The following is a 57,671-nucleotide window of genomic DNA, read 5'->3' as shown; positions in this document are numbered from 1 at the left end:
GTGGGTCGGGCGCTGGTGACTTCGCGTGCGGTGCTGGAGCATCGTGCGGTGGTCGTCGCCGGTGAAAGGTCCGAGTTCCTGGAAGCTTTGGTGGCCGTGGCGGACGGTCAGGTGACCGGTGCGGTGGTCAGAGGGGTCGTGGACGAGCCCGGCCGGTTGGGTTTCCTGTTCTCGGGTCAGGGTTCGCAGCGGCTCGGGATGGGGCGTGAACTGTCCGCCAGGTTCCCGGTGTTCGCTGCGGCGTTGGATGAGGCGCTGGCGGAGTTCGTCCCGGCGGTGCGTGAGGTGCTGTTCGGTGAGGATGCCGATGCTCTGAATGAGACGGGGGTGACGCAGCCGGCGTTGTTCGCGGTGGAAGTCGCTCTGTTCCGGCTGTTGGAGTCGTGGAGTGTTCGCCCCGACATGCTGGCGGGGCATTCGATCGGTGAGCTGGCCGCCGCGCATGTGGCGGGTGTGTGGTCGTTGGCTGATGCCGCGAAGGTGGTGTCGGCGCGTGCCGTGTTGATGCAGGCGCTGCCCGAGGGTGGTGCGATGGTGGCGGTCCAGGCGTCCGAGGTCGAGGTCGCGCCGGATCTCCCGGAGACCGTGGGGATCGCGGCGGTCAACGGGCCGAACTCGGTGGTGATCTCGGGTGTTGCCGCTGATGTGGATGTGTTGGCGGAGCTGTGGCGTGAGGGCGGTCGGAAGGTGACCAGGCTCCGTGTCAGCCACGCGTTCCACTCGCCGCTGATGGAGCCGATGCTGGATGAGTTCCGCCGGGTGCTGGAAGGCGTGTCCTACGAGGCACCCGCGATTCCGATCGTGTCGACGTTGACCGGTGTGCGGGCGAGTGCCGAGGAGTTGGGTTCGCCGGAGTACTGGGTGCGGCATGTGCGGGCGTCGGTGCGTTTCGCCGATGCCGTTGAGGCGTTGGTTGCTGAGGGTGTGGCGACGTTTGTCGAGGTCGGGCCGGGTGGGACGCTGTCGGCGCTGGGGCAGGAGTCCGCGCCGGACGCGGTCTTCGTACCGGCACTGCGTGGTGATCGTCCGGAGGCCGTGGCCGCTACGTCGGCTGCGGGACAGCTGCACGTGCGGGGCGTTCGGGTGTACTGGGAGCCTTTCTTCGCGGGTAGCGGGGCACGGCGGGTGGACCTGCCGACGTACGCCTTCCAGCGCGAGCGCTACTGGCCCCATGTGGTGCCGGCGATCGGTGATGTCACGGCGGCAGGGCTCGGTGCGGCCGAGCACCCGTTGCTGGGTGCGACCGTCGCTCTCGGTGGCACGGACGGTGTGCTGCTCACCGGCCGTTTATCCGTCCAGACCCACCCGTGGCTGGCCGATCACGCCGTGCTCGGCTCGATCCTGCTGCCCGGCACGGCGTTCCTTGAGCTGGCGGTGCGTGCGGGTGACCAGGTCGGGTGTGATCTGGTGGAGGAGTTGACGCTGGAGGCGCCGCTCGTTCTGCCCGAGAACGGTACGGTGCGGGTGCAGGTGTGGGTCGGTGCGGCGGATGAGTCGGGCAGGCGTGAGCTGACGCTTCACTCCAGTGCGGGTGATTCCGACGATGGCCGATCGTGGACCCGGCATGCCGCCGGTGTGCTGCGTGCGGGTGGCCGGTCCGCTGGAACTTCCCCGGCCGAGTGGCCGCCTGCCGGGGCCGAGATCGTGGACCTGGACGGGTTCTATGCCCATATGGCCGAGGGCGGTTTCGGTTATGGGCCGGTGTTCCAGGGCTTGCGGGCCGCGTGGCGGCACGGTGGTGAGGTGTTCGCCGAGGTCGCGCTGCCGGAGGGTGTGGGTGCGGATGGGTTCGGTCTGCATCCGGCGTTGCTGGACGCGGCGCTGCATGCCATCGGTCTGGCCGGCGATGCCGACGGGGTCGGTCGGTTGCCGTTCGCGTGGTCGGGTGTGCGGCTGCACGCCTCGGGTGCGGAGATGCTGCGGGTGCGGCTGACTCCCTCCGGGTCGGACCGGGTGGCGTTGACGATCGCGGATGGGGCGGGCGCCCCGGTGGCCACGATCGACTCGCTGGTGATCCGGCCGGTCTCGCAGGAGCAGTTGGCCGGTGACGATCTCGGCGATGCGCTGTTCGGCGTGGACTGGGTGTCGGTGCCGCTGCCCGACGGCGATCTCCCGACGACCGAGTGGACCGACCTGGAGACGCTGACGCCGTCGGCGGAACTGCCCGACTTCGTCGTCCTGGCACGTCCGATCATGTCCGCTTCCGATCCGGTGTCCTCGGCGCACGAGGCGGCGCACTGGGCGCTGAACGCGGTTCAGGTCTGGCTGTCGGACGACCGGTTCGACGCGGCGCGCCTGGTCGTCGTGACCGGGGGCGCGGTCGCTGTCTCGTCCGACGAGGACGTGCGGGACGTCGCGCAGGCCGCGGTGTGGGGTCTGGTGCGGTCTGCTCAGTCGGAGAATCCGGACCGGATCGTGCTGGTCGACCTCGACGACGAAGTGGCCTCGCTCGACGCGTTGCCGTCCGCGTTGGCCACCGGGGAGCCGCAGTTGGCGGTCCGCTCCGGGGCCGTCAGCGTGCCGCGCCTGGCCAGGGTTCGGCGGTCCGTGGTGGACGACCCCGGTTTTGGTCCGGGTGCGGTGCTGGTCACCGGCGCGACGGGCACGTTGGGCGGCCTCGTCGCGCGGCATCTCGTGGCGGAGCGGGGTGTGCGGAGTCTGCTGCTGGTCAGCAGGCGCGGCGCGGCGGCGGAGGGTGCCGAGGAGTTGCGCGACGAACTCATCGCGCGGGGTGCCGAGGTGACGTTCGTGGCGTGTGACGTGGCGGACCGGGAGGCCGTCGCGGGCCTGCTGGCCGAGTACGAGGTCTCCGCTGTCGTGCACACGGCTGGTGTGCTGGACGACGGCACGATCGGGTCGCTGACGCCGGAGCGGGTCGACACCGTGTTCCGGCCGAAGGTCGACGCGGCGTGGCATCTGCACGAACTGACCCGCGACCTGGACCTGTCGGCGTTCGTGCTGTTCTCGTCCGCCTCCGGTGTGTTCGGCGGCCCCGGCCAGGGCAATTACGCGGCGGCGAACACGTTCCTGGACGCGCTCGCGCAGCACCGCCACTCCGCCGGCCTGCCCGCCACGTCGCTGGCGTGGGGCCTGTGGGCCGAGGCCAGTGGTATGAGCGGCCAGCTGGACGAGGCCGACGTGAAGCGGATGAGCAGGGGCGGCCTGATCCCGCTCCGCACGGCTCAGGGGCTCGCGCTGTTCGACGCGGCGGGCTCGACCGGGCGTGCCGTGCTGGCGCCGATGCCCCTCGACCTGCCCGCCCTGCACCGGCAGGCGCGTTCCCATCCCGTGGCGCTTGTCCTGCGCGGTCTGGTGCGCGGCACGGTGCGCAGGACCGTCGAGCGCGCCGCCGTCGCGGGCTCGGCGCTGGCCGAGTCACTGGCCGGGCTGACCGACGCGGAGCGGGAGAAGGTACTGCTGGACCTCGTGCTGGGCCATGTGGCCATGGTGCTGGGCCACAGCTCGGCGCACGCCATCGCTCCCGACCGCGCGTTCAGGGAACTGGGCTTCGACTCGCTCAGCGCTGTCGAGCTGCGCAACAACCTCAACGCGGTCACCGAACTGCGCCTGCCCGCGACCTTGGTCTTCGACTATCCGACCCCCGAGGCGGTGGCCGCTTTCCTCGGCACCGAGATCGTGGGCGCCCCGGTCGTCACGGCGCCCTCCCGCACGGTGGCCGCCGTGACCGACGAGCCGATCGCGATCGTCGGCATGAGCTGCCGCTACCCCGGCGGGGTGAACTCGCCCGAGGACCTGTGGCGGCTCGTGCTGAACGGTGTCGACGCCATCGGCGAGTTCCCCGGCAACCGAGGCTGGGACGTGGAGAGGCTGTATCACCCGGACCCGGAACACACGGGCACCTCCTACACGCGTGAAGGCGGCTTCCTGTACGACGCCGACCTGTTCGACCCGGGTTTCTTCGGGATCTCGCCGCGTGAGGCGCTGGCGATGGACCCGCAGCAGCGGTTGCTGCTGGAGACCTCCTGGGAGGTGTTCGAGCGGGCCGGGATCGCCCCGGAGTCGGTGCGGGGCAGCGCGACCGGTGTGTTCGCGGGCTTGATGTACCACGACTACGCGGCGCGGTTGCGTTCCGTTCCGGAGGACGTGGAGGGCTATCTGGGCACCGGCGCGTCCGGCAGCGTCGCGTCCGGCCGCGTCGCCTACGTGCTGGGGCTGGAGGGCCCCGCGGTCACGGTGGACACGGCGTGCTCGTCGTCGCTGGTGGCCCTGCACATGGCGGTGCAGGCGCTGCGGTCCGGGGAGTGCGATCTGGCGCTGGCGGGCGGTGTCGCCGTGATGGCCACCGCGAGCACGTTCGTGGACTTCAGCCGGCAACGGGGTCTGGCCGCCGACGGCCGGTGCAAGTCGTTCTCCGACGGCGCGGACGGCACCGGCTGGGGCGAGGGCGTCGGGATGCTGCTCGTGGAGCGGCTGTCGGACGCTCGCCGCAACGGGCACCCGGTCCTGGCGGTCGTGCGGGGTTCGGCGATCAACCAGGACGGCGCGTCCAACGGTCTCACCGCGCCGAACGGCCCGTCGCAGCAGCGCGTCATCCGCCAGGCACTCGCGAGTGCCGGCCTGGCTCCGTCCGAGGTGGACGCGGTGGAGGCGCACGGGACCGGTACGACGCTGGGTGACCCGATCGAGGCTCAGGCGCTGCTGGCCACCTACGGGCAGGACCGTGCCGGTGAGCCGCTGTGGCTCGGCTCGATCAAGTCGAACATCGGCCACACCCAGGCCGCGGCGGGGGTCTCGGGCATCATCAAGATGGTCATGGCGCTGCGGCACGGCGTGCTGCCGCGGACCCTGCACGTCAGCGAGCCCACGTCGCAGGTGGACTGGTCCGCCGGTGACGTCGAGCTGCTGACGGAGGCCCGGCCGTGGCCGGAGACCGGTCGCGTGCGTCGGGCCGGTGTGTCGTCGTTCGGCGTGAGCGGCACGAACGCGCACACCATCATCGAGCACGTGCCGAGCGAGGACCACCTTCCGGTCCCGGCCGACGGCGTCGTGCCATGGGTGCTGTCGGGCAGAAGTGCGGAGGCGTTGCGGGCACAGGCGTCGCGGCTGCGGGAGCATGTCGCGGGCGAGCCGGGGATCGGCGTACTGGACGTCGCCTACGCGCTGGCGGCGACCCGGTCCGCCTTCGACCACCGGGCCGTCGTCGTGGCGGACGATCGTACGGCACTGCTGGACGGGCTCGCCGCGCTGGCCGAGGAGCGGCCGTTCCCCGGCCTGGTCGCGGGGTCCGTCGCCGCAGGCGGCGTGGGTTTCCTGTTCTCGGGTCAGGGGTCGCAGCGGCTCGGGATGGGGCGTGAACTGGCGGACCGGTTCCCGGTGCTCGCCGAGGCGTTGGACGAGGTGCTGGGCGAGTTCGACCCGGCGGTGCGTGAGGTCCTGTTCGGTGAGGACGCCGACGCGCTGAACGAGACCGGGGTGACGCAGCCCGCGCTGTTCGCGGTCGAGGTCGCTCTGTTCCGACTGCTGCAGTCGTGGGGCATTCGGCCCACCATGCTGGCCGGGCATTCGATCGGTGAGCTGGCCGCCGCCCACGTATCCGGCGTGTGGTCGTTGGCCGACGCCGCCGCGGTGGTGTCGGCGCGTGGTGCGCTGATGCAGGCGCTGCCCGAGGGCGGTGCGATGGTGGCGATTCAGGCGACCGAGGCCGAGGTCGCGCCGGAGCTGCCTGACACCGTGGGCATCGCGGCGGTGAACGGCCCGAACTCGGTGGTGATCTCCGGTGTCGCCGCCGACGCGGAGGCCGTTGCCGCTCGTTGGCGGGAGGCCGGGCGCAAGGTGACCCGGCTGCGGGTCAGTCACGCGTTCCACTCGCCGCTGATGGAGCCGATGCTCGACGAGTTCCGCCGAGTGTTGGAGGGCGTGTCCTACGAGGCGCCGGCGATTCCGATCGTGTCGACGCTGACCGGTGCGCAGGCGACGGCCGAGGAGTTGGGTTCGCCGGAGTACTGGGTGCGGCATGTGCGGGAGCCGGTACGTTTCGCCGACGCCGTCGAGACGTTGGCAACCGAGGGCGTGGTCACGTTCGTCGAGGTCGGGCCGGGCGGGACGCTGTCGGCGCTGGGCCAGGAGTCCGCGCCGGACGCGGTCTTCGTACCGGCGCTGCATGGCGATCGCCCGGAGGAGTCGGCGCTCATCTCCACCGTGGCGCAGCTGAGCACGCGGGGTGTCCGGGTGGACTGGGAGGCGTTCTTCGTCGGTCGTGGCGCGCGGCGGGTGGACCTGCCGACCTATGCGTTCCAGCACCAGCGCTACTGGCTGGACGCCGGGGTCTCGGCGGGCGACCTGGACGCGGCGGGGCTTGGTTCGGCCGACCACCCGCTGCTCAGCGCGGTCGTCGACACAGCCGACTCGGACGGGCGGCTCTTCACGGGCCGGTTGTCCCTGGAGTCCCACCCGTGGCTGGCCGACCACGCGATCCAGGGCTCGGTCCTGTTGCCCGGCACGGCGTTCGTCGAACTGGCGATCAGGGCGGGCGACCAGCTCGGCTGCGACCTCGTGGAGGAGCTGACGCTGGAGGTGCCGCTGGTGGTGCCCGAGCGCGGCGGCGTCCGGGTACAGGTGCAGGTCGGTGTGGAGGACGGGTCCGGTCGCCGCTCGCTGACGGTGCACGCGCGGGACGACGACAGCGAGTTGTGGGTGCGGCACGCGAGCGGTGTGCTCGCGGGCAGCGTCGATGTGCCGTCGGTCGACGTCGGCGCCTGGCCGCCCACCGGGGCGCAAGTCGTGGACCTGGACGGGTTCTACGACCACATGGGCGATGCCGGTTTTGCCTACGGACCGGCGTTCCAAGGGCTGCGGGCCGCGTGGCGGCGCGGAGATGAGGTGTTCGCCGAGGTCGCGCTCCCGGAGGGAGTAGGTGCGGACGGGTTCGGTCTGCATCCGGCGTTGCTGGACGCGGCGCTGCATGCCGTTGGGCTGATGGGCGATGCGGACGGGCCCGGCAGGTTGCCGTTCGCGTGGTCGGGTGTGCGGTTGCATGCTTCGGGTGCGACGGTGCTGCGGGTGCGGTTGTCGCGTGCGGGGTCGGACGGGGTGTCGTTGGCGGTGGCGGACGGGGCGGGTGCTCCGGTGGCCACGATCGATTCGCTGGTGCTGCGACCGGTGTTGGCGACGCTGTCGCGGCAGGGCTGGGAGTCGCTGTACCGGCTGGACTGGGTGACCGCTTCGGCGTCGGCCGGCGGCGCCGGTTCGGTGGCGGAGTTCGCGGGCTGGGCCGCGGTGCGGTCGGCGCTGGAGGCGGGGGAGTCGCTGCCGGAGAGTGTTGTGGTGCGGTGCGCCGGGTCGCGTGACGTGGACGTGGTGCGCCGGGAGGTGCTGGTCGCTCTGGAACTGGTGCGGGGCTGGCTGGCCGACGACCGCTGTGCGGCCTCGCGGCTGGTGCTCGTGACCCGCGGCGCCGTTGCGGTCGCCCGTGAGGACGACGTGCCGGATCTGGCGGCGGCCGCGGTGTGGGGTCTGGTGCGGACGGCGCAGTCGGAGAACCCCGATCGCTTCGTGCTGGTCGACGTCGACGACGAGGACGGCTGGAGGTCGGCGCTGACGACCGGGGAACCCCAGGCCGTCGTGCGGGACGGGCGGGTGTTCGTGGCCCGCCTGGCGCGGGTGCGGCCGGAGTCCGGCGCCGACCCGGTGTTCGGGCCGGACAGTTCGGTGCTGGTGACGGGCGCGTTGGGCGCGCTGGGCAGTCTGGTCGCCCGGCACCTCGTCGGCAGGCACGGGGTCGGGCGGCTGGTGCTGGTCAGCAGGCGCGGGATGGCGGCGGAGGGTGCCGAGGAGTTGCGCGACGAGCTGGTCGCGCAGGGCGCCGAGGTCACCGTGGCCGCCTGTGACGCCTCGGACCGGGAGGGGCTGGCCGCGCTGCTGGCCGAGCACCCCGTCACCGCTGTCGTGCACACCGCCGGTGTGCTGGACGACGCCACGATCGGCTCGCTGACCCCGGACCAGGTCGACACCGTGTTCCGGCCCAAGGTCGACGCGGCGTGGCACCTGCACGAGCTGACCCGCGACCTGGACCTGACGGCGTTCGTCCTGTTCTCCTCGGTGGCGGGCACGTTGGGCGGCCCCGGTCAGGGCAATTACGCGGCGGCGAACACGTTCCTGGACGGGCTCGCGCAGCACCGCCGTGCCCAGGGCCTGCCCGCGACGTCGCTGGCGTGGGGCCTGTGGGCCGACGGCATGGGTGCTCGGGTGACGCAGTCCGCCTCCACCGGTCTGTCCGCGGACGAGGGGGTCGCGCTGTTCGACGCCGCGGTCTCCGGGACCGATCCGGTCGTCGTGCCGATGCGGCTCGACCTGAGGGCCGTACGGGAGCTCCCGCTGGTGCCCCCGGTGCTCAGCGGCCTCGTGCGGACGACCAGCCGCAGGGCGGTGGGGAGCGGCGCCGATCCGGCCGCCGCGCTGCGGAACCGGCTGGCACCGCTGGCCGAGGCCGAGCGCGACCGGGTGCTGCTGGACCTCGTCCGTACCCAGGCCGCCGCGGTGCTCGGCCACTCCGGGCCGGAGGCGGTCGCGTCCGGCCAGGCGTTCACGGAGCTGGGTTTCGACTCGCTGACCGCCGTCGACCTGCGCAACCGGCTGGGCGTGGCCACCGGGCTGCGCCTGCCCGCCACGCTGGTCTTCGACTATCCGACGCCCGCGGCGCTCGCCGCGTTCGTCGGCACCGAGTTCGCGGGCGCGCCCGTTGTCGCGGCGATCACCGGCACGGCCGTGGCCGTGACCGACGAGCCGATCGCGATTGTCGGCATGAGCTGCCGCTACCCCGGTGACGTCCGCTCGCCGGAGGACCTGTGGCAGCTGGTCGTCGACGGCGCCGAGGGCATCACGCTGTTCCCGACCGAGCGCGGCTGGGACACGGACGCGCTCTACGACCCGTCGGGCGAACGGGTCGGCAGCTCCTACACCCGCGAGGGCGGCTTCCTGCACGACGCCGACCTGTTCGACCCGGCGTTCTTCGGGATCTCGCCCCGCGAGGCGCTGGCGATGGACCCGCAGCACCGGTTGCTGCTGGAGACCTCCTGGGTGGCGTTCGAGCGGGCCGGCATCGACCCCAGGTCGTTGCGGGGCAGCGCGACCGGCGTGTTCGCGGGCGTGATGTACCACGACTACGCCTCCCAGCTGCACGGTGTGCCGAAGAGCGTCGAGGGCTATCTCGGCACGGGCAACGCGGGCAGCGTCGCGTCCGGCCGTGTGTCCTACACGTTCGGTCTCGAAGGCCCCGCGATGACCGTGGACACGGCGTGCTCGTCGTCGCTCGTCGCGCTGCACCTGGCGGCGCAGGCCCTGCGGTCGGGTGAGTGCTCGCTCGCGCTCGCGGGTGGCACCACCGTCATGTCGACGCCCGCCGCGTTCATCGACTTCAGCCGCCAGCAGGGCCTGTCGCCGGACGGCCGGTGCCGCTCGTTCTCCGACGACGCCAACGGGACCGGCTGGGGCGAGGGTGTCGGGATGCTGGTGCTGGAACGGCTCTCGGACGCCCGGAGCAACGGACACCCGGTGCTCGCGGTGATCCGTGGTTCGGCGGTGAACCAGGACGGCGCGTCGAACGGTCTGACGGCTCCGAACGGTCCGTCGCAGCAGCGGGTCATCCGACAGGCTCTGGCGAGCGCGGGCCTGGCACCGTCCGAGGTGGACGCGGTCGAGGCGCACGGCACCGGTACGACCCTGGGCGACCCGATCGAGGCCCAGGCGCTGCTCGCCACCTACGGGAGGGACCGGGCGGGCGAGCCGCTGTGGCTGGGGTCGCTGAAGTCCAACATCGGTCACACGCAGGCCGCCGCGGGTGTGGGCGGCGTCATCAAGATGGTGATGGCGATGCGGCACGGTGTGCTGCCGAAGACGCTGCACGTCGGTGAGCGCTCCCGGAACGTCGACTGGTCGGCGGGCGCCGTGGAGCTGCTGACCGAGGCGCGGCCGTGGCCTCGGGCGGACCGGCCCCGGCGGGCGGGTGTGTCGTCCTTCGGCTTCAGCGGCACCAACGCGCACGTCATCATCGAGTCCACGTCGGACGTCGACGCGCCGCAGGCTCCGGACGCGCCGCAGGCTCCCGAGGCGCCGCTCGGTCCGTGGCTGGTGTCCGGCCGCACGGAGAGCGCCTTGCGCGACCAGGCGGTGCGGCTGTGTGACCACCTGACCGCGCGGCCCGACCTCGACCCGGCGGGCATAGCCCGCGCACTCGCGACCTCGCGGGCCGGGTTCGAGCACCGGCTCGCCGTCGTCGGCCGGGACGTGGCCGACCTGGTGGCCGGGCTCACCGACGCCGTCGAGGGGCGGCCGAGTGGCGGGGGCGTACGCGGTGTCGCCGACGAGCACCGGGTCGGTTTCCTGTTCTCGGGTCAGGGTTCGCAGCGGCTCGGCATGGGCCGCGAGCTGGCTGCCCGGTTCCCGGTGTTCGCCGAGACTCTCGACGCTGTGCTGGGCGAGTTCGATCCGGTGGTGCGTGAGGTGCTGTTCGGTGAGGATGCCGGGGCGCTGGACGAGACGGGGGTGACGCAGCCGGCGTTGTTCGCGGTCGAGGTCGCTCTGTTCCGGTTGTTGGAGTCGTGGGGTGTCCGGCCGGATGTGCTGGCGGGGCATTCGATCGGTGAGCTGGCCGCCGCGCATGTGTCGGGTGTGTGGTCGTTGGCTGATGCCGCCAAGGTGGTGTCGGCGCGCGGTGCGTTGATGCAAGCCCTGCCCGAGGGCGGTGCGATGGTGGCGATTCAGGCAGCTGAAGCCGAGGTCGCGTCCGACTTGTCGGAGACTGTCGGTATCGCGGCGGTCAACGGTCCGAACTCGGTGGTCGTCTCCGGTGTAGCCGCCGATGTGGAGACGGTCGCGGAGCGGTGGCGCGAGGCGGGTAGGAAGGTGACCAGGCTCCGCGTCAGCCACGCGTTCCACTCGCCGCTGATGGAGCCGATGCTCGACGAGTTCCGCCGGGTGCTGGAAGGCGTGTCGTTCGAGGCGCCCACGATCCCGACCGTGTCCACGCTGACGGGCCGGTTGGCTGCTGCCGAGGAGTTGGCCTCGCCGGGGTACTGGGTGCGGCACGTGCGGGAATCCGTGCGGTTCGCCGACGCCGTGGTCGACATGGGCACGGACGTCCTGGTCGAGATCGGACCCGGTGGCGTGCTGTCGGCGCTGGGTCAGGAGTCCCTGCCGGCCGCGGCTTTCGTCCCGGTGCTGCGCGGCGACCGGGCCGAGGACGGCGCCGTCATGACCGCGCTCGCCGAGCTGCACGTGCGGGGCGTACACGTCGACTGGGCCGCCTACTTCTCGGGCAGCGGCTACGGTGTCGACCTGCCGACGTACGCCTTCCAGTACCAGCGGTTCTGGCCCGACACGAGCGTGCGGCCCGCCACCGACGCGACCGGGCTCGGGCTCGGTTCCGCCGACCACCCGCTGCTGGGCGCCGCGGTCGCCCTGGCCGACGAGGACACCGTCCTGTTCACGGGCAGGCTGTCGCTGCGGACGCACCCATGGCTCGCGGATCACGTGATTCAGGGTTCGGTGCTGCTGCCCGGTACGGCGTTCCTTGAGATCGCGGTGCGTGCGGGTGACCAGGTCGGGTGTGACCTGGTGGAGGAGTTGACGCTGGAGACGCCGCTCGTTCTGGCCGAGAACGGCTCGGTGCGGGTGCAGGTGCGGGTCGGTGTGGAGGACGGGTCCGGTCGCCGCTCGCTGACGGTGCACGCGCGGGACGACGACAGCGAGTTGTGGGTGCGGCACGCGAGCGGTGTGCTCGCGGGCAGCGTCGATGTGCCGTCGGTCGACGTCGGCGCCTGGCCGCCCACCGGGGCGCAAGTCGTGGACCTGGACGGGTTCTACGACCTTGTGGACGCGGGCGGTTTCGGTTACGGGCCGGTGTTCCAGGGTTTGCGTGCGGTGTGGCGTAGTGGGGACGAGGTGTTTGCCGAGGTCGCGTTGCCGGAGGGTGTGGGTGTGGACGGGTTCGGTCTGCATCCGGCGTTGCTGGACGCGGCGCTGCATGCCGTTGGGCTGATGGGCGATGCGGACGGGCCCGGCAGGTTGCCGTTCGCGTGGTCGGGTGTGCGGTTGCATGCTTCGGGTGCGACGGTGCTGCGGGTGCGGTTGTCGCGTGCGGGGTCGGACGGGGTGTCGTTGGCGGTGGCGGACGGGGCGGGTGCTCCGGTGGCCACAGTCGACTCGCTGGTGCTGCGACCGGTGGCGGCGGGTTCGCTGGGGTCGGCGCGTAGGCATGAGTCGCTGTACCGGCTGGACTGGGTGACCGCTTCGGCGTCGGCCGGCGGCGCCGGTTCGGTGGCGGAGTTCGCGGGCTGGGCCGCGGTGCGGTCGGCGCTGGAGGCGGGGGAGTCGCTGCCGGAGAGTGTTGTGGTGCGGTGCGCCGGGTCGCGTGACGTGGACGTGGTGCGCCGGGAGGTGCTGGTCGCTCTGGAACTGGTGCGGGGCTGGCTGGCCGACGACCGCTGTGCGGCCTCGCGGCTGGTGCTCGTGACCCGCGGCGCCGTTGCGGTCGCCCGTGAGGACGACGTGCCGGATCTGGCGGCGGCCGCGGTGTGGGGTCTGGTGCGGACGGCGAGGTCGGAGAACCCGGACCGCTTCGTGCTGGTGGACATCGACGACGAGGACGGCTGGAAGTCGGCCCTCGCGAGCGCGGAACCCGAACTGGCGGTGCGGGCGGGTGAATTGTTCGTGCCGAGGCTTGTGCGTGCTCGTGCTGTGGAGTTGGAGGGGTCGGGCTTCGGTGAGGGTCCGGTGTTGGTGACGGGTGCCACGGGGATGCTCGGTGGGTTGGTGGCGCGGCATCTGGTGGTGCGGCACGGGGTGCGGCGGCTGGTGTTGGCGAGCAGGCGGGGCCAAGTGGGAGCGCTGCACGATGAGTTGGTCGGTCTGGGTGCCGAGGTCGCGATGGTGGCCTGTGATGTGGCGGACCGGGACGCGGTGGCGGCGCTGCTGGCCGAGCACCCCGTCACCGCTGTCGTGCACACCGCCGGTGTGCTGGACGACGCCACGATCGGCTCGCTGACCCCGGACCAGGTCGACACCGTGTTCCGGCCCAAGGTCGACGCGGCGTGGCATCTGCACGAGTTGACCCGCGACCTGGACCTGTCGGCGTTCGTGCTGTTCTCGTCGGCGGCGGGCACGCTGGGCAATCCCGGTCAGGGCAACTACGCGGCGGCCAACGCGTTTCTCGACGCGCTGGCCCAGCACCGGCGTGCCGGCGGTCTGCCCGCGACGTCGCTGGCGTGGGGCCTGTGGGGCGGGGAGGACGGCATGGGCGCCCGGATGGCCGGGACCGGGGCCGCGGGCCTGTCCGCCGAGGACGGCCTGGAGCTGTTCGACGCGGTGGCCGTCGGCGCGGACCCGGTCGTCGTGCCGATGCGGCTCGACCTGCGGGCCCTGCGGGAACTCACGGTGGTTCCGCCGGTGTTCAGCGGCCTCGTGCGGACGACGAACCGCAGGGCGGCGGAGACCGGGGCCGACCCCGCCGCCGCGCTGCGAGACCGGCTGGCGGCGCTGCCGAAGACCGAGCGGACGTCCGCCCTGGTGGACCTGGTGTGCACGCATGTCGCGGCCGTGCTGGCGTTCCCCGGTCCCGAGGAGGTCGACGAGCGGCGCGCGTTCACCGAGCTTGGCTTCGACTCGCTGACCGCCGTCGACCTGCGCAACCGGCTGGGCGTGGCCACCGGGCTGCGCCTGCCCGCCACCCTGATATTCGACTACCCGACCCCGCTCGACCTGGTCGGCCTCCTCGCGGACGGACTCGTCGTCGACGAGCCCGGCGGGGTGGCGCCGCTGCTCGCCGAGCTGAGCCGCATCGAGGCGAGCCTCGCCTCGATCAAGCTCGGCGACGACGAGGACGACCGGGTCGGCGCCCGCCTGTCGGCGTTGTTGGCGGTGTGGCGCGACAGCCGGGCCGACGCCGCCGCGCAGGCGTCCGACGACCTCGACGACGCGACGGACGACCAAGTGTTCGAACTGCTCGGCAAAGAGTTCGGCATCTCCTGACCCGCCCGACCACCCCACGTGCTTGACGTTCCCTGGAGTAGAGACGGCATGGACAACGAGGACAAGCTCCGTTACTTCCTGAAGCGGGTCACTGCTGACCTGCGCGAGACACGTCGGCGGTTGCGCGAGGTCGAGGAGGGTGAGCAGGAGCCGATCGCGATCATCGGCATGAGCTGCCGCTACCCCGGCGGCGTGCGCTCCCCCGAGGACCTGTGGGAGCTGGTCGCGAACGGCCGCGACGGCGTGACGGCCTTCCCCACCGACCGGGGCTGGGGCGACGTCGAGTTGTCCGACCCCGAGGACCCCGGCCGCGTGTTCCTCACCGAGGGCGGGTTCCTGCACGACGCGGCCGAGTTCGACCCCGGCGTGTTCGGGATCTCGCCGCGCGAGGCGCTGGCGATGGACCCGCAGCAGCGGCTGCTGCTGGAGACGTCGTGGGAGGCGTTCGAGCGGGCCGGGATCGACGCGTCGTCGCTGCGCGGCAGCAGGACGGGCGTGTTCGCGGGTGTGATGTACCACGACTACGTGTCCCGGCTGCGGTCGGTGCCGGAGGGGCTGGACGGCTTCCTCGGCACCGGCAGCTTCGGCAGCGTCGCCTCCGGCCGCGTGTCGTACACGTTCGCGTTGGAGGGGCCCGCCGTCACGGTGGACACCGCCTGCTCGTCCTCCCTGGTCACGCTGCACCTGGCGGCCCAGGCGCTGCGGTCGGGCGAGTGCTCGCTCGCCCTCGCGGGCGGTGTCACCGTGATGGCGACGCCGAACACGTTCATCGGCTTCAGCAAGCAGCGCGGCCTCGCCGCGGACGGCCGGTGCAAGTCGTTCTCCGACAGCGCCGACGGCACCGGCTGGGGTGAGGGCGTCGGGATGCTGCTGCTGGAGCGGCTGTCCGACGCCCGGCGCAACGGCCACCAGGTGCTGGGGGTCGTGCGTGGTTCGGCGGTGAACCAGGACGGGGCGTCGAACGGCCTCACCGCGCCCAACGGCCCGTCGCAGCAGCGCGTGATCCGGCAGGCGCTGGACAGCGCCGGACTGACCGCGGCCCAGGTGGACGCGGTCGAGGCGCACGGCACCGGCACCACGCTCGGCGACCCGATCGAGGCTCAGGCGCTGCTGGCCACCTACGGCCAGGACCGGGCCGGTGAGCCGCTCTGGCTCGGTTCGCTGAAGTCCAACATCGGCCACACCCAGGCCGCTTCGGGTGTCGCCGGCGTCATCAAGATGGTCATGGCGATGCGGCACGGCGTGCTGCCGCGGACCCTGCACGTCGGCGAGCGCTCCCGGCATGTCGACTGGTCGGCGAGCGCCGTGGACCTGCTGACCGAGGCGCGGCCGTGGCCGGAGACGGGGCAGCCGCACAGGTCGGCGGTGTCGTCGTTCGGTATCAGCGGCACCAACGCCCACGTCGTCCTCGAACAGGCTCCGGCCGAGGACGAAGACGACGAGCTGGGCGAGCCCGTCGACCCCGTACTGGCCGACGCCGTGCCGTGGGTGCTGTCCGGCAACGACCCCGCCGCGCTGCGCGAGCGCGCCGTCGCCCTCCTGTCCCATGTGGACGGTCGGGACGTGTCGGCGGTGGATGTCGGCTACTCGCTCGCCATGAGCAGGACCGCGCTGGAGCACAGGGCCGCCGTAGTCGGCGCCGACCACGCGGAGCTGCTGCGCGGGCTGGAGGCCCTGGCCGCCGGCGGCGAGGCACCGAACCTGGTGCGTGGCACGGTCGGCACGCGTGGCAAGCTCGCGTTCCTGTTCAGCGGACAGGGCAGCCAGCGGGTGGGCATGGGCCGCGAGCTGTACCGGGAGTTCCCCGTGTTCGCGCAGGCGCTGGACGAGGTCTGCGCCGGCCTGGATCCGTACCTGGACCGGCCGCTGCGGGACGTGCTCTTCGCCGAGCCCGGCAGCGAGGCCGCCACCCTGCTCGACCTGACCACCTACACACAGCCCGCGCTGTTCGCGATCGAGGTGGCGCTGTTCCGTCTCGTCACGGCGTGGGGCCTCGCTCCGCAGTTCCTCGCGGGCCACTCCATCGGGGAGTTGGCGGCAGCCCATGTGTCGGGCGTGTTCTCCCTCGCCGACGCGTGCGCGCTGGTCTCCGCCCGCGGCAGGCTGATGGGGGCGCTGCCCGAGGGCGGGGCGATGCTGTCGCTGCGCGCGGACGAGGACACCGTCCGCCGCCTGGTCGGCGAGCACGGCGGCGCGGTGGACGTCGCGGCGGTCAACGGCCCCGAGTCCACGGTGGTCGCGGGCGACGCCGACGCGGTGGCCGCGATCGACAGCGCGTGGCGGGAGCGCGGCGGGAAGACCCGGTACCTGCGGGTCAGTCACGCGTTCCACTCGCCGCACGTGGACGCCGTGCTGGACGACTTCCGCGCCGTCGCCCGGACCATCGCCTACGGGACGCCGACGATCCCGATCGTGTCCACCCTGACCGGCGCCGTGCTGGCCCCGGCGCAGGCGCGCGACCCGGAGCACTGGGTGCGCCACGCCCGCGAGGCGGTGCGGTTCCTCGACGGCGTGCGGTGCCTGCGCGATCAGGGCGTCGCCAACTTCCTGGAGCTTGGCCCCGACGCGGTGCTGACCGCGATGGGTCGCGACTGCGTCGACGAGGACGCACTGCTGGTGGCCGGGGCGCGCGCGAACCGGTCCGAGGGCGCCACGCTCACCTCGGCGGTCGCCGCACTGCACGTACGGGGCGTCGCCCTCGACTGGCAGGCGGTGTTCGCGGGACGCGCCGCCCGGCGGATCGACCTGCCCACGTATCCGTTCCAGCGCACCAGCTTCTGGCTGGACGCGGGCGCGCACGTGTGGGACGTCGCCTCGGTGGGCCTGCGGCCCGCCGACCACCCGCTGCTGGGCGCCGCGGTCACCTTGGCCGACGAGGAGGGCGCCCTGCTCACCGGCAGGCTCTCCCTGGCGACCCACCCGTGGCTGGCCGACCACACCGTCGGGGGCGTGGTCCTCGTACCGGGCGCCGCGTTCGTGGAGCTGGCGATCAGGGCGGGCGACCAGGTCGGGCTCGACCACATCGAGGAGCTGACGCTCGCGGCGCCGCTGGTCCTGCCGGAGGACGGCGCGGTGCGGCTCCAGGTGTCCATCGGGGCGCCGGACGAGTCGGGGCGCCGCCCGCTGAGCGCCTACTCGCGGGGCGACGACGCGCCCGACGACCAGCCGTGGACGCGGCACGCCTTCGGCACGCTCGCGGCGGGGGAGGCGGTCCCTGCCATCGGTGGGGAAGCCTGGCCGCCCGCGGGGGCCGAGCGGATCGACACCGAGGGCCGCTACGACGACCTCGCCGCGTCGGGACTCGGCTACGGGCCCGCGTTCCGCGGCCTGCGCGCGGCGTGGCGGCGGGGCGACGAGGTGTTCGTCGAGGTGGAACTGGTCGACCGGGACACCGCGGGCTCGTTCGGGCTGCATCCCGCGCTGCTCGACTCCGCGCTGCACGCCATCGGGCTCGGCGGCTTCGTCGCCGACGCGGAGCGGCTGCACCTGCCGTACTCCTGGCGCGGGGTGCGGCTGCACAGCAGCGGCGCGTCCGCACTGCGGGGACGCCTGTCCCCGGCGGGCGCCTCGGGCGTCGCGATCGTCCTGACCGACGACACGGGCGCTCCCGTCGCCTCGGTCGAGGCACTGTCGCTGCGGCCCCTGTCGGCCGACGGGCTCGGCGGTGACCGGCTGGACTCGCTGTTCCGGGTCGACTGGAGACCCGTGCGGCCCGCCGCCTCGGCCCCCGCCCGCTGGGCGGTCCTGGGGGACGGGCTCGGTCAGGCGAAGATCTCCGAGCCGGCCCGTGCGTACGCGGACCTGGCCGCGCTCGGGGAGGACGAGGTGCCGGACCTCGTGTTCGCCCCTGTGCCCTCGGCCGAGGGCCCCGCGGAGGCGACGCACCGGGCGCTGGCGCTGGTGCGGGCCTGGCTCGCCGACGACGGGTTCGGCTCGGCGCGGCTGGTGTTCGTCACCACCGGCGCGGTGGCGGCGGGCCCCGACGAGGACGTCCCCGACTTGGCCAACGCGCCGGTGTGGGGCCTCGTGCGCGCGGCGCAGGCCGAGCACCCCGGCCGGTTCGTGCTCGTCGACGTCGACGGGTCGGCGGTCTCGGTGCAGGCGCTGCCGAGCGCCGTCGCGACCGATGAGCCCGAACTGGCGGTGCGGGCGGGTGAATTGTTCGTGCCGAGGCTTGTCCGTGTTCGTGCTGTGGAGTTGGAGGGGTCGGGCTTCGGTGAGGGTCCGGTGTTGGTGACGGGTGCCACGGGGATGCTCGGTGGGTTGGTGGCGCGGCATCTGGTGGTGCGGCACGGGGTGCGGCGGCTGGTGTTGGCGAGCAGGCGCGGCCAAGTGGGAGCGCTGCACGATGAGTTGGTCGGTCTGGGTGCCGAGGTCACTGCCGTCGCCTGTGATGTGGCGGACCGGTACGCGGTGGCCGCGCTGTTGGCCGAGCACCCTGTGACGGCCGTCGTGCATGCGGCGGGTGTGCTGGACGACGGTGTGATCGAGTCGCTGACGCCGGAGCGGATCGACACGGTGTTCCGGCCGAAGGTGGACGCGGCGTGGCATTTGCACGAGCTGACCCGTGACCTGGATCTTTCGGCGTTCGTGCTGTTCTCGTCGGCGGCGGGTACGTTCGGCAATCCCGGTCAGGGCAACTATGCGGCGGCCAACGCGTTTCTCGACGCGCTGGCCCAGCACCGGAGCGCCGGCGGTCTGCCCGCGACGTCGCTGGCGTGGGGCCTGTGGGCGGACGCGAGCGGCATGACCGACGAGTTGGCCGAGTCCGACCGCGGCCGCCTCTCGCGTGCCGGTGTCGCCGCGCTGTCCGCCCAGGAGGGGCTGCGACTGTTCGACGCCGCCATCGCGCTGCCGTCGGCCGTGGCCGTGCCCATGCGGCTGGACCTGGCGCCGCTGCGGGCGCGCCCCGAGGCCGTCCCCGCGCTCCTGCGCGCGCTGGTACGCACGACGCGCCCCGAGGCAGCCAAGGCCGACGGGAGCCTGGCGGCACGAATATCGGCGCTGCCGGAGGACGAGCGTCTCCCGCTGCTGCTCGACCTCGTGCGCACATGCGTCGCCGCCGTGCTCGGCCACGCGTCCGCCGCCGAGGTGGAACCGGAGCGGGCGTTCGGCGAACTCGGGTTCGACTCCCTCACGGCGGTCGAGCTGCGCAACCGGCTCGACACGGCCACCGGGCTGCGCCTGCCCGCGACGCTGGTCTTCGACTACCCGACGCCCCTGGTGCTCGCGGGCCACCTGCGCTCCACGCTGCTCGGCGGCGACGAGGCGCGGACGGCGACCCACCGCGCTGCCGTCGCCGAGGACGAGCCGATCGCGATCGTCGGCATGAGCTGTCGTTTCCCCGGTGGTGTCGAGTCGCCGGAGGACCTGTGGCGACTGGTCGCCGAGGGCCGTGACGCGGTGTCCGACTTCCCGGACAACCGGGGCTGGGACGTGGAGGCGCTCTACGACCCGGACCCCGAGCACACCGGCACCAGCAGCGTCCGGTGGGGTGGCTTCCTCTACGACGCCGCCGAGTTCGACCCGGCGTTCTTCGGAATGTCGCCGCGCGAGGCGCTGGCGGTCGACCCGCAGCAGCGGCTGCTGCTGGAGACGTCGTGGGAGGCGCTGGAACGGGCCGGGATCGAGCCGAAGTCGTTGCGGGGCAGCGCGACCGGCGTGTTCGCGGGAGTGATGTACAACGACTACGCCGCCCGGCTCCGGCGCGCTCCGGAGGGTTTCGAGGGCCAGCTCGGGTTCGGCAGCTCGGGCAGCGTCGCGTCCGGCCGCGTGTCCTACGTGCTCGGTCTTGAAGGCCCCGCGATGACCGTGGACACGGCGTGCTCGTCGTCGCTCGTCGCGCTGCACCTGGCGGCGCAGGCGCTGCGCTCCGGTGAGTGCTCGCTGGCGCTGGCGGGTGGTGTGACGGTGATGTCCAGCCCAGCGGCCTTCGTGGAGTTCAGCAGGCAGCGGGGCCTGGCCCCGGACGGCCGCTGCAAGGCGTTCTCCGCCGACGCGGACGGCACCGGTTGGGGTGAAGGGGTTGGCATGCTGGTGGTGGAGCGGCTCTCGGACGCGCGACGCAACGGTCACCAGGTGTTGGCGGTCGTGCGGGGTTCCGCGATCAATCAGGACGGTGCGTCGAACGGTCTGACGGCGCCGAACGGTCCTTCTCAGCAGCGGGTGATCCGGCAGGCGCTGGCCAGTGCGGGTCTCGCGCCGTCCGAGGTGGACGCGGTCGAGGCGCACGGCACTGGCACCACGCTGGGTGACCCGATCGAGGCGCAGGCGCTGCTGGCCACCTACGGCCAGGACCGCGCCGGTGAGCCGCTCTGGCTCGGGTCGCTGAAGTCGAACGTCGGCCACACGCAGGCCGCGGCCGGTGTGGCGGGTGTGATCAAGATGGTGATGGCGATGCGGCACGGCGTGCTGCCGCGGACGCTGCACGTCTCCGCACGCTCCCCGCACGTGGACTGGTCCGCCGGCGCGGTCGACGTGCTGACGGAGGCCCGGCCGTGGACGGTGGCGGGCCGGCCGCGTCGGGCGGGCGTGTCGTCGTTCGGTGTGAGCGGGACGAACGCGCACACCATCATCGAGCAGGCCCCGGAAGCCGAGGAGTCCGCTCCCGCCGTGACGTCCGCGCCGGTCGACGGCGTCGTGCCGTGGGTGCTGTCCGCGCGGAGCGCGGAGGCCTTACGGGACCAGGCGATCCGGCTGCGGGAGCACGTAGCGGGTGAGCCGGGGACCGAAGTGGTGGACGTCGGTTACTCGTTGGCGACGACGCGGTCGGCCTTCGACCACAGGGCTGTAGTGGTGGGCGACGACCGCGAGGCACTGCTGGACGGGCTCACCGCTCTGGCCGAGGGGCGGCCGTTCCCCGGCGTGGTCGAGGGGTCCGTTGCCGTGGGTGGTGTGGGTTTCCTGTTCTCGGGTCAGGGTTCGCAGCGGCTCGGTATGGGGCGTGAGTTGTCCGGACGGTTCCCGGTGTTCGCTGCGGCGCTGGACGAGGTGCTGGCGGAGTTCGATCCGCAGGTGAGTGAGGTGCTGTTCGGCGAGGATGCCGATGCTCTGAATGAGACGGGGGTGACGCAGCCGGCGTTGTTCACGGTGGAGGTGGCGCTTTTCAGGCTGTTGGAGTCGTGGGGTGTCCGGCCCGACATGCTGGCGGGGCATTCGATCGGTGAGCTGGCCGCCGCGCATGTGGCGGGTGTGTGGTCGTTGGCTGATGCCGCGAAGGTGGTGTCGGCGCGTGCCGTGTTGATGCAGGCGCTGCCCGAGGGTGGTGCGATGGTGGCGGTCCAGGCGTCCGAGGTCGAGGTCGCGCCGGATCTCCCGGAGACCGTGGGGATCGCGGCGGTCAACGGGCCGAACTCGGTGGTGATCTCGGGTGTTGCCGCTGATGTGGATGTGTTGGCGGAGCTGTGGCGTGAGGGCGGTCGGAAGGTGACCAGGCTCCGCGTCAGCCACGCGTTCCACTCGCCGCTGATGGAGCCGATGCTGGATGAGTTCCGCCGGGTGCTGGAAGGCGTGTCCTACGAGGCACCCGCGATTCCGATCGTGTCGACGTTGACCGGTGCGCGGGCGACCGCTGAGGAGCTTGCCTCGCCGGGGTATTGGGTGCGACACGTACGGGAGTCGGTGCGGTTCGCGGACGCAGTCGGCACGCTCGTGGACGAGGGCGCCGCCACGTTCGTCGAGATCGGGCCGGGCGGGACGCTGTCCGCGCTGGGGCAGGAGTCCGCGCCGGACGCGGTCTTCGTACCGGTGCTGCGCGGCGATCGCCCGGAGGAGTCCGCGCTGATCTCCGCTGTGGCGCGGCTGGGCACGCGGGGCGTGCGGGTGGACTGGACGAGGCTGCTCCCCGGCGGGCGCTCGGTCGAACTCCCCACGTACGCGTTCCAGCGCAAGCGCTACTGGCTGGACGCGCCCCGTGACCTGCGTTTCGACGGAGCGGCCGGTGGTCTCGGCCTGGCAGGCGCGGACCACCCGCTGCTCGGCGCCGCCGTGGACCTCGCCGACGGGCAGGGCCTCGTGTGCACCGGCAGGCTGGGCACGGACACCCACCCGTGGCTCGCCGACCACGCCGTCGCGCAAGTGATCCTCCTGCCCGGTACGGCCTTCGCGGAACTCGCACTCGCCGCGGGTGGCAGGCTCGGTCTGGACGAGGTCGAAGAACTGACGCTCGCCGCACCGCTGGTGCTGCCCGAACACGGCGGGGTGCGGCTGCGGGTGACGGTCGGCGGTGACGACGGCTCGGGCCGCCGCACGCTGAACATCGACTCCTGCCCGGACGACCCGGCCGCCGACACCGACTGGACCCGGCACGCCACCGGCTTCCTCACCACCGGCGACCCCACCCATCCGGCCGAGATCACGGACTGGCCGCCCGCCGGAGCCGAGGCCGTCGACATCGACGACCTCTACGACGGGCTGGCGGGGGCCGGGTTCGGGTACGGGCCCGCCTTCCAGGGGCTCAGGGCGGCGTGGCGCGACGAGGGCGCCGTGTACGCCGAGATCGAGTTGGACGAGGCCCAGCACCGGGACGCCACGTCGTTCGGGGTCCACCCGGCACTGCTCGACGCCGCGCTGCACGCCTGCACGCTCGGCGGCCTCGTCGAGGACGCCGGTCGCCCCCGGCTGCCGTTCTCGTGGAGCGGTGTCCGGTGGCACGCGACCGGTGCGACCGCGGCGCGCGTACGGCTCACGCCGGCCGGACCCGACGCCGTCACCTTGGAACTGGCCGACGCACAGGGGCACCCCCTGGCGACGGTCGCATCCCTCGTGCTGCGGCCGATCGCCGCGGACCAGTGGGGTGCGCGCCACCGCGATTCACTGTTCCGGGTGGAGTGGGTGGCCGCACAGACCCGTGCGGCCACTCCCGCTCCTGCCCGCGGTTGCGCTGTCATCGGCCCGGACGACCTGAAGGTCGGCGCGGGCCTCGCCGCGTCCGGCATGGTCGTCGAGGAACACAGCGACCTCACGGCCCTCGCCGAGGCCGGGGTGCCGGGGCTGGTCGTCGTCCCGTGTGCCGAGGACGACTCGGAGCCGGTCTCCGGCGCCCGCACCGCCGCCCTCCGCGCGCTGCGGCTGGCCCAGGAGTGGCTGGCCGACGACCGGTTCCTCGACTCCCGCCTCGTCTTCGTGACCCGCTGGGCCGTCGCGACCGGGCCGGACGAGGACGTGCCGGCTGTCGCCAACGCGGCGGTGTGGGGCCTGATCCGGTCGGCGCAGTCCGAGAACCCCGACCGGTTCGCGTTGGTCGACGTGGATGTGCACGACGCGTCCTGGGCGGTGCTGCCCGCCGTCCTCGCCGGTTCCGAGCCGCAGGTGGCGGTGCGCGCCGGTGACCCGCTGGTGCCGCGCATCGCACCGTCCCGACCGTCCGTGGCGGAGTCCCCGATCGAGTTCGCGCCCGGCGGCACCGTCCTGGTGACCGGCGCCACCGGCATGATCGGCGGCCTCGTCACCAGGCACCTCGTGACCGGCCACGGCGTCCGGCACCTGGTGCTGGCCAGCCGCAGCGGCGCCGCCGCGCCCGGCGCCGACGACCTCTGCGCGGAACTGGCCGGCCTCGGTGCGCATGTCACGCTCGCCGCCTGCGACGTCACCGACCCCGGTGCGCTGGCGGAACTGCTGGCCGCGGTGGACCCGGACCACCCACTGACCGGCGTGGTGCACTCGGCGGGTGTGCTGGACGACGGTGTGATCGGCTCGCTGACGCCGGAGCGGATCGACACGGTGTTCCGGCCGAAGGTGGACGCGGCGTGGCATCTGCACGAGCTGACCCGCGATCTGGATCTTTCGGCGTTCGTGCTGTTCTCGTCGGCGGCGGGTACGTTCGGCAATCCCGGTCAGGGCAACTATGCGGCGGCCAACGCGTTTCTCGACGCGCTCGCCCAGCATCGGCGCGCCGGCGGTCTGCCCGCGACGTCGCTGGCGTGGGGCCTGTGGGAGACGACCGGCGCGATGACCGACGGACTGGCGGGGACCGACGTGGCGCGGATGTCCCGCTCCGGTGTGGCGGGCTTGACCGAGGAGCAGGGCCTCGCGCTGTTCGACCTCGGGTGCGCGGCGGGTGACGCGGTCGTGGTGCCGATACGGCTCGATGTCGGCGCGTTGCGCGGCGCGCCCGACGAGGTGCCCGCGCTGCTGCGCGGCCTCGTGCGCCCGCGGGCCACCAGGGCGGCCGGCGCGGGCGAGGAGCGGTTGGCGCGGCGGCTGGCCGGACTGACGGAGGAGGAGCAGGAGCGGGAACTGCTGCGGGTCGTCCGGGACCAGGCGGCGGCCGTGCTCGGCTACGCGCCGGACGAGCTCGACGTCTCCGGCACCCTGACCCAGCTCGGCCTGGACTCCTTGACCGCGCTGGAACTGCGCAACCGGCTCGCGGGCGCGACCGGGCTGCGCCTGCCCACCACCGTCGTGTTCGACCAGCCGACCGGCCCGGCGCTCGCCGGGTACCTGCGGCGCGAACTCGCCTCGGGGACCGTGGGCGCCCCCGCCGCACCCGCCTCCTTGGCTCCGGAGGACACGTTCGCCGGCCTGTTCCGGCAGTCATGTGACCTCGGACTGTACGAGGAGGGGTGGCAGATGGTGACCGCGGCCGCGCGGGTGCGGCCGGTGTTCGAGTCACCGGACGAGGTGCCCGCACTGCCGCCGATCACGCTGGCGACCGGGCCGGGAACCCCGCTGCTGTGCTTCGCGCCGACGATGGCGCCCTCCGGTCCGCACTACTTCGGCCGGTTCGCCCCCGTGTTCGCGGGCGAGCGGGACGTGACCGTGCTGCCCCACCCCGGTTTCGCGTCGGGGGAGGCGCTGCCCGCGACCAGGGAGGCGGTCGTCCGCTTCCAGGCCGCGGCCGTCAGGAGGCAGGCGGGCGACCAGCCGTTCGTGCTCCTCGGCTACTCGTCGGGCGGATGGATGGCCAACGCCGTCGCAGCGCTGCTCGAACAGCAGGGCAGCGCACCGGCGGCGGTGGTGCTGCTGGACACCCACACCGCGACGACCTCGTTCGAGGACCGGCTGGAGGCGGCGCTGAGGGAGCGCCTGTCCAGCAGCAAGGCGTTCGAGCTGATGACCGGCGCGCAGCTGACCGGGCAGGGCGGCTACGTGCCCGTGTTCAGCGACTGGGAGCCCGAACCGGTCGAGGCGCCGACGCTGTACGTGCACGCCACCTTCCCGCCGGGGGAGTCGGCGGCACGGGAGACCGAGGACGACTGGCGGCCCACATGGCCGCTCCCGCACGAGGACGCCGAGGTCCCCGGCGACCACTTCACGATCATGGAAGACCACTCCGAGTCGACGGCGCTCGCCGTGCGGGCCTGGCTGGGCGACGGCCGAGGCGACAACACCCTCTGAGCACGACAACGACAGCAGAACGGACGATGGACATGACAGTTACCGATGGCAGCGAACTCTGGCTCCGCCGGTTCCACCCCGCACCGGACGCCCCGGTCCGGCTGGTGTGCTTCCCGCACGCGGGCGGATCGGCGAGCTTCTACTTCCCCGTCTCGGCCGCGCTCGCGAGTGACTCGGACGTGGTGGCCCTCCAGTACCCTGGCCGCCAGGACAGGCGGACCGAGTCGAGCGTCGCCGACATCGGTGTGCTGGCCGACCGGATCGCGCCCGTGGTCGCGCCGCTGTTCGACCGGCCCGTGGTGTTCTTCGGGCACAGCATGGGCGCGGTCGTCGCGTTCGAGGTCGCGCGCAGGCTTGAAGGCGCGGGTCACACGCCCGCAAAGCTGTTCGCCTCCGGCAGGCGCGCACCGTCGACGCACCGCGTGGAGACCGTCCACCAGCGGGACGACGACGGGCTCGTGGCCGAGATGAAGGCCCTGAGCGGAACCGACGCCCAGGTGCTCGGTGACGAGGAACTGCTGCGGATGGTGCTGCCCGCCATCCGCAGTGACTACCGCGCCATCGAGACGTACGGTCCCGTGGACGCGACCGTCGACTGCCCGATCACCGCCCTGGTGGGCGACGACGACCCGAAGGCGACGCCCTCGGAAGCGGACGCGTGGCGCGCCCACACGACAGCCGCGTTCCACATCCAGGTGTTCCGCGGGGGCCACTTCTACCTCAGCCCGCGCGCGGTGGAGGTGATCGCGGTGGTGCGCGAGGCGCTCCGCAGCGCTGTAGCCGTCGGATAGGCACAGGAGAACGGGGGGCTGGACGAGGAGGTCGTCCAGCCCCCCCGTTTCGGCGACGATGATCCGGGTTCTGTCCTGCTCGCGGTGTGGAATGCGATATTTCCGCCCCCGGAGACGTCGCCACCCAGGCCTTCCGCGCGGAATGACAAGGCCGGTTGCGGTCACTCCAGGCACGCTGGAGGCCGAAATCGGGCCAAGGACCAGGAGCCGGAGCACCACCGTGTTCGAGCACGTTCCGAACGGGATTCCTCCGGTAGCCGGCGCTCCATGGCCACACACTCATCGGATCGCAGATAACTGGTCCGATACGCGATACGCAGCTTGGAGGACTGGACGAGACGGCCGTCGACCTCGGGCGGGTGTTCGGTACGGGCCCGGCGCAGGGCCCATGTCCGAGGCAGGCTCAATGCGTCAGGCTGCGCTGTCCCGCCGAAAGGACTTCGACGAAATCGCCGCCTACTTCTGCGTGGGGGTGGCGGCGAGCAGCAGTGCGGCGAACACGACGGGGGCGGCAGAGCGGAGACCAGGGAACGCAACCGCCGAGCCTTGCTGGACGCCGCGTTCCAGGTCGTCTCCCGAGACGGGTACCGGGCCAAGCTTGACGAGATCGCCGGACGCGCCGATCTGACCACCGGTGCCATCTACTCACTGTTCGGGAGCAAGAACGGCCTGGTGGTCGCCCTGGTCGCCGACTACCTGCGGCCGTATTACGAAGAGATCGAGGAGGCGGTTCCCGTTGGACTGGATCTGCTCGAAGCGGTCGACGCCTTCGCTCGGTACTACCGGCGAAGCTGTGACGCCCCCGACGCGCTGTCCCGTCTGTTGCTCCAGATCACCTTGCTGGATATGGCGCTGCACGACCCAGACCTGGGGTCCCAGCTCGCCACGTCCATCCGATCGCAGGAGAACCACCTGATCACGCTGTTCACGGGAAGATCGCACAACGGGAACGTCGTGACGTCGCATCAGGCACAACGCCTGGCCACCGCACTCAGGGCACTGTTTGTCGGCCTCAGCCAGGGCGTCACACTCGGCCTCGCCCATGGCGCCGACGAGCAGTACTTCGCCGACGCTGCCCGCGCTCTGGCATCCGGCATGACCTTCACCGATCACGATGCGGATGCTTCGTGACGGTCATGCGGAAGAACATGACGAGTTGGGCGAGCAGGACATCGCGGAGACAGGCGGCGGCTCGCCGGAAGCGCTGGACGGGTCCTTCAAGGGAATCCCCGGCTGCCGCCTTACTCGCAGGCCTCTGCCGACTCCAGCTGCCTGCTCGCTCCGCGCTTGTAGTGGGTCACGCCGCCCCCTGAAGGGGTATCCCAGTCTCCGAGAGCAGGTCCTCAACCGGTGACAGACAGGGGGAGCCGTGCCGGACAGCAATCTCGATCCGACCGCCCTCGGCGATAGTGCCGATGCGCGCTTACTCCATCTCCGCAGCGAGGTCGAGCGGATCGTCACGGAAGCACGCATTGGAGCGAAGCGGGCCCAGCGACGTAGCAAGCTGTGGAACGCGACGTACATCTGTCTGGGCTTCCCCACCGCTGTCTTGGCCGGGGTCTCCGGTGCCGCTGGTCTCGCTTCACCCGAAGCCCGCGTGCCCGCAGCCATCCTTGCCCTGCTGTCGGCCGGCTTCTCGGCCGGCTCAACCTTCTTGCGCGCGGACGCACGGCAACTGGCCAATCTCCGCAGACGCTATGCCTGGCAACATCTGGAGACCCAAGCCCGGTTGGTGCTGGCGCATGAGGCGTACGAGGGCTTCGATCGACTCCACGCAGCCCTCACCGGCCTCGTCGAACTACGCTCCGCCATTCCCTCCAGCGCCCTCATACTCGTGGAACTGCAGCCCCTCGCCACCCAGTTGCCGCCGACCAGCCCCTCGAATTCGACACTCTGACCGGTCCGTGCACCTGCTCTCCCCAGCTGCGTTCGACGGGGGTGGCGCCCTTGGCGGCAACTCCTGTTCGTGACGATCGACAGTGATCAAACTTTCACCGCAGCTCCAGGCGAGGCGCCTGACCGTGAGGAGATCCAGGACGTGTTGCGAAAGTCCCGCCTGGCCTGCGGGCGGGCGGCGCTACTTTCGCAACACGCCCTAAGGCGTGGTGACGGCTTGGTGGCGGCCCACGATCCGGACGTCGCTTTCGATGGCCGCCGCCGTCGCGCGCAGTGGGGGAAGCAGGCGGGCGAGGGCCTGAGCCGATGGCTCGGGGCTGGTGTGGCTGGAGACGTTGATGGCCGCGACGACATGTCCGGTGAGGTCGCGAACAGGGACAGCGATCGAGCGCAGCCCCTCCTCCAGTTCGTCTTCCACAAGGGCGTGGCCTTGGTGTTCCACCTGGGCGAGGATCCCCAGGAGTTGCCGCTGTGACGTGATGGTTCTGTTGGTCAGTGCCACCGGTTTGGTCCGGTGAAGGAGAGCGGCGCGCTCTTCGGTGGGCAGCCCGGCCAGCAGGACGCGGCCCATGGAGGCGGCATAGGCGGGGAAGCGGGTGCCGACCGTGATGTTGACGCTCATGATCCGCACGGTGGGCACCCGGGCGATGTAACGGATATCGGTGTTCGCGAGGACGCTCATCGACGCCGACTCGTGCACCTGCCCCACCAGCGTGGCCAGGTGCGGTTCCGCGATCTGCGACAGAGTTCGCTGTGACAGCGCCGCGTAGCCGAGACCGAGGACTCGGGGAGTGGGGCGGAACAGACGTCCGTCGGCGAGGGCATAGCCGAGGTACTCCAGGGTCATCAGCGATCGGCGAGCCGTGGCGCGCGGCAGGCCGGTTGCCTGGGCGACGGCGGTGAGTGTGAGACCGCCGGGCGAGCCTCCGAGGGCGGTCAGCACGGCGAGGCCGCGCGCCAGCGACTGCACGGGATTGCCTTCCGGTCGCTCGACGGATTCGGGTTCGACCGGCGGTGGTGGCACGGCGAGCATGTCGCGCATGCGCACGACGGTGTCCCGCAGCACGGGCAGCGCGGTGGCGGCGAGTGAGTCGGCGGTGTGGCGGCTGGTGTGGCTGACGACGCTGATCGCGGCGGCCGTGGTCCCGTCCGGGGCGTACAGGGGTGCGGCGACGGCGATGAGCGCGGGTTCGATGAGCTGGTTGTCCACGGCGAATTCGGCCGCGCGGGCCTCGGTGACGCGGTCGGGGAAGGACGCGGCCGCCGTGCCGTCGTCGACAGGGACAGAGCGGAACCCGGCGTCGTTCGGGTCGGCGGTACGGCGGCGCCAGGCGTCCCATTCCCGTTCGGTCCAGTCGGCGGCGAAAAGGGCCCCCGGCGCGCCGCGCTCGGCGGGGAGGAGGTCGCCGATGCGGAAGGTGAGGGACATCGCGCGCCGTCGCGGCGCCTGGTGGACGAAGCGCACGCCGTCGAGATCGGGGACGGAGATGGAGACCGACTCGTCGATGGCGTCGGCCAGTCGGTTGGCCAACGGGCCGAGCAGGTCGGGCAGTCGGCAGGACGTCAGGTAGGCGTTGCCGAATTCCATCGCCCGGGGGGCGAGAACGGCTTCGTGCCCGTCCAGACGGACGTGTCCGGTGTTCTCCAGAGTCGCGAGGATCCGGTCCACGGTGCTGCGGGCGAGCCCGGTCGCGCGTGCGAGGTCACCGGCTCGCTGCTGGTCACCGGAGGACAGCGAGCGCAGTACGGCGAGGCCCCGGATGAGCGGGCCCACCGCCTCCTGGGGTGGGGCAGTGGTCGAAGAGGAGGTCATGCGCTGCTCCAACGTGCGGGACAAGCGTGAGGAACCGTAGCGGACAGTGGGCGTTGACAGTACACGCCGTCCAGGTACACACTCTGGCCCACATGGTAGCGAACTAAAGTTCGCTAGGCGAACGCGAGGTGGCGGGTGGACAAGGTAGTCGCGTCGGCTGCGGACGCGGTGGCGGACATCGGAGACGGAGCGGTCCTGGCAGTGGGCGGCTTCGGGCTCTGCGGAGTCCCCAACGCGCTGATCCAGGCCGTCCACGAAGGCGGTCCACGCGGGCTGCACGTCGTTTCCAACAACTGCGGCGCTCTCGACTCGGGCCTCGGGACCCTGCTGGCCGCGCGCCGCATCGCCCGGGTCACCGGGTCGTACGTCGGTGCCAACAAGGAGTTCGAACGCCAGTATCTGGCGGGGGACATCGAACTGGAGCTGATACCGCAGGGCACGTTGGCCGAACGGCTCCGGGCCGGCGGCTGCGGCATTCCGGCCTTCTTCACTCCGGCGGGCGTGGGTACGGCGGTAGCGGACGGTGGGATGCCGTGGCGGTACACCTCCGACGGAGACGTCGCCGTCGCCTCTCCGCCCAAGGAGACCCGGATGTTCGACGGCCGTGAGTACGTCCTCGAGGAGGCGATCACCACCGACTTCGCCCTGGTCCGCGCCGCGCGCGGCGATCGGCACGGGAATCTCGTGTTCAACAAGTCCGCGCGGAACTTCAACCCGCTGGCCGCTATGGCGGGCCGGGTGACGATCGCCGAGGTCGAGGAACTGGTGGAGCCCGGGAAACTGGACCCCGACGCGGTGCACCTGCCCGGCGTCTTCGTACAACGGGTGGTCGTCCTGACCTCCGCTCAGGCCACCGACAAGGGAATCGAGAACCGCACAGTGCGCGAGAAGGCGGCCTCCTGATGCCCTGGAGCGAAAGCGAGATGGCGGCGCGCGCCGCGGCCGAAATGCCCGACGGTGCCTACATCAACCTCGGGATCGGGCTCCCGACCCTGATCCCCGACCACCTGCCGCCCGGCGTCGACGTCGTCATGGAGTCGGAGAACGGGATTCTCGGCGTCGGCCCCTACCCGGCCGAGGACCAGGTCGACCCGGACCTGATCAACGCGGGGAAAGAGACGGTGACGGTCCGGCCGGGCGCGGCGTTCTTCGACTCGGCGCTGTCGTTCGGGATGATCCGCGGCGGTCACATCGATGTGGCCGTTCTGGGCGGGATGCAGGTTTCGGAGCGCGGTGACCTGGCGAACTGGGCGGTCCCGGGCAAGATGATCAAGGGTGTCGGCGGGGCGATGGACCTGATCCACGGCGCGCGGCGGGTGATCGTGCTGATGCGGCACACCACACGCGACGGCGCTCCGAAGATCCTCACCGAGTGCGAGCTGCCGCTGACGGGACGGACGTGCGTCGACCGGATCATCACCGATCTCGGCGTCCTGGACGTCACCCCCGGCGGCCTGGTCCTCGTCGAGACCGCGCCGGACGTGACACCCGACCGGATCAGGGCAGCGACCGGCGCGACGATCCATGATGTCGAGGAGTGAGTGCTATGGCCTATCCCCGTGACGTCTTCATCGTGGACGCGGTTCGTACACCCGTCGGGAAATACGGCGGCGCGCTGACGGATGTGCGTCCGGACGATCTGGCCGCCCACGTCATCCGGGAGCTGATCGCCCGGTCGCCCGGTCTGGACCTTGAGCGGGTCGATGACGTGGTGTTCGGCAACGCCAACGGTGCGGGGGAGGAGAACCGCGACGTGGGCAGGATGGCCGCCCTGCTGGCGGGGCTCCCCACGACAGTGCCGGGCGTGACGGTGAACCGGTTGTGCTCATCGGGTCTGGAAGCAGTGGTTCAGGCGGCGCGGGCGATCGCGGTCGGCGACGCGTCGGTCGTGGTCGCCGGCGGCGTGGAGTCGATGAGCCGCGCGCCGTGGGTCATGCCCAAGCCCGACCGGGCCTTCCCCTCCCGTGGATCGGAGTTGTTCTCCACCACCCTCGGCTGGCGGATGGTCAATCCTCGGATGAAGCCGGAGTGGACGGTCGCCCTGGGCGAGGGCGCCGAGCTGATCGCGGACAAGCACGGCATCACCCGCGGACAGCAGGACGCGTTCGCGTTGGCCAGCCATGAGAAGGCGGCGCGAGCGTGGGCGGCCGGCCTGTTCGAGGCCGAGAGCGTTCCCGTCGAGGGCACCGGGCTGAAGCGGGACGAGACGATCCGTGAGACGACGTCGCTGGAGGCGCTGGCCGGACTCAGGCCCGCGTTCCGCAGTGCCGGCGGCACGGTGACGGCGGGCAATTCCTCGCCGCTCAACGACGGTGCGGCGGCGTTGCTGGTGACCGATGAGGCGGGCCTGAGGGCGACGGGCCGTGAACCTCTGGCACGGCTGCGGGCATCGGCGGTGACGGCGATCGATCCGCAGTACTTCGGACTCGGCCCCGTGCGGGCGGTGCGCATCGCCCTGGAGCGGGCCGGGCGCACCTTCTCGGACCTGCGGACACTGGAGCTGAACGAGGCGTTCGCCGCCCAGGCACTGGGCTGCCTGGCCGAATGGCCCGAGCTGGACCCGGCAGTGGTCAACCCGCGTGGTGGCGCGATAGCGATCGGGCACCCCCTGGGCGCGTCGGGCGCGCGGATCACCGGAGCCGTCGCGCACCAGCTCGCCGCCGCCGGGGCCGGCACCGGCGTGGCCGCGTTGTGCGTGGGGGTCGGTCAAGGCCTCGCCCTGGTTCTCGAACGCTGACACAGATCCCCAAGGAGGAGTTCCATGTCCCTTCCCACCCCGCCGACCCAGACCGCGATCAGCGCCGAGATGGAGGACGCCCGCGCCGCGTACCACAAACGCCGTGCCGACGGCGCTCCCGCCGAAGACCATCCGGATCGCGGCTACGCCCCGTACCGAAGCAGCGTCCTGCGGTATCCCGTCCGCCCGCTTGTGGCTGTCAGCGACCCGGAGGCCGTCGAGTTGACCGGCCCGGTGTTCGGCCTCACCGATGTCACGGAACGGGACCACGACCTGACCCGCCGGCATGTGGGCGAGCCGCTGGGAGAGCGGATCACCGTGACGGGCCGCGTGCTGGACCGTGACGGGCGTCCGGTGCGCGGCCAGCTCGTGGAGATCTGGCAGGCCAACGCGGCGGGCCGGTACGCGCATCAGCGCGACGACCATCCCGCGCCGCTGGACCCGAACTTCGCCGGTGTCGGCCGCTGTCTGACCGACGACCAGGGCCAGTACTCGTTCGTCACCGTCAAGCCGGGTGCGTACCCGTGGCGCAACCATGTGAACGCCTGGCGTCCCGCGCACATCCACTTCTCGCTGTTCGGGACGGCGTTCACGCAGCGGCTCGTCACCCAGATGTACTTCCCCGGTGACCCGCTGTTCCCCTACGACCCGATACTGCAGTCGGTCACCGACACCGCCGCCAGGGAACGGCTCGTCGCGGCCTACGACCACGACCTGTCCGTCCCGGAGTGGTCGCTGGGCTTTCGGTGGGACATCGTTCTGTCCGGCCCGGCCGCCACCTGGAACGAAGGGGACCGCTGACATGCCCTTGCCTGTGACACCGTCGCAGACCGTCGGCCCGTTCTACGGCTACGCGCTCCCGATTCCCGACGGCGCACATCTCGTCCCGCCCGGCACGCCCGGTGCGATCACCGTCCACGGCCGGGTGTTCGACGGGGCCGGAGCCCCGATCCCGGACGCGCTGCTGGAGATCTGGCAGCCCGCCCCCGACGCGACACGGACCGGGCTGCCCGGCAGCATGCGCCGCGACCCGGTGACCGGCGGGTACCTGGGCCGTAACGGTGTGGACTTCACCGGGTTCGGCCGCGTCACCACCGACGCCGACGGCCACTACGCGTGGCGCACCCTGCCACCGGGCGGCGTACCGTACCTGTCGGTGATCGTGTTCGCGCGAGGCCTGCTCCATCATCTGCACACCCGTGTCTACCTGCCGGGCGCGGCCGACGACGCCCTGCTCGCGTCGCTGGAGCCCGCACGGCGCGCCACGCTGTTGGCCGTCCCCGAGCGCGAGGGCGTGTACGGCTTCGACATCCGGCTGCAGGGCAACGACGAGCACGAGGAGACGGTGTTCCTTGTCTTCGACTGATCCCTGGTCCGATGATCCTTGGTCCGACGACGGCCTGCTGTCCCCGGTCCGCGTCGGTTCGCCCGGCGAGGAGGAGACGGGCGACCCGGCGGTCCTGCGCGCGATGCTCGACGCCGAGGCAGCGCTCACCTGGGCCCAGGCGGACCTCGGGCTCGCGCCGCGGGGCGCGGCCGAGGTCGTGGCCGCCGCGGCCCGCGACGGATATGACACCCGGGAGCTCGCTGTACGGGCCCGCTCGGGCGGCAATCCGGTGATCGGGCTGGTCGCGGTGGTGACCGAGGCCGTCGCCGCGCGGGACGCGGACGCCGCGGAGTACGTGCACCGAGGCGCGACCAGTCAGGACATCCTGGATACCGCCCTGATGCTCGTCGCGTCGCGAGCCCTCGGCCCGGTGCTCGCCGACCTGGACCGGACGGCCACAGTTCTGGCCGGGCTGGCCGCCTCGCACCGACTCACACCCATGCCTGGCCGCACCCTCACCCAGCACGCCGTGCCGACGACGTTCGGGCTGAAGGCAGCGGGGTGGCGCTCGCTCGTCCAGGCCGCCCACGACCGTCTCGCCGCCGTTCGCGCGACGCTGCCCGTACAGCTCGGCGGCGCGGCAGGAACGCTCGCCGCCTTTGCCCCCGGCCCCCATCGCGCCGTCGGGTCGCAACTGCTGGCCGCCTACGCACGACGGACCGGCCTCGCCGAACCGGTACTGCCCTGGCACGTGCTGCGTACCCCGATCGCCGACCTCGCGGGAGCCCTGGCCTTCACCGCCGGCGCGCTCGGGAAGATCGCCGCCGACGTGCTCGTGTTGTCGCGGACGGAGATCGGTGAGCTGGCCGAGGGCACCGGGGGAGCGTCTTCGGCGATGCCGCACAAGACCAACCCGGTCCGCGCGACAGTGATCGCGTCCACCGCCCGCCAGGTTCCGGCGCTCGCCTCCGTGCTGTTCGGTGCGGTCGCCGCCGAGGACGAACGTCCCTCCGGGGCCTGGCACGCCGAGTGGCAGCCGCTCCGCGACGCGCTGCGCCTCGTCGGAGGAGCGGCTCGCGATGCCGCCGAACTGGTCGCCGGCCTGCGCGTCCGTCCGGAAAGGATGGCCGCGAACCTGGCCGCGACCGGCGGTCTGCTCGCGGCCGAACGGGTGGCGGCCGTCCTCGCCGCCGACCTGGGGCGCGCCGAGGCGCGCGACATCGTCACGCGTGCCTCCCGCACGGCCGCCGACCGCGGCATCGGGCTGGACAGGGCTCTCGCCGACGATGCCGCCGTGAACCTCTCTCCCGAACGACTGCGTGACCTCGTCGACCCCTCCGCGGACATCGGCCATGCGGCGGCCCTGGTGGACCGTGCCCTCACCTGGAAGCGGACCTCCCCATGACGATCCCGAGCCGCGACAACGACAGGCGGCACGGCCCGAAGCCACCGCCGGCGAACCGGTACCCGGCACCCTTGGGTGAACAGACCCCGCGAACGGCTCGCTCGTTCCCACCAGGAAGGCAGGATGCGATGGACGGGCTGTACCACCGCGTGGATGGACAGTCGGACGCGCCCGCGCTGATTCTCGGCCCGTCGCTGGGGACGTCGCTGCGCGTCTGGGACGCGCAGGTCACGGTGCTGGCCCGGCGCCATCGTGTGATCCGCTACGACCTGCCCGGCCACGGCGCGTCCGCAGCCGAACTGGTAGGGCCCGGCGCATCCGTCGGTGACCTCGCCGCGCTCGTGCTCGACCTCGCCGACCGGCTCGGCATCGCCACGTTCGCCTACGCGGGCGTCTCCCTGGGCGGAGCCGTCGGCACATGGCTTGCCATCCACCATCCCGAACGAGTCGCTTCACTGAGCGTGGTCTGTTCGTCCGCGCGCTTCGGGCAACCGGCAGGCTGGCGGGACCGGGCCGCGCTCGTTCGTGCCGATGGCATGAGGCCCCTGGCGGAGACGGCGAGGGAACGCTGGTTCACTGCCGCCTTCCGGGACGTCCCGGCCGCCACCGCTCTCGTCGGGGACCTGCTCGCGGTCGATCCTGCCGGATATGCCGCCTGCTGCGACGCGCTCGCGGACTTCGACGTGCGCGCCGACCTGCCGGGCGTCCTCTGCCCCACGTTCGTCGTCGCGGGCCGCGACGACCCCGCCACCCCGCCCGCCCACGCCCGGGAACTCGCCGACGGCATCCCCGGCGCCACACTCGTCGAGATCCCCCGTGCCGCCCACCTGGCGAACGTCGAGCGGTCCGCCGCCGTCCTGGCCGCCCTCGTCGGCAACCTCGCCGGCCCGGATGGCGACGAAGCGCGGTACGCAACCGGCATGACGGTGCGTCGTGCGGTACTCGGAGACGCCCATGTGGACCGGGCGCAGGCGAGCACTACCGACTTCACCTCCGACTTTCAGGACTTCATCACCCGCTACGCCTGGGGTGAGATCTGGACGCGTCCCGGCCTCGACCACCGCAGCCGGAGCTGCATCACGCTCACCGCGCTGGTCGCGCACGGCCATCTCGATGAACTGGCCCTCCACGTCCGCGCCGCACTGCGTAACGGCCTCACTTCCCAGGAGATCAAGGAAGTACTGCTTCAGACAGCCGTGTACTGCGGAGTCCCCGCCGCCAATTCCGCGTTCGCTGTCGCGAGCCGCGTCCTGGACGAGGAGACCCGCACACAGGACAAGGAACACTGATGCCCGAGCACACCACCGTCGCGATCATCGGTGGCGGCCCCGCCGGTCTGTTGCTGGCCCGTCTGCTGCACCGGGCCGGGATCGACTGTGTTGTGTTGGAGAGCCGTGACCGCGCCTACGTCGAGCACCGCCAACGCGCGGGAATCCTTGAGCAGAGCACCGTGGACGTCCTGCGCGCCTCCGGTGCCGGGGAGCGGCTGGACCGGGAGGGGCTGCCGCACGACGGTGTCGAGCTGCGCTGGGCGGGACGCGGCCACCGCATCGATTTCCCCGCGCTGACGGGTGGCCGCCGCGTCTGGGTCTATGCCCAGACCGAGATCGTGAAGGACCTCATCGCGCTTCAGCTCGCCGAGGGGCCACCGCTCCTCTTCGAGGCCCAGGCGACGGCCATCAAGAGCCTCGACACCGACCGGCCCACCGTCCACTACGTCCACCACAACACGGAGAAGACGCTGACCTGTGACTACGTCATCGGTTGCGACGGATTCCACGGTGTGACCCGGCAGACTGTCCCCGATGCGGCTATCACGACATTTGAGCGGAGCTACCCCTTCAGCTGGCTGGGCATCCTGGCCGACGTGCCGCCTCCGAGTGATGAGCTGATCTACGGCCACTCCCCGCGCGGGTTCGCCCTCGCCAGCATGAGGAGCCGGACAACCAGCCGCCTTTACCTTCAGGTCCCCAATGGCACCGACCCGGATGCCTGGCCGGACGAGCGCATCTGGGAAGAACTGGACGCCCGCCTGGAGCTCGACAACGGGCGGAAGCTCGAACGAGGGCGGATCACTCAGAAATCGGTGCTGCCGATGCGGAGTTTCGTCACCGAGCCCATGCGCTACGGCCGGATATTCCTGGCCGGGGATGCCGCGCACATCGTTCCGCCCACCGGCGCCAAGGGCCTCAACACCGCCGTCGCCGACGTCGTGGTCCTCGCGCGGGCATTCGACCGGCTGCGCCGCACCGGCTCCACCGAACAGCTCGACGCCTACTCCACCACCTGCCTCCGCCGCGTCTGGCGGGCCGAGCATTTCTCCTCCTTCATGACCAGCACCCTCCACACGGACCCGGAGCAGAGTCCTTTCGCCACCCGCCTGCAGATTGCCCAGCTCGAACGCATCGCCACCTCCGCCCACGCAGCCGCCGAACTCGCGGAGAACTACGCGGGCCCGCCCATCGCCTGACCGGGACGAAGCCGCATGAGGGACGTACGTCTTGGAACCGGGCCTACCCCGGCCCACGGGTCTCGACCGACCACTACCAATCGAGCTCGGCCAGTACGAACGGCTCGTTCTCGGGCGCCTCCTTGCGAGCCCTCAGGGCTCGTTCGGCGGGCGCGCCGGCCGGCACGCGCAGCGGAGGTTCAGGCTGCTCGATGGTGTCGGCCACGACGACGGCCACCTCCTCGGAGGTGATGACCTCGCCGCGCAGAGCGCCGAGCTGGTGATACAGCGGGGCGTAGGGACTGCCCTCCTCGACGAACGACTTGGCCTGCTCGGCACCGTTCGTGGACACCGCGCCCGGCTGCACGATGCTCACCTTGATGCCGAAGTGACCCATCTCAATGGCCAGTGTCTCGGCGATCGCCTCCAGCGCCCACTTGCTCGCGCCGTACGGGCCGATGACCGGCAGCACCAGTCGTCCTTGGACGCTGGAGACGAAGACGAGGCGGCCAGTTCCTCGTTTCCGCATCGCCGGCAGCACCCCCTGCGCGACGCGCAGTGCTCCCAAGGTGTTGAGCTGGTAGAGCCGTTCGACCTCCGCGAGCGGAACGGTCTCCAACGGCGCGCGCAGCGTCGCGCCGGCGTTGCTGACCAGCACGTCGATCTCGCCGGCGTCCTTGATGGCCTGGTCGACGCTGTCCTGATCGGTGACGTCGAGGCGCAGACGCCGGTCCACGGGGAGGTCGGCCAGAGTTTCGGGCTGACGAGCGGTGGCGATCACCCGATGGCCACGGTTTGCCAGTTCGATGGCGATGGCTCGGCCGATTCCTTTGGACGCGCCGGTGATGAGCACGGACGACATGATGGTTCTCCTAGGCAATGAGTTTCGTTTGGTAATGAGTTCGGTGCCTGCGAGCAGGGCTCCGCGGTGAATGCGGGAGACGAACGGGTTCGGTCTCAGAGATACGATTCATAATCCGGCTGTGCTGTCCAGAAGTACTCGGCACCGAGCTCTTCGCCGATCCTTGCCTTGACGCGGGAATAGACCGCCAACGACGCGGACCAGGGTCGCGCGCAAGCCTTGATGTCGGCCAGTTCGCCGGCGTCGAACCGCAGGACGGCCGTGATCGTCACCGGCTGCCCCTTGATGTCGCCGGTAAAATAGGCCATGCGCTTGTTGTCGCGGTTCAGCGCGATATCGCTCCACTGCCTGGCGCCGTAGATCGAGGTCGCGTGTCCGAGGACCCTGCTCGACAGGGGCTCGGGGGACACGCTCTTGCGCAGGACCGGGCTGTGGAAGGTCAGCGACGGGCTGTAGGAGTGCGACGGCTTGGCAAAATACTCTCCCGTATCGGGCTGTAGTTCCGTCACGCGCCAGGCCTCGGCCGGCAGATCCGGCATGCTTCGCCTGATCCTGTCACGCAACAGGGTGAACGGGTACATACAGTTGAAGAAGCTCTTGATCTCGGTCATTCGTCCGTGATCGTCGAATGCGGCCAGGAGGATCTGATCGATGGGCTCGCCCTCGATCTCGCCGGAGATCAACAGGCCTTCGCGGCCCTCGGCTACGAAGCGTTCCGTGATCTCGCTGTTCCGGATGGCGGCCGTTTCCGCTGCGACCAGCGTCGCTGCCTGCGGACGGGACAGGCCCGGCCAGTCGGTCAGCGCGCTGTCGAACACCACATCAGGGGCGGCCGTCGAGAGCAATGACTGTGCGGCGATTCCTGAACTGAGCAGGTCTGCCAGCGAGCCTTGTGATGACACCGTCATGTGATCTCTTTCTGAGGGTAAACGGGGAGCAATCTTTTCTTGTCGACCGCGAGTCACTCATGTGCGGGCTGCCGCATTGCGAGCCGGCCAGGTTTTTGACAACTCAGAACCTCATCGTCCGTGTCAGGGGGCGGGGACGAAGTAGGGGCCGCTGGTGTCGAACTCGTGCTTGTGCTCGATGACGAACTGTTCGACGGACAGCGGACTATGGTGACCGATCTGCTCGATGACGTCGTTCGTGCCGGCGAATACGCCGTTCTGGTAGTCGACGGCGACGTTGCTCAAGTGCTGGACGAGGTGTGGGGGCAGCCCGCGTTCGGTCATGGCCGAGGCGAACTCCTCGACACTGATCGGCTCGTAGTGCACCGGGATGCCGAGCGTCGTGGACATGACCCGGGCGATGTCGTAGTGGTTCAGTTCGACCGGGCCGTGCAGGGTGTGGATAGCGCGGTCGTGCGGTTCGGGGTCGAGGAGCAGGGCGGCGACCACGTGGGCTTGGTCGGCCGCGGCGATCGGGGCGTGGTGGCCGTTGCCGAACGGAAGCCGGAGGTACCCCTGGCCGTCCCGCTTCTCCCACCAGGTCGTGAGCCACTCGGCGAAGAAGGTCGGCCGGATGTGTGCGGTGAGCATGGTGGTCCGATCCAGCAGGCGCTCGCACAGCCAGTGCTGCCGAGCGGCCTCGCTGCCCGCTTGGCGGCGGGCGGAGATCTGCGACATGTCGACCACGGACCGGACACCCGCCTCGGTCGCCGCCTGGGCGAAGTAGGTGGTCGCCTCGATCAGGCCCGGGAGGATCGGGTGGCACAGGTAGGCGCCGGTGACGCCCTGAACGGCCGCGGTCACGCCGTCGAGGTCGTGGAGGTCCGACACGGCGATCTCGGCGCCGGTCTCGGCCAGCTCGCGGGAGCGCTCGTCCTCGCGGTGCACCAGAGCACGGACGCGATAGCCGCGCTCCAGCAGCAGTTTGACCGTCGCGGCCCCGGTTTTGCCGGTCGCGCCGGTGATCAGGAACAGCCTGTCGTCGGTGGTCATCCGAACACCTTTCGTAGAACTTCGGAGTGCTGTCACAGGGAGCACAGCGCCGCGTCGGGCCGCTGTGCGAGCGTCATGTCGCTGTGCACGCGGTGGAAGGTCAGGGGCCCGCTCATCCATCCGCTCCGATGCCGCGGATGCCGCGGACGAAATCCGCCAGCGCGGCACCGATCAGATCCGGGCTGTCCTCCTGTATGAAGTGCTCGCCCGGCACGGTCACTTCGGTCTGATTGGGCCAGGTCCGGCAGAACTCGCGTTGCCTCCGGATCAAGATCCCGCCGGGGTCCGCGTTGACGAACAGCTTGGGCACCGTCGAGGAGGCCAACCACCGTCCGTAGTCCTCGACGATCCGCACCACCTCGGCGGGTTCGTCGGCGATCGGCAGCTGGCGCGGCCAGCTGAGCGTGGGTCGGCGGTTCTCGCCCGGGGTGAGGTAGGGCGCCCGGTAGACCGCCATCTCCTCCTCGCTCAGATTCCGCAGGACCGCCGTCGGCAGCACCTGTTCGACGAACAGGTTGTCGGTGAGCACCATGGACTCGCCGGCGGGAGAACGGAAACCCTGGAAGGTCCGACGAGGACGGTCCCGCCAGTCGTCCCAGCTCATCGGAGCCACGATCGCTTCCATATAGGCGATACCGGCGACCCTGTCCTGGTGCTGGTACGCCCAGTCGAAGCCGAGCGCGGAACCCCAGTCGTGCACGACGAACACCACGTTGTCACCGAGGCCGAGGTGGTCCCAGAGCGCGAACAGGTACTCCCGCTGCTCCTGGTAGGAGTAGCGGTCCGGGCCGGACGGTGCCAGTCGGCCGGAGTCGCCCATCCCGACGAGATCGCAGGCGATCAGCCGGCCCAGGCCCTCCAGGTGCGGCATCACGTTGCGCCACAGGTAGGAAGAGGTCGGGTTACCGTGCTGGAAGATGATCGGATCGCCCTCACTCTGGTCGAGGTAGGCCATCCGCACCCCCTTGATCTCAGCGAACTTCTTCTCCGCGTAGGGGCGGCTGTTCATCGTCGCTCTCCTCGGGCGGGTGGTGCGGGTCGATCGTCGAACCCGACCGAGAGGTCGTTGCGACGCTCCGGTCGGACAGTGAAGGGACGAGAAAATTGGTACACCGGAGCAACCACCCCTCGATAGTTCAATCAATGAACTCATTCAACCGTAGCAGTGGCCAGTTCAGTGAGCAAACTACCGAGGGCGGTGGTTCAGTGAGAGAACTATCGAGGTTAAAGTGGATGTATGACCCTTCCCAGTACCTATGCGGACCGCAACTGCTCGCTGGCGCGAGCGTTGGAAGTCATCGGAGAACGGTGGACACTGCTCGTCGTCCGTGACGCCTTCTACGGGATCTGCCGGTTCGGAGACTTCGCCACCCAGCTCGGGATTCCCCGTGCCGTCCTGACCAGCAGGCTGAAGCTCCTCGTACGGGAGGGTGTGCTCGCTCGGGACGACGACGGCGCCGGAACCGTCGAGTACCGGCTGACCACCAAGGGTGTCGAACTGTGGCCGATTGTGCGCGCCACGATGGCCTGGGGGGACGCGTTCTACTCTCCGGCCGGGGTGAAGCGCGCCCTGCGTCACGACCGGGACGGAGGTCCGCTCGACCACGAGGGACGCTGCGAAGAATGCGGTTCGGTCGCGCCGGTCCCGGAGATCCGGATCGAGCCCGGCCCCGGATACGATCCGTCGAACTCCAACCCCGACCCCGTATCCGCCCTGCTCAACGCGCCGCGACGGCTCCTCGAACCGTTCGCGGCCTCGCGTGCACGCCAGGCCGACGAAAGCAACCAGAAGTCGTGATGGCGGGGTGCTCACCACTCCGGCCGACCAGCGCGTCGGGCCGGCGTCGCCGTTCGAACCCCACCCGATTTCGGTTCACGTTGTTGCCATGAGTGAGGACACTGATTTGCCATCACCATCGCTGGACAATTCGATCTACTCAGCACTGACCGGGCCGCACGCCCACTTCGCGCAGCGACGAGGCAACGCACTGCGTTACCCCGCCGACATGTCACCGTTCATGGCGCTTCCGGACCACCCCGACGAAGCCGACTGGACGGACATCGCGGTACTCGCCGGCCCCGGTGCGAAGGTGACGCTGAGCGGTCCCGCCATCGAGCCGCCGGACGGCTGGGAGGTCGTGTCGCGTATCCCTCTGCTGCAATTCGTCGACGACGGGATCGCCGCTGCGCCGGACGAGGAGGCCGTCGGCCTTCGCCGGACGGACGTTCCGGAGGTGCTCGCCCTGGCCGAACGCACCAAGCCGGGGCCGTTCCTACCGCGAACGATCGAGATGGGCACCTACCTGGGTATCCGCCGCGGCGGTCGTCTGGTGGCGATGGCCGGTGAACGACTACACGCTCCGGGTTGGACGGAGATCAGCGGGGTCTGTACCGATCCGGGGTGGCGAGGACAGAGGCTGGGGACACGTCTTCTGCTGGCTGTCGCGGCTGGCATCCGCGAACGCGGCGAGACACCGTTTCTGCATGTGCTCGCGTCCAATACGAACGCCATCCGCCTGTACGAGTCCCTCGGCTTCCGACTTCGCCTCCGCACCGCGAACTTTGTCCTCACTCCCTCGCCGGTCATGCGTTCAGGCAACCTCTAGATTCCAGCCGCAGACCCTGATCAGGCCCGTGAGGGGCCTGTGCGCGGTGCTGCTCTACGCTGCCCTTCATGATCGCCAAGTTGCAGTGTGTGGTGCTGGACTGTGCCGATGTCGTTGAGCTGTCCCGGTTTTACCAGTCGCTTCTGGGGGGTGTGGTGAACCAGCCGGATCCACGGTGGTCGGTCGACGACGGCTGGGCGACGCTCCACGCCGACAGGGGGTTCGTGCTGGCCTTCCAGCGTGTGGAAGACCATCGGCCGCCGCGGTGGCCGGATCCCGCTCACCCTCAGCAGTTCCATCTCGATCTGGGGGTCGAGGACCTGGACCAGGCCCAGGAAGACGTCCTCGGTCTGGGCGCCGCACTGCTCGACGAGGGTGGCGGACAGCGGAGTTGGCGCATCTTCGCGGATCCCGCGGGACACCCGTTCTGCCTCGTCCGGGACTGACGGGAGGCCCCCAAGGGGTGCGGCCACCGGTCGTCATCGTGAGGTGTACGGACTGACGATGATCACCGGTGGCCGCAGGTCACAGCATGGATCCAGCCCGCCGGCGGGAGGCATGCGCGGGCCTGATGAAGAGGCCGGCGGGCCGGTCACCGGTCCATGACGGAAGTGACGCCCGTCAGGCGCTCTGGTGGGCGGGAGCGAGGGAGAGGGACTCCCAGCGATCCAGCTCGGTCAGGCGGGAGCGGAGCGAGGCGCGGATGTGTTCGACGGCGTCGGCACCGACGGCCAGGCGCAGAGGCGGCTCTTCCAGAGCAGCGACGGTCATGATCGCGTCCGCTACGGCATGGGGGTCGCCGAAGGCCTCGGGCGGCAGTTCGGAGATGTCGGTGAGGAACTTCCCGACGGTGGGCGCGTAGACGTCGTTCGGGGGGACGACGCGCAGGTTGGTGGCGAACTCGGTGGCGAATGTACCGGGTTCGATGATGGTGACCTTGACACCGGTGGGGGCCAGCTCGTGGGCGAGGGCTTCGCTGATGAGCTCCACGGCGCCCTTGGAGGCCGCGTACAGGCCGGAGGAAGGCCAGGCGAACTGGCCGATGAGCGAGGAGGTCTGCAGGACGCGGCCCCGGGAGGCGCGCAGGGCGGGGAGGGTGGCCCGCAGGACGGCGAGGTTGGCCAACACGTTGGTGTCGAAGACGGCGCGTGCTTCGTCGGCGTCGATCTGCTCAATGGACCCGAACAGTCCGTAACCGGCGTTGTTGACCAGGACGTCCACGCGGCCCACGGAGCGCACCGTGTCCGTAATGACGGTCTGCGCATCCGGGGCGGTGAGGTCCAGCTCGACCGCGGTGATCTGTCCCTTCGGGGCGAGCTGGACCAGCTCGGCGATGCGGTCGCGGCGTCGGCCGACAGCAATCACGTGAGCGCCGGCGGCGAGCGCGCGTTCGGTCACGAGGCGGCCGAAGCCGGAGGTCGCACCGGTGATGAGCCAGGTGGAAGGCATGGCGGATACTCCCTGTGATGTTCGTGCGGCTGACGCACGGGCGGTGTCGCCGTGAGGCAGCCAGGTGGTGTCTCGTCCTCCAGCCAACCGCTGACGGACGCCGGCGAGGAGCGTGGACCTGGCCCCCTCCTTCCTGGGAATGGGAGGGCCACCCTGAATGCGGCATCGTGCGCCGATCCGCGCGACCATCGCACTATGGAGCGGAACGAAGGGCTCGGCGATTTCCTACGCGCTCGGCGCGCGGCACTGGACCCCCGGAGTCTGGGCATCCACGATGCGTCACCGCGCCGAGTACCCGGGTTGCGCCGGGAGGAACTGGCCGCACTCGCGGGCGTCAGCGTGGACTACTACACGCGCCTGGAGCAGGGCAGGCACATCACCCCGTCGGAGTCGGTTCTGGACGCTCTGGCGAACGCGTTGCGGCTCGATCCGGCGGAACGCAGCTATCTGCATGCGGTTGCGCGCCGACCGGTCTCCAGCCGGCGCGCCCCGCGCGCAGTGCAGAAGGTGCGGCCCGGGGTGCATACGTTGCTGGCCCGCCTGGGGGACACTCCCGCCTTCGTGCTGGGCCGCCGCACGGACATCCTGGCGGCCAACCGGATGGCCCGTGTGCTCCTCGCCGACTTCGACACCGTACCCGTCCGGGACCGCAACGCCGCGCGTTGGATCATGCTCGATGAGGCTGCCCGATCGCTGTTCGGAGACAGCTGGGAACGGGTCGCCTCCGTGTTCGTCGGGACGCTGCGGATGGATGCCGCCCGCCATCCCGACGACACCCGTACCGCCGAGCTCGTGGGCGAACTGTCCATGAAGAGTGAGTCCTTCCGCCGCTGGTGGGCCGTGCAGAAAGTCGTCCAGATCGGCCACGACACGAAGGTTATGCACCATCCGATCGTCGGCGAGCTGACGCTTCGCACGGAAGCTCTGACGTTCCCGGACGATCCGGACCAGACTCTCTTCACCTTCCTCGCCGATCCTGGATCGCCGTCGGACGAGGCGCTGACGGTGCTGTCCTCGAGGGCCGCCGAACACGCCCCCTCCGGCGGTTCACGCGCAGCCCTGATCAAGCCCTTCCGGGAAACAGACCGTCGATAGGACGCCGCTTTACCTGTTGACGGTGAGGTGGTTGACGGGGGTGCCTTCCCTCTCTTTCGTCAAACGCGGTGTGGGGTTCTGAGTTCGTGGAAGGTGCCGTCGCGGAGCATCGCGGACCACCACGGCCGGATGCGGGAGACCAGCGGAGACGGTCAGAAGGGGTAGAAGGGCTGGGTCGTACGGGCTGTGATCCAGCGCGTTTCGGTGAACGCTTCGATGTTGGCGTTGCCGCCGAAGCGGGCGCCGGTGCCCGAGGCGGCGACGCCTCCGAAGGGAGCAACAACCTCGTCGTTGACTGTCTGGTCGTTGATGTGGACCAGGCCTGTGGGGATACGTTCGGCGAGGTCGAGGCCGCGCATGACATCGCCGGTAAGGATGCCGAGCGACAGTCCGTATGAGCTCGCCGTGGCCAGCGCCACCGCCTCGTCGAGGTCGGCGAAGGCCCGGACGGGAGCGACGGGACCGAAGACCTCCTCGGTGTACGCGGGTGAGGCGTCGGTGAGATCGGTGAGCACGGTGGGCCGGTAGAAGAGATCTTCGTAGGTGCCGCCGGCCATGAGTCTGGCGCCGCCCTCAAGGCTGGAGCTGACCAGGCCGTGGATCTTGTCACGCTGGGCCGCGTCGATGATGGGCCCGAGCGCCACCTGTTCCCTCGCCGGGTCGCCGACCGGGAGCTGCTCGGCCTTCCGCGCGAGCCGTTCGATGTATTCGTCGGCGACCGACTGATGGACCAGGTGGCGTCCGGTGCTCATGCAGACCTGCCCCTGATGGAAGAAGGACCCCCAGGCGGCCGTGGAGGCAGCGTGCTCCAGATCCGCGTCGGGCAGCACGATCAGCGCCGAGTTGCCGCCCAGTTCGAGGTGCGCGCGCTTGAGATTCTCGGCCGCGGCGGCACCGACCTTACGGCCCGCCGCCGTGGAGCCGGTGAACGAGATGACCCGTACGTGCGGGTCGACCACCAGGGCGGCCCCCGCGTCCGCGCCGCCCGGGAGGACATGGAGCACGCCGTCGGGCAGCCCGGCCTCCTCGAACACCCGCATGAGCGCCACGCCCCCGGACACGGCGGTGCGCAGATCCGGTTTGAGCAGGACGGCATTGCCGAGTGCGAGGGCCGGGGCCACCGAGCGAATCGCCAGGACAAGCGGCACGTTGAAGGGGGCGATGACCCCTACCACCCCTGCGGGTGTCCGGCGCGCCAGGCTGAGCCGGGGCTCGGCGGAGGGCAGCACCTCACCGAGGGCACGTGATACGAGCGCGGCGGCCTCGTAACACTCCTGGGCGGCGGTATCCGTCTCGAAGGCCGCCTTGCCGGGAACGCTTCCGGCCTCGCGGATCAGCCACTGCTGGATCTCCTCGGCGTGCTGGGCGAACACGTCTCCGGCCCGGCGCAACACGGCGGCACGTTCGGTGTAGGGCAGGCGGGCCCAGGCCGGTTGGGCCTTGGCGGCATGACGGGCCGCGGCCGAGACGTCGTCGGCCGTGGCGTTGCCTATCCGTTCAAGGACTTCGCCGGTGGCGGGTTCGATCACGGGGGCTGTGCCGCCCGAAGTGGCCTTCCAGCCGCCGATGGCGGCCTTTCCGGACCAGACGGTGGGATCGAGCAGGGGCATCGCGAACTCCTTGACGGCGAGTGGGAGCAGGGATGAGGAGCGGACCTGAGGGCGGGTCAGGGGCGGAACTCGCCGCCGTCGGTGACGGCGACCTCGACGACGAGCGGCCCGGTGCGGTCGGCCAAAGTAGCGCAGAGCGTGTCGAGCGTCACGCACAGGACCGCGTAGTCGTCGATTCGACGGGCGGTGCAGCCGAAGGCCTGGGCCGGGCCGGCCACGTCGACCTCCTCGAAGGCGGGCCATGGCGGATTGCCCCCGTGCTGTTCGGCGAGCCGGCCCCTCACCGCGTAGCGGCCGTTGGCGAGGACGAGGAAGAGGACGCCTATGCCGTAGTGGGCGGCAGTCCACCGGGACTGGACCTGGTAGAGCGAGAGCCGTCACCGACAATGGCGATCACCGGGCGGCGAGGCTGTCCCATGCGAATCCCGATCGCGGCCGGCATCGCGAAGCCAAGTCCGCCCATGGCGGTCGCAGAAATCGGGCCGTACGGTTCTGGACATTGATCCCGGGTGCGGGCCGGTCTTCGCCGCGGTCAATCACAGACCCTGTCCCAAGCCTTCCGCGGCAGGACTTTCATCTTTGTCGGGCCCACCACCATGTAGGTGCTGACCCTGTGGAAAGCATAGGGTCGCGGCGGCAAGAGATCCTTGCGGAGGGAAAGTCACGGCGGTGAGTTCACCGAGCTCTCACTGATCCAGGCCGGCGGCCTTGATGACGCGTTGGGCAAATACGTCCTCACGGCGGTCTGCCATCTGCCGCAGCGCGTCTCTGCGGTCCCGTTTGGAGAGCCGGTCGAGATACGTGTGACCGAAGAGGTGGTCGGTCTCGTGTTGCAGACACCGGGCGAAGTACCCCGTTCCTTCGATGACGATCGGGTTGCCGTCCTTGTCGAGCCCGCGAGCGACGGCACGATCGGTGCGGGGAACCACCATGCCGGCACCGGGCACGGACAGGCAGCCCTCGAAGTCGTCAATGAGCCGGCGGCGACCCGGATCGGGCAGCTCCAGAACCGGGTTGATGATGTGGCCGACATGCCGGATCCCGTGGTCGTCCGGGCAGTCGTACACGAACAGCCGCAGGTCGACGTCTACCTGATTGGCAGCCAGACCGGCACCGTCGGCCACATACATCGTCAGGAACATGTCGTCGATCAGCGCCGACAACTCGGGGGTGCCGAACTCGGTCACTTCCTGGCACGAACGGCTCAGGATCTCCTCACCCACCACCGTGACCCGGCGTACCGAACCCCGTCCGGTCTCCGGCGGGAGAGCCGGATAGAAGTCAACTGGGCGGCCTTGCACACGGACTCGCCGGTCGACGGGACGGGACCGCTCGTGACCAGCAGACATCACTGTCTCCCCTTCTGCGCACGCCACAGATGCCGCGGACGTCACCGCGGCCTGATGCCCTCAAGCAAGGACCGCTTGCGAAGGTCTTTGCAAAGTAGCAGACTTTGCAAAGTGACTGAAGATGACCTCAACGCCCCCGACCAGACACACGACACCGGCGAAGAACTGCGCGAGCACGAGGTCCGCACAGCCCTGCTGGACCTGCTCGCCGAAGTCGGCGCCGTCACGGCGACCGAAGCCGCCTCCCGGCTGGGCTACAGCTCAGGTCTCTGCTCATTTCACCTACGGCAGCTCGCTCGTCACGGATACATCGAAGAAGCCCCCCACAGCGGGGGTCGCGCACGCCCCTGGCGTCTGAAGCGGCACACCCCCACTGGCAGTGGCCCCACGGAGGAGCAGTTCGGCGACTTGGCGCGAGGGCTGGAGGACGAGAGCTGGCAACGATGGCTGACCCAGCGAGATGAGGCGCCGTCCGATTGGCGCCATGACGAGGCCTTCAGCGCCGTCGCCTATCTGACACCTGAAGAGATGCGCAGGGTCGCGGGCGCGATCCGGCGGGCGCTCGCGCCTTACCAGGACCGCGAACAACGCCCCCTGGCCCGGCCCGACAGCGCTCGACCGGTGGCCCTCATCACCCGGCTGTTCCCGCTGCTTCCCCAGACGACGGACGACGCGGACCAGGACTGAGAAGCCGTCGGCTGTTTTGCGCCCTCCCGAAGCAATGACACGAAGGTAAGAGGGCAGGCGCATGACACCGTGTGAGACAGCCTGAGAACCCGCTGGTCACAGACGTGCCCCGTTGGCGTGCCGGTTTCGTTTATGTGTCCGACGATAAGGGCGGGACGCCTCAGTGGAATCTGCTGTTGCGGGATGTCCGTTCCCATTCACTGCCCCGTCTTCTTGTGAGGAATACAGGCCAGTCGATCAACGGCTCTTACCAGTCCCAAGGCCGGATATGGCTCGTTCGAGGCAGCGTGGCGTCGTGATGAGAGCGGGGACAGTTCTTAAGATTATCTTGACCTGAGTGGCACTCCTGGCTTACCCGTGGGTCGCAGTCCCGAAAGCATGGATGGACGGAGGCGGAATGTGGCTGCCGGGATGGACTGAAATCGCCTTCGCCTCATCGGCTTGTGCACTTGGCTGCGCAAACTCAGTCGACATACCCAACCTCCGCCTCTACCGGCGTGGCGCACGGTCCCCGTCGGCCGGCGCGCACGGCAGCAACGCCTGCTGCTTCCCGCGGTGGCCTTTTCGGAAGCGGTACCGGTCTGCCGAACTCAAAGCCGGCTCTCGGCCGACCACGTAAACCTCAGGGGCCCTTTACCACGAGCAGAGGAGAAAGAGATGAGCAATCAACCGCCAGTCACGACTACGGATGCCGGGTGTCCCGTCGCCAGCGACGAGTTCTCGCTCGCGGTCGGAACCAACGGCCCTCTCTTGCTGCAGGACACCTACCTGATCGAAAAGCTGGCCCATTTCGTACGCGAGCGCGTCCCCGATCGCGTATATCACGTCAAGGGCGGCGGCGCCTTCGGCTATTTCGAGGCGACCGCGGACGTCACCGAATGGACCAAGGCCGGTTTCCTCAGCAAGGTCGGCAAGCGCACTCCGGTGCTGATCCGCTTTTCGTCGGTGGCCGGCGAAGAGGGCTACCCGGACTCGGACCGTGACGTGCGCGGCTGGGCCTTGAGGTTCTACACCGAGGAGGGCAACTACGATCTCGTCGGCAACAACACGCCGGTCTTCTTCGTACGTGACCCCATGAAGTTCCCCGACTTCATCCATTCGCAGGAGCGGATGCCCGACACCGGCTTGCGCAGCAACAACATGCAGTGGGACTTCTGGTCGCTCTCGCCGGAGTCGGCGCACCAGGTGACGGTCCTGATGAGCGACCGCGGCACGCCGCGTACCTGGCGCCATATGAACGGCTTCGGCAGCGACACGTACATGTGGGAGAACGCGGGGGGCAAGAAGTTCTGGGTCAAGTACCACTTCAAGACCGAGCAGGGAATCCAGAACTTCACCGACGCCGAGGCCAAGGCGATGCGCGCGGAGGACCTCGACTGCCACCGGCGCGACTTGTGGGACGCCGTCGCAGGCGGCGACTATCCGTCCTGGCGCCTTGAGATGCAGATCATGCCCTACGAGGACGCGGCCGACTACCGCTTCAACCCCTTTGACGTGACCAAGGTCTGGCCGCACGCCGACTATCCACCGATCACCGTCGGACGCCTGGTGCTCGACCGCAACCCCGAGAACTTCTTCGCCCAGATCGTGCAGGCCGGCTTCGACGTGGCGAACTTCGTCCCGGGCATCGGGCCCAGCCCTGACCGGATGGTATTGGCACGAATGCTCGCCTACGCCGACTCGAGCCGCTATCGCACCGGCCCGAACTACGCACAGCTGCCCGTCAACCAGCCGCTCAACGAGGTGCACAACTACAACAAGGACGGCCCGATGCGCTATCGCCATAACGGGAACCAGCCGGTCTACGCACCGAACAGTTACGGCGGCCCCAAGGGCGATCTGCAGCGCTACCGCGATCCGAGCTGGTTCGTGGAGGCCGCCGAGATCATGCGTACAGCGTACGAATCGCACAGGGACGACAACGACTTCATCCAGCCCGGCATGCTCTACCGCCAGGTGATGACGCAGACCGACCGGGACCATCTGGTCGACAACATCGTCGGGCACCTGAGCCAAGGGGTGGAGCGTCCCATCCAGGAACGCGCGGTCAACGACTACTGGGCAAAGGTGGACCCCGATCTCGGCGCTCACGTAGCCCACGGCCTGGGAATGCCGAAGCCGAACAAGCCGTAGCGCACACAATCCGCCGGCGAGGCACCTCGGGCAGCCGGTGGCGCCGCCGAGGGAGCGGCGGCGCTGTCGGCGCGTGCGTGCCCCATGCCCGTCAGCTCATGGCCGTTCACCGGACGGGCTGACGACCACCGTGGTCTGCGGCAGGACGACCTGCCCCGTGACAAATGAACTCCACAGTCCGATCCGCACCTCCTCGCCGGGCTTCGCCGACGTCTCGGCGAAGCTGACCGGCCGGCCGCCGGCCTGCCGGGTGGCCCCCCACTCCAGCTCGAAGCGCCGGGTCCCGGCCCGCTCCTGAGGCGGGATCGGGCTCGGCGGCAGGATCTCGTCAGGTGCCCAGAGATAGCCGAGCTGTTGATAGGGACGGGTGACACGTTCCCAGGTGAGCTCCAGCACCGTGCGGGACGCCGGGATGACGACCAGAGCGCCGCGCGTCCCGTTCGCGTACCGGGTGTTGAAGGCGAGGACCTCCGCCGGGCCCTCGGGGTACACATGGCTGGTGCCCCGCCCGACGCGCGAGCCCTCGGGGCAGGCCGGCACCCCCTTCTCCTCGATCACCGAGCGGGCACAGACGGCGAAGGACTCGGGCCGGAAGCGGATCGAGTCGTCGAAGAGGAAGACGAAGCGGCGGGCACCGGCCGTGGCCCCGCCCGTGTCGGCACGGCCCGGACGTACTCGGGCGACTCCGACAACGCGGCGAGTGTGCGTGCCGGCCGCCGCGGTGCAGACGGGACTTCTGAAACACGCCGTAGCATCGCGATACGTCCTGGCCAGGTGGATTCGCGCGTCATGCGTCACTCCGTCCGTCCGAGGGCCCGTGGGCCCCGTCACCACCTCATGCTCACCCGGCGGGCTGTCCCGTCGGTGTGCTCCACCCTGCCTGGGGTCTGGCGTACCCAGGGACCACGAGCCCCAGGACGGACAATGAACTCCATGAGGAAACAACGAGAGTTGGGGGATTTTTTGCGCTCGCGCCGAGCGAGGATCCGGCCCGAGGACGTCGGCTTCGCCTCCGGATCGGGACAGCGTCGGGTGCCCGGTCTGCGCCGGGAGGAGCCGGCGCATCTGGCGGGTGTGAGCGATCGGACACGGCCACGCAGGCGCCCAGACCGAAGGGGACGGCGGCGCAGACGCCGACCACCAGCCCCTCCTTGAGTCCATTGCCGGTACCCGCAGCCATGTTGTGGACGCCGAGGGCTGTGCCCATGCACGCTCCGAAGGCCACACCGAAGAGAAGGGACTGCCACCAGTCCTGGCGCCAGGCACGGTCGGGCCGGGCATCCCTGCGCTCCGCGGACCGGGCGGCCCCGACGATGAGCCCGCTCGCGACCGCGGCGAAGGCCCCCGTGGCCAGCCCGACCAGCAGGCTGCGGTGACTGATCCCGAACGCGCATCCGATGAACGCCCCGGCAGTCACTGCCGTCGCAAGGGAGAAGCGGGAGCGCAGGGCGCCGCTCAGGGAGCGGATCGCAGGCAGGGAACCGTCCGCCCGTGTCCGGGAGCGGTGGTTGCGCCACTTCGCGGCATAGGCCGCGATGGCACCTGCCCCGACCCCGGAGATCAGGCAGTAGAGCAGGGTGACGGGCAGCCCCAGCCCGGCGTAGTGGGTCATCTCCCGGACGGAGTAGTAGGCGACCAGGAGCCCGATCAGCACGCCCACCACGGGGTTGACGCCGCGCCGCGCCCTGCCTTGGGTCACGAGGCGCCCGGAGCGCCGTGGGACAGGGTCCCGGAGCTCGGAGATGACCCCTACCGCCGCCCCCGAGACCAGGCCCAGCACTGCGCCCCAGAGCAGGCCGAAGCCGGTGCCGTCCTGGCCCAGGGCCCCCGTGTCGCCCCAGTCGCTGAAGGCCACCGCGCCGGCCGGAAGGGCGATGAGTACGCCCCCGGCCGTAATCATGGCGATGCGCCAGAACGGCGGCGCCCACCAGTGCAGATGCCGCCAGTCCATGGTGTGCTCGGAGTGGGTGTCCTGCCAGGTGGCGAGGGAGCCCAGCCACTTCCGGGCACCGTCCGGACTGTAGGGCCTCGGCCGGTGGGGCTTCCGTGATCCCGTGGAGCGGACGGGGACCCCCGGCTGGTAGGCGATGTCCAGGAACCGGCCCAGCAGATACCTTTCGACCTCGTCGGTGCCGGTGAACCGCGCGGGTGTGCGCAGCTCCGACAAGGCGTCGGGACCGGAGGAGAGCGCGAGGGCGTCTCGTATCAGTGTCAGGTTCAGCGGTGAGTGCAACGAGCGGGAGACGGCGCTGCCGGGGCGCTCTCGCAGTTCCTCGATCAGGTGTTGGCACAGCTCGGACTGGAAACGCTCGGACTGCTGGTCGAGATAGTCGACGGCGGCCGAGGAGGCGACCGGCTCCAACTCCACGACCACGGCGCCGTGCATACGGGACCCGTCGGTGGCCCTGTCGAACTCCTCGGTGCGGCTGAACAGCACCCACCGGGCATCGGGGAAGCTCCTGAGCGCCGTTATCGCGGGCCGGTGCCACTCCTCCCGCATCTCGTCGAAGCTGTCCAGGAACATCGTGATGTGGCCCTGCTCCACCAGTTTGGCCGCCGCGTCGCCCCCGTACCTGCCCGTTGCCCGGAACGGGTATCGGTCGTGGAGCTGGTCGGCCACCCAGTCACGGAGCGACTGCCGGTTCGGGTTCCACGAGGCGACGTCCAGCAGGAGGGGGACGGGTAAGCGGCCGGTGTCGTCGACGCGTTCGCGACGCTTCAGGCTCCCCAGCACCGCCAGGATCGCGGCGGCGGACTTGCCGGTGCCCGGATCGCCGAGGACGACGAGACGGCCGGAACGCAGCCCACCGTGGAGGGAGAGCAGAGCGTCCACATCACCGCCGTCCACGGCGCCCGCCTCGGCCTCGGCCCCGGTCTCGCCGGGCAGTACCGGGAAGCGGCCTCCCCAGTGGGACACCGACCGTGGGCGGGACAAGGTCCACCGCACCTCGATCGGCGCCGGGTCCTGTAACTTCTGCTCCGCCGCCACTTGTGTCAGTCGTGACCTGACCTCGCGTGCCACTCTGTCCGCCGCGCCCCCCAACGTGCCGTTGGCGCCGACGAACTCCGCGGCGAGGCCGATGCCGCCGGTGAAGATCGCCGGGAGCGTGGGCAGGAGACCGCTGATGTGCTGCGGGTCCCGGTACCAGATGCTCCAGACAATCGCCCAGATGATGGCAGCCACGGAGAGCGTCACGTAGATCACCAGACGGGGCTTCGCTCTCAGCCACATCTCATCTGCCCCCGCATTCCGTCCCCCCATGTACGCCGAAGCTCCTCGGTAGCTGAACGCCAAACCATGGGCCTCGTCAAGACGGCCTGAAGGGCCACGCGGAGGCGGTCGGACGCCAACACCTGTGCGGACCGGGCCTTCTGTCATACCTTCGGCCGCCATGAGGGCAGGCATCAGATGATGCCCGGCCGGCCGTACTCGATCGTGCGCGCGGTGGAGAACCGGCCGCCAGGTTCCCGAGAGTGGTGACCATCTGGAGGATCGCGCGGATTTCGTCTCGGCCGGCACGGACAGCCCCGCCCGCCGGCACCTGCGTCAGGACAACAGGTCAGGCTGAGAATCGGCACGAGAGGTGGCAACGGCGGGCTTGGGCGCGGCACCCGTGCGTACCAGAACGCCGCGCCGACCGGCAAGCCGGCACCAGAGGCAGCCCGTGTGCCCCTGGCGTGCGGAGCGGTCCCGCACCTTGAAGTCCCGATGGCCGACAGCCCGCACGCCGGGCGGTTTGCCCCAACCGGCGAGGTGCGGCCGCGACCGGCTCCGCGGCCACTGGCACGGTCGAGCATCTTGGCGATCGCCTCGGCTTGGAGCGTGCGCCGGTTCGCCAGGCCGACGGAATCCCTACATCCGGACGAACCATGGCTGGTCAGGTCACCGCGTCTATCAGGCTTCCGCAGTGTGTTGTTCATCTCACCCTGTCCAGAGGGAAGTTCAACGTGATCGCCTCGGACGGGCGGGTAACGTTTTGGGATCGGCAGGCGAGCGATACGGAGAAGGGCACAGCGATGCGGCGAGTATCAGCGGCAGTTGTGCTGCTGGTCGCGGCTGTCCTGCTGCACGTCGCCACTCCGCATCACCTGCCTGTCCTCGCCACTGCCCGGGCCTCCGCGATCCAGGCGGAGACGAGGGAGATGTCCGCGGCGCCTGATACCCCGCGCATGGGCTCCGCCTCGGAACATCACGCGGACGACCCGCAGGCTCTGCCGACCCGAGGCCAGCAACTGACGAGGCTCACAGCCGCAGTTGACGAGGCACATGACACCGCCGCGGCGTCTGCCGCGTACGCCGCACTACCCGGTCCTGTGCTGGTGAGCACTGCGAGAGAGCAGTGGACCCCCAGCGCTGGAGTCATGCCCGGGGCCTACCTTCACCGCACCCTTGAAACGTGCGTTGCGCACCGATCTGACCGCTTCCCTCGGTCGTCTTCCTCATCGCCCTGCCACTGTGCGTCGGCGTCGCCGTCGCCTCCGGCGTCCCGGCCGAACTCGGCCTGCTCACAGGCATCGTCGGCGGGCTTCTCACCGGCCTGCTGCCGGGCAGCAGCCTCCAGGTCAGCGGGCCGGCGGCCGGCCTGACCGTACTGGTATACACAGCCGTTCAGGAATACGGCCTGCCCCGACTCGGCGTACTGGTACTCACCGCCGGGCTGCTCCAACTCCTCATGGGCTTCGCGAAGTTGGGCATCTGGTTCCGCGCGATCTCCCTGTCCGTCGTGCAGGGCATGCTCGCGGGCATCGGCTGGTACTGATCGCCGGACAACTCTACGCCCTCACCGATGTGCAGGCGCCCGGCACCAGCACGGCGAATCTTGCCGGGCTGCCGGGCCTGGCCGTCGAGGTCCTCGGATCACCTACCGCCACCACCGCCCTCGTCATTGGCGTGGGCACCATCATGGTCATGACGTTGTGGAAGCGGCTGCCACAGAAGGCGCGGCTCATCCCCGCGCCCCTTGCCGCAGTGGCACTGGCGGCCACCATTACGGCGGTCTTCGACCTGCCGGTGGCCCGCGTCCAGGTCCGCGGTCTCCTCGACGCGATTCAGCCCCCGAACCCCGAAAGCTTCGGCCGCCTGGCCGAGATCGGTGTTCTGGGCACGGTCGTCGCGTTCACTCTTATCGCCTCGGCGGAAAGCCTGTTCAGCGCCGCGGCGGTGGACCAACTGCACGATGGGCCCCGCACCCACTACGACAAGGAACTCATCGCCCAGGGGGCGGGGAACACTGTCTGCGGTCTGCTCGGTGCACTGCCGATGACCGCGGTGATCGTACGCAGCGCGGCCAATGTGCAAGCAGGAGCGCGTACCAAGGCGTCACGCGTACTGCATGGAGTGTGGCTGCTGTTGTTCGCGGCGCTGCTGCCCACAACCCTCGGCGTCATCCCCACCGCCGCGCTCGCCGGCGTCCTCGTCCACGCGGGCTGGAAGCTGCTGCCCGTGAAGGAATGGGGCCCGCTCCGGCGTGAGCACCGCGGCGAGGCCGTGGTCCTGGGCGTCACCGCCGGGGCAATCGTGGTGACCAACATGTTCGAGGGGGTCCTGATCGGATTGCTGCTCGCGGTCGTCAAAACGGCTTGGGATATTTCCCACGTCCACATCAGCACCATCGATCGTGGCACCGGCCCGGTCCGCGTTCGCCTCCAGGGCAACGCCACCTTCCTGCGGCTGCCCCGGATCCTGGACGCTCTGGAGGCGCTGCCGAGGGACCGTCCTGTCGAACTCGACCTGGCCGGGCTGCGACATCTGGATCACGCTTGCATAAGCGCGTTGCAGCACTGTGCCGACCAGCACAACACGGCCGCCATCGACCCCGTACGGACACCTTCGTCGGCCTGACACCCGGCCCGAGCGCGAGACCGGGGAACTGCGGTCGCGTTCCCCGGTCTCCCGGAGCCCTCGTTGGCGGACGTCGGTTGGCCCTTGGGGTACAGGGCTGTGCTCTGCCCTGAGAACACCGCCAGTCTGACCGGGAACCGCCGCGTGCGCGTTGTTATCGGTGGTCCCTATCCGTGTTCACGCGGCATTCGATTTGCCCCCCGAGACTCGGTTGTCGCCCCCCACTTGTTGGAACGAGAGGCTTTACCGTGACGGACAAGCACAACGAAGATCCTGAGTACTCGGCGATCTCGCGGCGCCGGCTGGTCAAGTTCGCCGGTGTCGGGGCGACGCTGGCGGCCGCGAGCCCGCTGTTGACCG

General features: G+C 70.5%; 29 protein-coding genes and 3 pseudogenes (1 of these 32 running past the window's edge). 21 read left to right on the top strand and 11 right to left on the bottom strand.

The window, feature by feature from the left end; all coding sequences use genetic code 11:
* From ACIRQP_RS36170 to ACIRQP_RS36150, 5 genes and pseudogenes are all read left to right on the top strand, one after another.
* On the top strand, nucleotides 1-13,983 hold the 3' portion of the coding sequence (locus ACIRQP_RS36170) for an SDR family NAD(P)-dependent oxidoreductase (protein ID WP_403898258.1). 6,645 nt of this gene lie to the left of the window's left edge; only the last 13,983 of its 20,628 coding nucleotides appear in the window; the start codon falls outside the window, past its left edge; its stop codon occupies nucleotides 13,981-13,983.
* Between the two features lie 93 nt (nucleotides 13,984-14,076).
* Nucleotides 14,077-25,320, top strand: a pseudogene (locus ACIRQP_RS36165) (type I polyketide synthase); the annotation flags it as partial.
* 32 nt (nucleotides 25,321-25,352) lie between these two features.
* Nucleotides 25,353-26,111: a thioesterase II family protein gene (locus ACIRQP_RS36160; RefSeq protein ID WP_403898256.1), complete on the top strand. Its 759-nt coding sequence runs from the start codon at nucleotides 25,353-25,355 to the stop codon at nucleotides 26,109-26,111.
* Nucleotides 26,112-26,657: 546 nt separating this feature from the next.
* Nucleotides 26,658-27,242 carry a TetR/AcrR family transcriptional regulator gene (locus ACIRQP_RS36155; RefSeq protein WP_403898253.1) on the top strand — a complete coding sequence of 195 codons (585 nt, stop codon included), beginning with the start codon at nucleotides 26,658-26,660 and terminating at the stop codon, nucleotides 27,240-27,242.
* A gap of 238 nt (nucleotides 27,243-27,480) precedes the next feature.
* Nucleotides 27,481-28,008 carry a hypothetical protein gene (locus tag ACIRQP_RS36150; protein WP_403898251.1) on the top strand — a complete coding sequence of 176 codons (528 nt, stop codon included), beginning with the start codon at nucleotides 27,481-27,483 and terminating at the stop codon, nucleotides 28,006-28,008.
* Nucleotides 28,009-28,206: 198 nt separating this feature from the next.
* Here ACIRQP_RS36150 and ACIRQP_RS36145 read toward each other — a convergent pair whose 3' ends face one another.
* Nucleotides 28,207-29,820, bottom strand: a complete 1,614-nt coding sequence (locus ACIRQP_RS36145; RefSeq protein WP_403898246.1) for an IclR family transcriptional regulator C-terminal domain-containing protein — start codon at nucleotides 29,818-29,820, stop codon at nucleotides 28,207-28,209.
* A gap of 135 nt (nucleotides 29,821-29,955) precedes the next feature.
* Here ACIRQP_RS36145 and ACIRQP_RS36140 point away from each other — a divergent pair, with 135 nt between their 5' ends.
* From ACIRQP_RS36140 to ACIRQP_RS36105, 8 genes are all read left to right on the top strand, one after another.
* On the top strand, nucleotides 29,956-30,723 hold the full coding sequence (locus ACIRQP_RS36140) for a CoA transferase subunit A (protein WP_403898243.1): 768 nt from the start codon (nucleotides 29,956-29,958) through the stop codon (nucleotides 30,721-30,723).
* A complete protein-coding gene (locus ACIRQP_RS36135; protein WP_403898240.1) occupies nucleotides 30,723-31,361 on the top strand; it encodes a 3-oxoacid CoA-transferase subunit B in 639 nt (212 codons plus the stop codon). Before ACIRQP_RS36140 ends, ACIRQP_RS36135 begins: the two co-directional genes overlap by 1 nt.
* A 5-nt stretch (nucleotides 31,362-31,366) precedes the next feature.
* Nucleotides 31,367-32,557 carry a thiolase family protein gene (locus ACIRQP_RS36130; RefSeq protein WP_403898238.1) on the top strand — a complete coding sequence of 397 codons (1,191 nt, stop codon included), beginning with the start codon at nucleotides 31,367-31,369 and terminating at the stop codon, nucleotides 32,555-32,557.
* Nucleotides 32,558-32,581: 24 nt separating this feature from the next.
* Complete coding sequence (gene pcaH / locus ACIRQP_RS36125; RefSeq protein ID WP_403898235.1) at nucleotides 32,582-33,358, top strand: protocatechuate 3,4-dioxygenase subunit beta; 777 nt, start codon at nucleotides 32,582-32,584, stop codon at nucleotides 33,356-33,358.
* Between the two features lies 1 nt (nucleotide 33,359).
* Nucleotides 33,360-33,923, top strand: a complete 564-nt coding sequence (gene pcaG / locus ACIRQP_RS36120; protein ID WP_403898233.1) for a protocatechuate 3,4-dioxygenase subunit alpha — start codon at nucleotides 33,360-33,362, stop codon at nucleotides 33,921-33,923.
* The gene (gene pcaB, locus ACIRQP_RS36115) at nucleotides 33,910-35,289 is read left to right on the top strand and encodes a 3-carboxy-cis,cis-muconate cycloisomerase (RefSeq protein WP_403898231.1); all 1,380 of its coding nucleotides are present in this window, start codon (nucleotides 33,910-33,912) and stop codon (nucleotides 35,287-35,289) included. The genes pcaG and pcaB overlap by 14 nt, the downstream gene beginning before the upstream one ends.
* 128 nt (nucleotides 35,290-35,417) lie before the next feature.
* On the top strand, nucleotides 35,418-36,578 hold the full coding sequence (pcaD, locus tag ACIRQP_RS36110; RefSeq protein WP_403898229.1) for a 3-oxoadipate enol-lactonase: 1,161 nt from the start codon (nucleotides 35,418-35,420) through the stop codon (nucleotides 36,576-36,578).
* Nucleotides 36,578-37,759: a 4-hydroxybenzoate 3-monooxygenase gene (locus tag ACIRQP_RS36105; RefSeq protein ID WP_403898226.1), complete on the top strand. Its 1,182-nt coding sequence runs from the start codon at nucleotides 36,578-36,580 to the stop codon at nucleotides 37,757-37,759. Before pcaD ends, ACIRQP_RS36105 begins: the two co-directional genes overlap by 1 nt.
* Nucleotides 37,760-37,832: 73 nt before the next feature.
* Here the strand turns inward: ACIRQP_RS36105 and ACIRQP_RS36100 are convergent, their stop codons facing one another.
* The 4 genes from ACIRQP_RS36100 to ACIRQP_RS36085 all read right to left on the bottom strand — a co-directional run bounded on the left by ACIRQP_RS36100 (nucleotide 37,833) and on the right by ACIRQP_RS36085 (nucleotide 41,549).
* A complete protein-coding gene (locus tag ACIRQP_RS36100) occupies nucleotides 37,833-38,600 on the bottom strand; it encodes an SDR family oxidoreductase (protein ID WP_403898224.1) in 768 nt (255 codons plus the stop codon).
* A gap of 95 nt (nucleotides 38,601-38,695) precedes the next feature.
* Nucleotides 38,696-39,508 (bottom strand): hypothetical protein, encoded by an 813-nt coding sequence (locus ACIRQP_RS36095; RefSeq protein ID WP_403898221.1) that lies wholly within the window; start codon nucleotides 39,506-39,508, stop codon nucleotides 38,696-38,698.
* Nucleotides 39,509-39,631: 123 nt separating this feature from the next.
* Nucleotides 39,632-40,540, bottom strand: a complete 909-nt coding sequence (locus tag ACIRQP_RS36090) for an NmrA family NAD(P)-binding protein (protein ID WP_403898218.1) — start codon at nucleotides 40,538-40,540, stop codon at nucleotides 39,632-39,634.
* 112 nt (nucleotides 40,541-40,652) lie between these two features.
* A complete protein-coding gene (locus tag ACIRQP_RS36085; RefSeq protein ID WP_403898215.1) occupies nucleotides 40,653-41,549 on the bottom strand; it encodes a haloalkane dehalogenase in 897 nt (298 codons plus the stop codon).
* A gap of 228 nt (nucleotides 41,550-41,777) precedes the next feature.
* Here ACIRQP_RS36085 and ACIRQP_RS36080 point away from each other — a divergent pair, with 228 nt between their 5' ends.
* The 3 genes from ACIRQP_RS36080 (at nucleotide 41,778) to ACIRQP_RS36070 (ending at nucleotide 43,592) form a co-directional block, all read left to right on the top strand.
* Nucleotides 41,778-42,338: a winged helix-turn-helix transcriptional regulator gene (locus tag ACIRQP_RS36080; protein WP_403898212.1), complete on the top strand. Its 561-nt coding sequence runs from the start codon at nucleotides 41,778-41,780 to the stop codon at nucleotides 42,336-42,338.
* An 88-nt stretch (nucleotides 42,339-42,426) separates the two neighbouring features.
* The gene (locus ACIRQP_RS36075; RefSeq protein WP_403898271.1) at nucleotides 42,427-43,146 is read left to right on the top strand and encodes a GNAT family N-acetyltransferase; all 720 of its coding nucleotides are present in this window, start codon (nucleotides 42,427-42,429) and stop codon (nucleotides 43,144-43,146) included.
* 68 nt (nucleotides 43,147-43,214) lie between these two features.
* Nucleotides 43,215-43,592, top strand: a complete 378-nt coding sequence (locus ACIRQP_RS36070) for a VOC family protein (protein WP_403898209.1) — start codon at nucleotides 43,215-43,217, stop codon at nucleotides 43,590-43,592.
* Nucleotides 43,593-43,767: 175 nt separating this feature from the next.
* Here the strand turns inward: ACIRQP_RS36070 and ACIRQP_RS36065 are convergent, their stop codons facing one another.
* Nucleotides 43,768-44,595 (bottom strand): SDR family NAD(P)-dependent oxidoreductase, encoded by an 828-nt coding sequence (locus ACIRQP_RS36065; protein ID WP_403898206.1) that lies wholly within the window; start codon nucleotides 44,593-44,595, stop codon nucleotides 43,768-43,770.
* A 195-nt stretch (nucleotides 44,596-44,790) separates the two neighbouring features.
* On the opposite strand from ACIRQP_RS36065, the gene ACIRQP_RS36060 reads away from it, so the two are divergent.
* Nucleotides 44,791-45,690 (top strand): helix-turn-helix transcriptional regulator, encoded by a 900-nt coding sequence (locus ACIRQP_RS36060; protein WP_403898203.1) that lies wholly within the window; start codon nucleotides 44,791-44,793, stop codon nucleotides 45,688-45,690.
* Between the two features lie 152 nt (nucleotides 45,691-45,842).
* Here the strand turns inward: ACIRQP_RS36060 and ACIRQP_RS36055 are convergent, their stop codons facing one another.
* The 4 genes from ACIRQP_RS36055 to def form a co-directional block, all read right to left on the bottom strand.
* Nucleotides 45,843-47,300 (bottom strand): benzaldehyde dehydrogenase, encoded by a 1,458-nt coding sequence (locus ACIRQP_RS36055; protein WP_403898200.1) that lies wholly within the window; start codon nucleotides 47,298-47,300, stop codon nucleotides 45,843-45,845.
* A gap of 56 nt (nucleotides 47,301-47,356) precedes the next feature.
* On the bottom strand, nucleotides 47,357-47,626 hold the full coding sequence (locus ACIRQP_RS36050) for a hypothetical protein (RefSeq protein ID WP_403898268.1): 270 nt from the start codon (nucleotides 47,624-47,626) through the stop codon (nucleotides 47,357-47,359).
* Nucleotides 47,623-47,742: a thiamine pyrophosphate-dependent enzyme gene (locus tag ACIRQP_RS36045; RefSeq protein ID WP_403898265.1), complete on the bottom strand. Its 120-nt coding sequence runs from the start codon at nucleotides 47,740-47,742 to the stop codon at nucleotides 47,623-47,625. Before ACIRQP_RS36045 ends, ACIRQP_RS36050 begins: the two co-directional genes overlap by 4 nt.
* A gap of 244 nt (nucleotides 47,743-47,986) precedes the next feature.
* Complete coding sequence (def, locus tag ACIRQP_RS36040; protein ID WP_403898197.1) at nucleotides 47,987-48,649, bottom strand: peptide deformylase; 663 nt, start codon at nucleotides 48,647-48,649, stop codon at nucleotides 47,987-47,989.
* Nucleotides 48,650-48,760: 111 nt separating this feature from the next.
* Here def and ACIRQP_RS36035 point away from each other — a divergent pair, with 111 nt between their 5' ends.
* Both ACIRQP_RS36035 and ACIRQP_RS36030 read left to right on the top strand, forming a co-directional pair.
* Nucleotides 48,761-49,336: a winged helix-turn-helix domain-containing protein gene (locus tag ACIRQP_RS36035; protein WP_403898194.1), complete on the top strand. Its 576-nt coding sequence runs from the start codon at nucleotides 48,761-48,763 to the stop codon at nucleotides 49,334-49,336.
* Nucleotides 49,337-49,993: 657 nt separating this feature from the next.
* The gene (locus ACIRQP_RS36030) at nucleotides 49,994-51,469 is read left to right on the top strand and encodes a catalase (RefSeq protein WP_403898263.1); all 1,476 of its coding nucleotides are present in this window, start codon (nucleotides 49,994-49,996) and stop codon (nucleotides 51,467-51,469) included.
* Nucleotides 51,470-51,565: 96 nt separating this feature from the next.
* Here ACIRQP_RS36030 and ACIRQP_RS36025 read toward each other — a convergent pair whose 3' ends face one another.
* Nucleotides 51,566-52,267 (bottom strand): hypothetical protein, encoded by a 702-nt coding sequence (locus tag ACIRQP_RS36025; RefSeq protein ID WP_403898190.1) that lies wholly within the window; start codon nucleotides 52,265-52,267, stop codon nucleotides 51,566-51,568.
* Nucleotides 52,268-52,402: 135 nt separating this feature from the next.
* On the opposite strand from ACIRQP_RS36025, the pseudogene ACIRQP_RS36020 reads away from it, so the two are divergent.
* Nucleotides 52,403-52,549, top strand: a pseudogene (locus ACIRQP_RS36020) (transcriptional regulator); the annotation flags it as partial.
* A gap of 3,310 nt (nucleotides 52,550-55,859) precedes the next feature.
* Nucleotides 55,860-57,311, top strand: a pseudogene (locus ACIRQP_RS36015) (SulP family inorganic anion transporter).
* Nucleotides 57,312-57,671 lie beyond the last annotated feature (360 nt).

Origin of the sequence: Streptomyces sp. NPDC102274, from assembly GCF_044766385.1 — a bacterium.
Classification (GTDB): domain Bacteria; phylum Actinomycetota; class Actinomycetes; order Streptomycetales; family Streptomycetaceae; genus Streptomyces.
Note: the sequence above shows the minus strand (reverse complement) of the source record. Positions and strands in the feature narration are given on the sequence as shown.

Excerpts from the sequence above, each read along its gene's own strand:
- ACIRQP_RS36105 (WP_403898226.1), top strand. The coding sequence starts at position 36,578 with ATGCCCGAGCACACCACCGTCGCGATCATCGGTGGCGGCCCCGCCGGT.
- pcaH (WP_403898235.1), top strand. The coding sequence starts at position 32,582 with ATGTCCCTTCCCACCCCGCCGACCCAGACCGCGATCAGCGCCGAGATG.
- ACIRQP_RS36060 (WP_403898203.1), top strand. The coding sequence starts at position 44,791 with ATGGAGCGGAACGAAGGGCTCGGCGATTTCCTACGCGCTCGGCGCGCG.
- pcaG (WP_403898233.1), top strand. The coding sequence starts at position 33,360 with ATGCCCTTGCCTGTGACACCGTCGCAGACCGTCGGCCCGTTCTACGGC.
- ACIRQP_RS36045 (WP_403898265.1), bottom strand. The coding sequence starts at position 47,742 with ATGCCGGCCGCGATCGGGATTCGCATGGGACAGCCTCGCCGCCCGGTG.
- ACIRQP_RS36090 (WP_403898218.1), bottom strand. The coding sequence starts at position 40,540 with ATGACCACCGACGACAGGCTGTTCCTGATCACCGGCGCGACCGGCAAA.
- ACIRQP_RS36075 (WP_403898271.1), top strand. The coding sequence starts at position 42,427 with ATGAGTGAGGACACTGATTTGCCATCACCATCGCTGGACAATTCGATC.
- ACIRQP_RS36135 (WP_403898240.1), top strand. The coding sequence starts at position 30,723 with ATGCCCTGGAGCGAAAGCGAGATGGCGGCGCGCGCCGCGGCCGAAATG.
- ACIRQP_RS36100 (WP_403898224.1), bottom strand. The coding sequence starts at position 38,600 with ATGTCGTCCGTGCTCATCACCGGCGCGTCCAAAGGAATCGGCCGAGCC.
- pcaD (WP_403898229.1), top strand. The coding sequence starts at position 35,418 with ATGGACGGGCTGTACCACCGCGTGGATGGACAGTCGGACGCGCCCGCG.
- ACIRQP_RS36030 (WP_403898263.1), top strand. The coding sequence starts at position 49,994 with ATGAGCAATCAACCGCCAGTCACGACTACGGATGCCGGGTGTCCCGTC.
- ACIRQP_RS36130 (WP_403898238.1), top strand. The coding sequence starts at position 31,367 with ATGGCCTATCCCCGTGACGTCTTCATCGTGGACGCGGTTCGTACACCC.
- ACIRQP_RS36080 (WP_403898212.1), top strand. The coding sequence starts at position 41,778 with ATGACCCTTCCCAGTACCTATGCGGACCGCAACTGCTCGCTGGCGCGA.
- ACIRQP_RS36095 (WP_403898221.1), bottom strand. The coding sequence starts at position 39,508 with ATGACGGTGTCATCACAAGGCTCGCTGGCAGACCTGCTCAGTTCAGGA.
- def (WP_403898197.1), bottom strand. The coding sequence starts at position 48,649 with ATGTCTGCTGGTCACGAGCGGTCCCGTCCCGTCGACCGGCGAGTCCGT.
- ACIRQP_RS36065 (WP_403898206.1), bottom strand. The coding sequence starts at position 44,595 with ATGCCTTCCACCTGGCTCATCACCGGTGCGACCTCCGGCTTCGGCCGC.
- ACIRQP_RS36145 (WP_403898246.1), bottom strand. The coding sequence starts at position 29,820 with ATGACCTCCTCTTCGACCACTGCCCCACCCCAGGAGGCGGTGGGCCCG.
- ACIRQP_RS36070 (WP_403898209.1), top strand. The coding sequence starts at position 43,215 with ATGATCGCCAAGTTGCAGTGTGTGGTGCTGGACTGTGCCGATGTCGTT.
- ACIRQP_RS36085 (WP_403898215.1), bottom strand. The coding sequence starts at position 41,549 with ATGAACAGCCGCCCCTACGCGGAGAAGAAGTTCGCTGAGATCAAGGGG.
- ACIRQP_RS36055 (WP_403898200.1), bottom strand. The coding sequence starts at position 47,300 with ATGCCCCTGCTCGATCCCACCGTCTGGTCCGGAAAGGCCGCCATCGGC.
- ACIRQP_RS36160 (WP_403898256.1), top strand. The coding sequence starts at position 25,353 with ATGACAGTTACCGATGGCAGCGAACTCTGGCTCCGCCGGTTCCACCCC.